The following is a 54,707-nucleotide window of genomic DNA, read 5'->3' as shown; positions in this document are numbered from 1 at the left end:
AGCTACAACCACGACTTCATGGTCACCTACTCACTGCTGGCGGCCAACCAGGTGATGAGCCTGATCTTCGATGGCGTGTTCGACCGGTTCCCCACGCTGCGGATCGTGTTCGTCGAGCACGCGTTCTCCTGGATCCTGCCGCTGATGTGGCGCATGGATGCGATCTACGAAGCGCGCAAGTCGTGGGTGGACATCAAGCGCAAGCCGTCGGACTACGTCAAGGACCACATCAAGTTCACCACCCAGCCGCTGGACTACCCCGAGGACAAGACCGAGCTGACCCGCGCGCTGGAATGGATGGAGTGCGAGAAGATCCTGCTGTTCTCCTCGGACTACCCGCACTGGACGTTCGACGATCCGCGCTGGCTGGTCAAGCATCTGCCCAAGCATGCGCGGGACGCCGTGATGTACAAGAACGGCATTGCGACATACCACCTGCCCGAGACGGTTCCCGTCCTCGAGGGCCAGGTCCGGGTGCTCTGAGTTGACAGAGGAGACGAAACGGCCCGAGCCTCGCCTCGCCCAGGGCCGCGAACACGTAGTGGCGACGGTCGACGAAATCCCGCCGGGAACACACAAGTTGGTGCCGATCGGGCGGCACGGCGTCGGCGTCTACAACGTCAACGGCAGCTTCTATGCCATCGCGAATTATTGCCCGCACCAGGGCGGTCCGCTGTGTTCGGGCCGCGCCCGGGGGCGCACGATCGTCGACGAGACCGCCCCGGGCGACTCGGTCATGGTGCGTGACCTGGAGTACATCTACTGTCCTTGGCACCAATGGGGTTTCGAGCTGGCGACCGGCACCACCGCGGTCAAGCCCGAATGGAGTATCCGTACCTATCCGGTGCGCGTCGTCGGCGACGACGTCTTGGTGCAGGCCTAGACAACAGGAGAATCAGGTGCCTTCAATCGAGATCAACGGGGGAAACGTCGTCTACGAAATCCTCGGTGACTCCGGCGATCTCATTGCCCTGACGCCGGGCGGCCGGTTCAGCAAGGAGATCGAGGGCCTGCGTCCGCTCGCGGACGCGCTGGCCGCCGGCGGCTATCGCGTGTTGCTGTGGGACCGGCCCAACTGCGGTGCCTCCGACGTTCAGTTCTACGGCCAGAGCGAATCGCACATGCGTGCCGAGACGCTGCACAAGCTGGTGACCGGCCTGGGCTTCGAGCGCTGCATCCTCGCCGGCGGCTCCGGTGGCGCAAGGGATTCGATGCTCACCACGATGCTCTACCCCGAGATGGTCACCAAGCTCGTGGTGTGGAACATCGTCGGCGGCGTCTACGGCACGTTCGTGTTGGGCTCCTTCTACATCATCCCCAGCATTCTCGCGGTGCGCGGTACCGGGATGGACGGCGTGGTGAAGGTGCAGGAGTGGCGCGATCGCATCGAGGAAAACCCGAACAACAAGCAGCGGTTCCTCGACTTCGACTCTGGCGAGTTCCTCAAGGTGATGCTGCGCTGGCTCAACGCGTTCGTGTCCAAGCCGGGACAGACGATCCCGGGCGTCGACGACGAGATGTTCGACCGGATCACGGTGCCCACGTTGATCATCCGCGGCGGCGAGAACGACATGGACCACCCCAAGCGGACGTCGCTCGAGGTCAGCTGCCTGATCAAGGGGTCGAAGCTCATCGATCCGCCCTGGCCCGAGGACGCCTGGGAGCGTGCCGCCGAGGACCGCGCCGCGGGCCGGGTGCAGCACTTCAACATGTTCGACACGTGGGTGCAGGCCGCGCCCGCCATCCTCGAGTTCTTGGGGTCGTGATGCCGCTATACGGTCCGAATGTGGACCTCGCAGTTGAGCGAGGCCTCCAGAGCCGTGTGAATCCGGCTCTCCGGGATCCGTTCGAGGTCTTCCTCCCGCAGCGTCACGTACACGACGTCGAAGCCCTCGCCGCCGGGCGCCCGCTCGATCTCACCGGTCAGCCCGAAGCCCGACAGCACGCCCTGGGCGTCGTCGTCGGTTCCCCGGCTGATGAAGGTGACCACCCCCGGCACCGGCGTGCCACCGAACACCTTGGCGCACAATTCCATTGCGGTACCCTTGGCCGTGTCGCCGTCCTGGGCCGCGACCAACAATTCGACCTCACGGCGGCCCGCGGGCATGGCGGCGAGGTCGTTTGCCACCAGGCCGGCGCCCGACCGCCCCGCGAGTTCGAGGAGCGCCGCCATGCCGTCTCGTAGCTGCGCGGGCGTGAGGACGCGTTCCGGGTCAACGTTGACGCGCACCACCGCAGTTCGCATGTGCGCAAGCCTAACCATGACGACGGCGGTCGAGCCGTGAGCACCGCACAATCCACAACGATCACCACCGCCACCGCCCCGGGTTGCGAGCCCCGGCTGCTCTTCGAACAGACCGGCCAGGCGCGCGAGGACATCGCGGCCTACCGGCGGCTCGGCGGGTACCGCCCGCTCGCCGACGCGGACGCGCTGCTGGGCGAGGTGGAAGCCGGCGGGCTGGTCGGCCGCGGGGGCGCGGCCTTCCCGCTGGCGGTCAAGCTGCGGGCGGTGCGCGACAACGGACGCGGCGCGGGCGGCGCCGTGGTCGTCGCGAATGGCGAAGAGGGCGAACCGGCTTCGCTCAAGGACCGCTGGCTGCTGCGCAACCGGCCCCACCTGATCCTGGACGGACTCCGGTTGGCCGCGGCGATGGTCGGCGCCGATCGCGCCTATGTCTACGTGTCCGACCCGGAGTCGGCGCACAGCGTCGAGACCGCGCTCGGGGAGCTCGAGCCCGGGATCCTCGGCCGTGTCACGGTCGCGATGTCGGCCGTGCAGCCCGGCTACGTGGCCGGCGAGGAAACGGCCGCCGTCCGCGCCATCAACGGCGGCCCGGCCAAGCCGACCGACAAGCCGCCCCGCCCGTTCGAAGAGGGCGTCGACGAACTGCCGACCCTGGTCAGCAATGTCGAGACGCTGGCCAACCTGCCCTTCCTGCAGGACCGCGGGTCGGCGGCGTTCCGCGCGCAGGGCACGTCGCTGTCTCCGGGCACCTTCCTGGCCACCATCACCGGGGCCGGCCGACCACCCGTTCTCTACGAGCTTCCGCACGGCCTGCCGTTCACCGAACTCCTTGCCCTGCACGGTGTTTCGCCCGAGGCGGTGCGCGGGGCGCTGCTTGGCGGCTACTTCGCCGGCCTGCTGGACCGGACCGTGCTCGAGGCGACGCTGGACCACGAGACGATGCGGCGACTCGGCAGCGGTTTGGGTTGCGGAGCGATCTCGGTGATCACCGACGACTGCCCCGTCGCGGTCGCGGCGTCGGTGCTGGCCTACTTCGACCGCGAGAACGCCGGGCAGTGCGGGTCCTGCTTCAACGGGACGGCGGCGATGGCCGCCGCCGCCGGCGCGCTGCGCGACGGCGCCGCGACGGCGGAAGACGTCGAGCGGTTGCGGCGCTGGTCGGTTCTGCTGCGCGGCCGCGGCGCGTGCGCAACGCTGGACGCGGCCACCAACGTGGCGGCCAGTCTGCTCGGCCGGTTCGCGGGCGAAGTCACCGCGCATCTCGGCGGCACATGCCCGGACTGCGCCCGCGGCGCGTTCCGCGCCGACCGGCCCTACGAGGCGGAAGCGCTGAGGCCCGCATGAAGATTCGGTTGGACCGCACGGTGTGCGACGGCTTCGGAATCTGCGCGAAGTACGCGCCCGGATACTTCTCGCTGGACGACTGGGGCTATGCGTCCCTCATCGGCGATGGCACCGTGGCGGAGGAGGACCGCGACGCGGTCATGCGCGCGCTGATGGACTGCCCCGTGCACGCCATCGCCGAGGTCGGCGAGCGCACCTCCCCCTCCGCGCACCCGCCGCTCGCCGACGCGGACGACCCGGCCGAGCGCCTCAAAACCGAAGAGAACGAGGCGGAGTGGGGATTCACGCGTTGAGTCCGCCGCGCTGATCACAACGCCGGACACAGCGACGACAGAAACTCCTGGGTACGGCGTCGCGACGCGGCGCGTTCGGTCGCGTCCCCACCCAAGGGGACGATCCGCGCCGCGAGGTCCGTGACGCCCGCGTCGCGGTAGCGGAGCAGCCGGGCGAGGACGGCCGATTCGTCACCGGCGGCCATCGTGTCGCCGACGTCGGCCGAGTCACCGTGCTCGAGCAGCCGCACATAGTTCGGGGAGAAATCCGCGTGCCCGAGCACCTCGCTGGCGTACGCGCGGGCGCCGTCCGTCTCGTCGTTCGAGCAGAGCGCCACCGGAACGCCGGCGACGATCCGCGGTGCGGGGCGGCCGGCCCGGCCGGCCGCCGCGGTGATGCGCGGAACGACGTGGTCGCCGATCGCCCGCTCGTCGGCCATCCACAGGATCGTGCCGCCGGCCCGTTCGCCGGCCAGTCGCAGCATCGTCGGCCCGAGCGCGGCCAGTAGGACCGGAACCTGGTACCTGTCCGTGACATCCACCGGAGCGTGCACCTGGTAGGTGTCGTTGACGACGTCGACGGCCCCCGGGCCCGCGAACGACGCGTCGAGCACGTCGAGATAGTCGCGCATCAAGCGCGCGGGGCGCTCGTAGGGCAATCCGAGCTGGCCGTCGATGATCCAGTGGTGCGAGGGCCCGACGCCGAGTGTGAACCGCCCGCCGCACGCGATCTGGGTGGTCAACGCCTGTTGCGCCATGATCATCGGATGGCGGGTCTGAATCGGCACCACCGCCGTGCCGGCCTCGATGCGATGGGTGGCCTGCCCGATCAGCGATACGACGGTCATCGCGTCGAGGTAGCCGGGGACCTGCGGCATCCAAAAGCTCTCGAACCCCGCACTTTCGGCCGCGCGGGCGTCGGCGATCACCCCGGCCAACCGGTCGGCCCGTGGGCGCTCCTTGTCGGAGCCGACCATCATGCCGACGCGCATGCGACCGCCCGCCTAGGGGACATACCGATCCCATTCGTACGGAATCACGGCGAAAAAGGGTGCGGCAAAGAGAGGTTCGACAGCCGCCCGGTCCCAGCGGGCCGACAGGACCGGGCGCAGCCGTTCGGCGGTGTCGACCGGGTCGTCGTCGAGGAAGCAATACGTGATCGACTGGCCCCCTGGGGCGCTCGCCAGGCTCGCGTCGGCCACACGCGAAACGGCGGACCAGACACCGGCCACGCCGTCGACCTCCACCAGCGGGTCGGTCGTCGCCGATCCCCGCTCGACCAACAGGAAAACGCCGCGCACGGGGAGCCAGGGCAGGACGTCCGATCCCACCTTGACCCGGGGCGCCGCCGCCTTGGCCTGCACCTCGTATACGCCGCGCTCCACCGGTGGCAGCAGCGGGAGTTTGCGGCCGGCGGCGCCGAGCGCCGCGGACAGGTCGTTGAAACCGCGCAGGCCGGCCCGGTCGGTGAAAAAGTACGTCATCACGTGGTCGACACGGTCCAACGGCCCGCCGACCGCACGGGCGGAGCGGCAGGCCGGCGTCGACACCAACCGCAACGAGGCCCGCACCGCGGCCAACCGGTGTTGCTCCGGCCGATGGTCGAGGGTGTGCCAGCGCAGGTACTCGGCGTCGAGCCCCTCGGGATGGCGGGTCGCCATCGACACGAACAGCGTGGTGATCTCGCCCCGGCCGGCGGCGAGGACCTCGGCCACCTGGTCCGACGGCGTTCCGGGAAGCTGCGCGGGCCGCATCCTCAGCTCACCGAATCGCGTTCAGGCAGAGGGATTTCGGGGTGGCGGGCCGCGATCATGCGCCGAAATCCCTCGCGCCAGGGCACTTTCGTGCGTCCCAGCACCTCGTGCATGCGGGTGACATCCGGCCAGAGCGGCGTGTGCGCGTCGGGCACGTACTCGAAGATCGGGTCCACTCCGATCAGCCGGCCCATGAAGCCGCAATAATCCTCGGCGCTGACCGTTTCGCTACCGGCCCAGTTGACCACGACCGGCGGCACCGAGGCGACCTCCATCGCGCGGATTCCGAGCCGGACGTAGTCGTCTTCGTAGATCGGGTTGTAGTTGTTGGGCTTGTCGGGATGCAGCCGAATTGGCTTGCCCGCCAGCATCGCATCGAGCCGGTCGGCGGGCGCGCCGCCCTCGGGTCCATAGGTCGAGCAGATCCGGATGATGGTCAGCGGGATCCGATGATGCCCGGCGACCCAGGTGCACACCTGCTCCGCCGCGACCTTGGAGAAGCTGTAGTTCGCGCGTAGCGGCACCCCGGGCGGATCGAATTCAGTCAGCGGTCGCTGACCTTGGTATGCGTAGATCGAGCCGGTTGAACAGAAGACGAAACCCTTGGCGGCGCGGCAGTGCTGGAGCAGGTCGCCGGACTTTTGCGCGTTCGTTTCGACGCAGCGGGTCCAGTCGTCTGCGCCGGGGTCCACCGCCGTGTGGAAGACATAGCTGAAATCCGTGGGGAGGCAGGAGAAGTCGCCCGCAGCGATGTCCAGGGCCACCGGTTTGATGCCGGCGTCGACCAGCCTCCGCCGGTCCGCGGGATCTTTGAGGCGCGCGGCGCCCCATACGTCGTTCGTCGCCGCCAGCGCCCGTGCGATGGGAAACGCGATCTTGCCCGTCACGCCGGTGATCAGGATCTTTTCAGCGTCGAGCAACCAGGCCTCCAAATGTGAAGTACTTGATATCCCGCACCAGAGCATAGCGCCCGGGCGGACCGGGACCGCACGGCAGGCGCCGGCGCCGCGTTGCGCCGCCGCGGACATTCTTCGCCCTGGTCACGGCGGTAGTGACGGAATAAGCTGTACGGGCCGAGGTCAGGATGGCCCCAATGGGAGGCCCACCATGGAGTGGTTTGTTCGTCGTCTGGCCGCCGTCATCGCGGTCGCCTTCGCGGCGACGGCGGTCGCGGTGATCGCAACGCCGGGAATCAGCTCGGCGCAGTGCGAGTCCAACATGGCGTTCAATCCGGCGACGCGCGAGTGCAAACCGCCGCCGCCACCACCGCCCTGGTACACACCCCCGCCGCCGTACGCGCCGTCCTTCGCCGGGCAGGAGGTGCCGCCTCCCCCGCCGCAGCCGGGGTGGACATCCGACCCCCCCGATGTGGAGCGTCCGCTTTCACCAGTGGGGCGTTTACGTAGGGGGCGCCTGGGTGCCACTGTGACGCATCTGGATCGCTCCTTCGTGCGAGTGATAACGTAATTCTCCGATTCGTATAACGGCCCTACCAGGTTGCATCGAGGGACCGTTCGGCTCGCGGAGGTGACGTGTCAGCAGCACCGGGACGACCGCTGCCCCTGATCACGCAGGACAACGAATTCTTCTGGACCTCGGGCGCCGACGGCACGCTGCGGCTGCAGGAATGCCAAAACTGCGACTCGCTGATCCATCCGCCGGCGCCGGTGTGCCGGTACTGCCGATCGCGCGATGTGGGCCTGCGGGCGGTCTCCGGCAGGGCGGCACTGGCCGGCTTCACCGTGAATCACCGGTTCAGCCTGCCGGGCATGCCGGCGCCCTACGTGATCGCGCAGGTGGCGATCGCCGAAGACCCGCGGGTCCGGCTCACCACGAACATCGTGGAGTGCGACCCCGATCGGCTAGAACTCGGTCAACCGGTTGAGGTCGTCTTCGAGCAGGTCGAGGACGTGTGGTTTCCGCTGTTTCGGCCGACGACGGAAACCGAGCGGGCCGCCCTGCCGGACGACGAGATCGCGCCCGAACGCTTCGGCGAATACGTCCGTCCGATGCTCACCGCGGAGAAGTTCGAGGACAGGGTCGCGCTCACGGGGATCGGGATGTCGCCGATCGGGCGCCGGCTGATGCAGCTGCCTCTGGGTTTGACAGTGCAGGCATGCGAGGCGGCCATCGCCGATGCCGGGCTGACGTTCGCCGACATCGACGGCCTGTCGACGTACCCCGGCGCAATCAATGTCGGCGGGTTCGGGGAAGGCGGCGTCACCGCGCTCGAGGCGGCGCTGGGCATCCGGCCGACGTGGCACAACGGCGCGATGGAGACGTTCGGCCCGGGCGGGTCGGTGATTGCCGCGATGCAAGCGGTCGCGTGCGGGCTGGCGCGTCACGTGCTGTGCTTCCGCACGCTGTGGGAAGCCACCCATGGCGAGTTGATGAAGCAGGGCAAAATCGTCCCGTCGATGGGCCGGATGTCGGGCTGGCAGATGCCATTCGGCGCAACGTCTGCGGCGCACACCCTGGCGATGAACGCGCAGCGCCACTTCGACCGGTACGGCACCACCAAAGAAACGTTGGGCTGGATCGCGTTGAACCAGCGCGCCAACGCCGAACTCAACCCGACGGCCATCTACCGGACTCCGATGACGATGGACGACTACCTGAACGCGCGGCCGATCACCACGCCCTTCGGTCTCTACGATTGCGACGTGCCCTGCGACGGCGCGATCGCCGTGATCGTCTCCGCCGTCGACGCCGCCCGCGACTTGGCCAAGCCGCCCGTCCTGGTGGAGGCGGTCGGAACGCAGATCATCGAGCGACTCGATTGGGACCAGAGCACTTTGACGCATGAGCCCCAGGTGCTGGGCCAGGCCGCGCATATGTGGACGCGCACCTCCCTGCGGCCCGCCGACGTCGACGTGGCCGAGCTGTACGACGGGTTCTCCTTCAACTGCCTATCCTGGATCGAGGCGCTGGGATTCTGCGGGATCGGCGAGGCGAAAGACTTCCTCGACGGCGGCAAGAACATCGCCCGCGACGGGCAGCTGCCGCTCAACACGCACGGCGGCCAGCTTTCCCACGGGCGCACCCACGGGATGGGCCTGATGCACGAGGCCGTCACCCAGCTGCGCGGCGAGGCGGGGGACCGCCAGGTCGCCGGCGCCCGCGTCGGCGTGGTCAGCAGCGGCGGCCTCACGCCCAGCGGGGTGCTGCTGCTGCGGACGGATACATGAGCGGCCCCCGGCCCCGGCTGGTGATCGTCGACCGGGTGCCGATGTCGGCGCTGGTCGCCGAATCCCCCGAACCCAAGGCCGTGATCGTGGCCATTCACGGCGGAGGCACCACCGCAATCTATTTCGATTGCCCCGGCCACCCGGCACTGTCCCTGCTGCGGACCGGTGCGGCGGCCGGATTCACCGTGGTGGCGCTCGACCGGCCGGGCTACGGCAGCTCCGCGCCCTACCCGGAGGCGATGGTCGAGGGCGATCAGCGCGTCAACCTGGCGTACGGTGCGGTCGAGCGCATCATCGGTGAACGACCAAGCGGCGCGGGCGTGTTCGTGATGGGGCATTCGGGGGGCTGCGAACTGACGATGCGGATGGCCGCCGACGACCGCGGCACCGATCTGCTCGGCATCGAATTGGCCGGCACCGGTCGGCACTACCACCCGGCGGCCAAGGAAATACTCAAAGCAGCGACCCGCGAACGACGCCCGTCGGGTATGCGCGACCTGCTGTGGAGCCCGGAGCACCTCTATCCGCCCGAGGTTCTCGGCGGCGCGACCGTGTCCCCGTCCGCGCCGTCGTATGAGGACCAAATGGTGTCGGACTGGGCGCGCCAGACTTTCCCGACGCTGGCCCCGGCCGTGCGGGTGCCCGTGCACTTCAGCATCGCCGAACACGAGAAAGTCTGGCAGGCCGATGATTCGGCGGTGCGGGAGATCACCGCGATGTTCTCCGCGGCGCCGCGCTTCACCGTGCACCGGCAACTCGGGGCTGGGCACAACATCAGCCTCGGCCACACCGCCGCGGACTATCACGCGGAGGTTCTTGCGTTCGTCGACGAATGCGTGACGGCATCACGCTCGGAAGAGGCCGCCGGATGAGAGTCGGGTTTATCGGCCTGGGCAGCCAGGGCGGCCCCATGGCGCGGCGGATCGTCGAGGGCGGCTACGAGACGACGCTGTGGGCGCGCCGACCCGCAACCCTCGAGGCGTTCGCAGACACCAAGGCCAAGGTCGCCGAGTCACCGGCCGAGCTCGCCGCGGCCAGCGATCTGGTCTGCGTCTGCGTCGTGGGCGACGCCGACGTCGACCAGATCGCGTCCGGTGACCGCGGCGTGCTGGCCGCGATGAAGCCGGGCGGTGTCATCGCGATCCACAGCACCGTGCATCCCAACACCTGCCGGGAACTGGCGAACCAAGCCGCGGCCAAAGGGATTTCGGTCGTCGACGCGCCGGTGAGCGGCGGTGGCGGGGCCGCGTCCGAAGGGCGCCTGCTGGTGATGGTCGGCGGCGACGCCGACGTCGTCGAGCGGTGCCGCCCGGTCTTCGCCACCTATGCCGATCCGATCGTGCACCTCGGTGAGCTGGGTTCCGGTCAAACCACCAAGCTGCTCAACAACCTGCTGTTCACCGCCCACCTGGGGACCGCGGCCACCGCGCTGTCGCTGGCCGGTGCGCTCGGCGTCGACCCGGACCGCCTCACCGAAGTCGTCTCCCGCAGCAGCGGGAACAGCTTCGCGCTCAACGCCCTTGGCGGCATCGGCGGATTGGACCGGCTCGCCGGCGTGGCCGGATCGCTGCTGCAAAAGGACGCCCGCCTGCTGGTCGACCTGGCCGACCGGGCCGGGGCCGGCGGTGGCGCCGTGCTGGAAGCGGCCGACGCCGCCCTGGGCCTCATGGGCCACCCGCGGTGAGAGTCGGGTTCGTCGGCGCGGGGCGGATGGGCGGCCCCATGGTGGCCCGCCTGGTGGCCGCGGGGCACGACGTCCGGGCCGTCGGCCGGACGGCCGAGAAGCGGAGCGAGCTGGAACGACTCGGCGCGCGCGCAGCCCGCGACGCGGCCGAGGCGGGTGCGCAGGCCGACATCGTGGTGCTGTGCGTGTTCACCGATCCGCAGGTGCGGGAGGTCTGCATGGACGGCGGATTGCTGTCCGCGATGCCGCCCGGTTCGGCGCTGGTGGTGCACACCACGGCAAGCCCGAAGACGATCGACGCCCTCGCCGCGCGCGCCGACGGGATCGACGTCGTCGATGCCGCGGTCAGCGGCGGACCGCACGACATCGCGGCCGGCCGGCTGACGCTGTTCGTGGGCGGCGCCGACGACGCGGTGCAGCGGGTGCGGCCCCTGCTGAGCTGCTACGGCGACCCCGTCTTGCATGTCGGCCCCACCGGCGCCGGCCAAAAGGTGAAGCTGGTCAACAACGCCCTGTTCGCGGGTCAGGTCGGCCTGCTCGCCGAATCGATCAGGCTCGGCGCGCGTCTTGGCGTGCCCGAGCCGACGCTGCTGTCCGCGCTGGCACAGGGCAGCGCGAGCGGCCGGGTCATGAACCTGGTGGCGGCGCGCGGCTCCGTCGCTTCGTTCATCGAGGTCGCCGGGGAATTCGTCGCCAAAGACGTAGCCGTGGTCCGCGGCATGGCCGAAGAGCTGGGCGGCGATTTGGGTGCTCTCGATGACGTCATCGATGCCATCGGCGCCGCGGAGAGGGCCTGACATGTCAGCGTTTCGGTCTTTCCGGTTCGTCACGAAGGTATTACCGTTAGCGTTACAGTCAACGACTCGGCTGTAACGGCTACAGCCCGCCCTCGCCGCTGAGGAGGATTCAGTGACAAAACCGAAGGTCGTCTTCGATCCGTACTCCGAGGACTACTTCAACAATCCGTTCGACATCTATCGACGGATGCGCGAGGAAGCGCCGCTGTATTACGACGAAAAGGAAGACTTCTACGCGCTGACCCGCCACGAAGACGTCGCGGCCGCATTCAAGGACTTCGAGACGTATTCGTCGGCGCGCGGTTGCGACCTGGCGATGGTGCGCAGGGGCATTTCCCCCGAGCAGAAGTCGATCATCTTCATGGACCCGCCGGAGCACCGCCACATGCGCAGCCTGCTCAACAAGGCGTTCACCCCGCGCGCGATCCAGTCGCAGCGCGAGACCATCGTCGAGGTGATCGACAAATACCTGGGTGCCGCCGACCCCGAGAACTTCGACGTGGTCCAGGACTTCTCCGGGCCGTTCCCGGTGGAAGTCATCACCCGGATGGCCGGGGTGCCCGAGGAATACCGCCAGCAGGTGCGCCACTGGATCGACACCAGCCTGTCCCATGAGCCGGGCCAGATCGAGATCAGCGAAGCCGGCATGCAGGCCAACATCGACACGGCGATGTACTACTTCGGCCTCGTCCAGGAGCGGCGCGCCGAGCCGCAGGACGACATGATCAGCCGGTTGATCGCGGCCGAGATCCCCGGCGAAGACGGCCAGCTGCGTAAGCTCGACGACATCGAGATCTGCGGGTTTGCAACGCTTTTGGGGGGCGCGGGCGCCGAGACCGTCACGAAGCTGATGGGCAACGCGGCGGTGATCTTCGCCCGTCACCCCGACCAGTGGCAGAAGCTGCAGGACGACCGCGACAAGATCCCCGGGGCGGTCGAAGAGCTGCTGCGCTACGAGGGGCCGGTGCAGTACAACGTCCGATACACGCTGAAAGAGGCGCACGTCAGCGGCGGGGTGATTCCCCCGGGCAAGCCGGTGTTCCTGTGCGGCGCCGCGGCGAACCGCGACCCGGAGGCGTTCACCGACGCCGACAACTTCGACATCGAGCGCGACCAGACCGAGGCCCAGCACCTCGGGCTCGGGTACGGGATTCACAGCTGCCTGGGCGCCGCGCTGGCCCGCCTGGAAAGCCGGATCGCGCTGGAGCGGCTGCTCGACTTCATGCCCCGCTACGAGGTGGACTGGGACGGGTGCAAACGGGTGAACATGCAAAACGTCGCGGGCTGGAAGAACGTGCCCGTCAAGGTGCTTCGGTAGGGGGTTGCCGTGACCAAGAAGATCGAAGTCGACTGGGGACTCTGTGAGAGCAACGGCGTCTGCATGGGCATCAACCCGGAGATCTTCCTCCTGGGCGACGACGACATGCTGACCGTCTTGCAGGAAGAGGTCACCCCGGAGAACGAACACGACGTGCGGGAGGCCGTTCGTCAGTGCCCCCGGCAGGCCATCTCGATCGTGGGCGAGTAACGATAGGCTTTTTGTCCCGGTCAGCGCATGACGTGCGGGTACTGCCGATGGGGATGGACATCGAAGAGCTCGCGGTAGGACGGTGGTTGGCGACCGTCCTCGTCCTTGATTCCGTACTTGCGCGCTAACTCGGCACCGATCAGCGTCTGCCCACTCGCGTCCATGAGATCGGCGTCGTTGTACAACGCCCAGATGACGTGACCGGTCAGTTCGGGAGTCTCGGCGCTGTCGAGGATATGGCCGAACTTCGCGGGGTTGCTCGCGATGATCTTCCGAACCCGGTCGGTCAGCAACGACCCCATCCATATCGAGAGCGATGCGACTCCGGCATCCCTGAAATCCACGGCCATATCGGCAGCCATCTTGTCTGTGCCGGCCTTCGGTACACCGTAAGCCGGGCCGAAGGCGTAGTGCACCGCGCCGGAGGACGACGTGAAGACAACCAGGCCCTTGCCAAGCGGCAGCATCAAGGGTGCTGCATAAACGGTGGCGACGTAGCTGCTGCGCAACCCGACATTCAGAGTGTCGATGACACCGAGAGGTTCCTCCCAGAACTTGGTCCGCCCCATCATCTCGTCGCGGATGATGGCGGCGTTGTTGACCAGGATGTCGAGTCGTCCCTGCTCACGCTCGACCTTTTCGAACAAGCCCTTAACCTGTTCGTCGTCCGCGTGGTCGACCCGGACGGCGATTCCCGTGCCGCCGGCCGAGGTCACCTGTTGAGCTGTTTCGTGAATCGTGCCCAGTAGAGCGGACTCCCCGGGCGTCTCGGTGCGCCCGGTGACGTACACGGTGCAGCCATGGCTGCCGAGCGCGTGCGCGATCCCAGCTCCAGCGCCGCGACTGGCCCCGGTCACCACGGCGACCGGCCGGTTGTCAGACATCGACATCCCTTTCCGTCAATACCCATCTGCCAGAGGCCGGCGGCCCCTCGCTCGTATGCTATACGCACGTATAGCTCCTCGCCGCCTGCTTATGCTATACAGTTGTACAACCGTGGCTTGACCGTTCCAATGGAGGACAACTCGATGACGAACACTGACGAACTCCAGCAACTGCAGAAGCGTCTGCAGTACGTCGAAGACCGGATAGCCATTCAGGACTGCGTGATGAACCAGGCGCGCGGGCACGATAGACACGATGCCGATCTGATGGCGAGTGTCTACTTCAAGGACGGTGTGGACGAGCACGGTCCGGTGGTCAAGCTGGGACCGGAGTACGGCGATTACGCCAACGAAGCGCACAGCAAGGTGTTTGAGGACCATCTGCACAACATCACCACCCACACGTGCGAGATCGACGGCGACGAGGCGCATTGCGAGAGCTACGTGATCGGTGCCATGCGGGCCAAGGGCGGCAAGATCGTTTCCCTGATGGGCGGCCGCTACCTCGACCGTCTCGAACGCCGGGACGGCGTATGGAAGATCGCGGTGCGGCGGTGCACGGTGGAATGGATGATGAGCGGAGACTCGTCCGTCCTGGCTTCCGGCGCGGTCAAGGGCTTCATCAAGGGCAAGTGGGACCGGACTGACCCGTCCTACCTCCGCCCGCTGCGGCTGGAAAGCGAGCCGGTCGATCGCTGGTGACCGATGAAGCTCAAGGGACGAGTGGCGCTCGTGACCGGTGGAGGCTCCGGGATCGGTCGATCCACCGCGCAACGACTTGCCGCCGCAGGCATGCGGGTCTGTGTACTCGACATCGACGCAGATGCCGCCGAGGCGGTGGCCACGCCGCTTGACGGATTGCCATTGGCGTGCGACGTTTCCGACCCGGAGCAGGTGAACCGCGCGTTCGATTCTTGCTGTCAGGTGCTGGGGAGTGTCGACCTTGCTTTTCTCAACGCCGGCGTCACGATCCGCTGGTCCGGCGACATCGGCGATCTCGACCTGACCGACTACCGCAAATCGGTGGGCGTGAACGTCGACGGCGTGGTCTTCGGCGCCGTCGCCGCGGTCCGTGCCATGCGAGCGGGCGGCGCCGGGGAGGGTGCGATAGTGGCGACGGCCTCGCTCGCGGGCATCCTGCCCTGGCATCCCGATCCCATCTATTCGCTCGGTAAGCATGGGGTGGTCGGCTTCATGCGTGCCATCGCGCCCAATCTTGCGCCCGAAGGCATTGCGGTCCATACCATTTGCCCGGGCATAACCGAAACCGGTGCGCTCGGCAACCGGCGGCCGTTGGTCGAACGCATCGGTGTGCCGGTGATGGAGCCGGACGCTGTCTCCGATGCCGTTCTCGCTGCGGCGTGCTCACCCATCGAGAACACCGGGTCGTGCTGGGTGGTGCAGCACGGGAAGCCGCCCTGGGCGATGCAATTCGCTGACCTGCCGGGTCCCGACAGTCGGCTCAACGTGCCGGTACAGCAGCGGACTGACGGCACCAGCTAACAGGCTCAACCGAGGATCGCGGGCATGCTCTCCCAACCGCGCACCGTCGCCGTCGGTGACCGCACGGCGTTGCCCAGATCGATGGTCCAGTCGGGCCAGCGTTTCAAGATCTCCTCGAGGGCTACGCGGCCTTCGAGGCGAGCCAACGAGGCGCCCAGGCAGAAGTGTGTTCCGCGGCCAAAGGACAGGTGATTGGCATTGCGGTGAATGTCGAACCGATCCGGGTCATCGAATTTGCGCTCGTCGCGGTTCGCGGACCCGGCCATCAGGAGCAATGCGCTACCAGCTGGAACGACCTGCCCTTGGTACTCAACATCATTGGCGACGTAGCGGGCGATGTTGTGAACCGGGGGCTCAAAGCGCAACACCTCTTCCACCGCACCCGGGATCAGCGACGGATCCTGCGCTAACTCGCGCCGCTGATCCGGATGATCGCCCAGCAGCTTGCCCAGCCAGCCGAACAACCGTCCCACTGTCTCGGTGCCGGCGTTCGCAATGACGCCGAGGAAGACGAGCAACTCCTCGGTGCTCAACCGTCGGATCGTGCCGGAGACGTCCTCGAATTCGACGTGTAAGAGTTCGGTCACGAGATCGTTGGAGGGATTCCGTCCGCGCCACTCTACGTAGTCCCGGAACATGTTGCCGTTGAAGTAGTTGTCCTTGCTCACCGGCAGCGGCTCGCCAGGCTTGTTGCGGAGCCTGCGACCCGCAACCTTACGGACGCTGCGCTGCAATGATTCTGGGATGCCCACCAGGATGCCGATGACCCGCATCGGCATCTCGGCACCGAGATCAAGCGTGAAGTCGAAGCGATCTCCCCCGATCAGCGGAGCCAAGCATGCGGCGCAGAACGCACGCACCCGGTCCTCGATGGCCTTCAACTTCCGGGGCGTGAAGGCGCGCGACACCAACAGCCGATGCACGGTATGCAACGGGGGGTCCTCATTGATGAAGGCACCGAGCGGCATGACCGGCTCAGCCTTGACCACCTCGAGGATGTCACCCTTGGCCGAGCTGAGGTTGGCGACGTCCCGCAGTGCCGCCTCGACGTCGGCGAATCGACTCAGACCCCAGAAGCCGAATTTGTCGTTGTAATACAAAGGCGCCTCGTCGCGCAGACGCTTATAGATCGGATAGGGATCAGCGTCGATCTCGACGTCGTACGGATCGTAGGAGAGCTGGTTTTCGTCCAATACGGGCATCGTGCTCCTCGGTCCGTGCAGCGCCGATCATTCGCGTGCAGTACGATCGTACAGCACCCGGTATGACCTAGAGGAGCGTTGATGGACCTGGGCTTCGTCTCGCTGAATACACCCCGAGATATGGCTCCGGGAGTGCTCGGGCAGGAACTTGAAACGCGCCGGTTTGAGTCGTTATGGGTCGGCGAGCACCCCCAGATTCCGGTGTCGGCCCGGGACCAGTTTCCGGCGGGTTTGCTGGCGGCGCAGAAGCGGATGTGGGACCCGCTGCTCTCACTCATGATGGCGGCGCAGGCAACGACCAAGTTGCGTCTCGGCACAGCCGTGGTGCTGCCCCTTGAGCGCGAATTGTTCACGTTCGCCAAGGAAGTCGCCACGCTGGACCAAATGAGTGCAGGACGACTCCTATTGGGGGTCGGCGTCGGGTTTCGGGCCGAGCTGGAAGTCTCGCGGTCGATCGGTTGGTCGGATCGTTACCGGGCCTTGGCCGATACAGTCACCGCCCTCGGCTCGCTCTGGGAAGATGATGAGCCGGAATACCACGGCGAATTCATCGATTTCGGGCCCGTATGGTCCTATCCAAAGCCCTACCAGCGGCCGCGGCCGAAGCTCCTGGCCGCCACCACCGGCCGCAAGGCTACCCGCGACTGCATGCCGTGGACGGATGGCTGGCTTCCCGGCGATGCCGCGTTCAACGATGTGTCGAGCGCCTTGGCCGACTTCCGCCACGCAGCCGAGGACGCTGGGCGCGATCCGGCGACGTTGGATCTCACGATCATGGCCTGGGGAGAGCCATCACTGGCCACGCTGGCGGGCTACCGCGAACTTGGGTTCAACCGTGCCGTGGTGGGCGGGGGACGGCGCGACGCCCATGATTCGGGGGCGACGCTGTCCTATCTCGACCGCTATGCGTCGACGGTTGACGAGCTCCGCTCCTGACGTTGCCGTTCAGGTCATTTCGGTGACAAGGCTCAGGGGGCCGGCCGGACGCTGGAGTGGATCAACTCGATCAACTGGCCTCCCGGGTCCCGGACCATGCACGCATATCCCCCTCCAGGATCTGCGACGACGGTACCGCCCGCGGCCTCAACGGCCGCTTGCGCTTGCGCCATGTCGTCGACAGCGACCGACAGGTGCGTCAGACCAGCGCCCACCATCGTGCGCTCGGGCTCGTCGGGCGCGGGGTATCCGGAAAACGTGATCAACTGCAACACAAAGTCGTTGTTCTGCAGATAAACCGCCTCGAACCCGATCGGCGAAGCCAGCCCGAGCAGTCCGCCGGCAACCGGATCGGGCACTGCCAGCCGCCTCACCTCCGTGAATCCCAGTGCCTCGTAGAAGCATTTCGACTTGTCGAGGTCGCGCACCCGAAGCCCGACATGGCTGACATTCATTCGTGCCTCCAGAAATTCAGGTCAGATTCCGGCCGGCCCGGGACCGCCGTGCATGTACAGCGTCTGACCGGAGCAGTAGCTCGATGCGTCAGAGGCGAAAAACAACACTCCGTAGCCGATCTCATCCGGCTCGGCGATGCGGCCCGAGGCGTTCGTCTGCCCGATCATGTCGATGTCGAAACCCTGGCGTTGTGCGTCGGCCTCAAGTCCGGGAGTGCGGACAGCGCCGCAGGCTATGCAATTGACCCGCAAGCCTTTACGGGTCCAGGCCGCCGCCATGGAGCCGGTCAAATTGTTCAGCCCAGCCTTGGCCGCCCCGTACACCGGGGCCTGCGGCATGGCCAGCAGGCTGGCGCCGGAGGAGATGTTGACGATGGCTCCCTTGCCTTGTTCGATCATCGGCTTGGCCGCGGCTCGCGACAGGTACCACGCGCTGGACAGGTTCAGGTCCAGCACCTGATGCCACTCTTCGTCGGTCCACTTCATCAACGGCTTGGTCGCTCCCCCGCCCGCGTTGTTCAGCAGCACGTCGAGGCGGCCGAATTCAGCGAGCGTCGCGTCGACGACGGCCTGGCACTGCTCGGCGGCAGTGACGTCGGTCGGCACCGCGATCGCACGGCGCCCGAGTGCCTCGATCTCGCTCTGGGTGGACTTGAGTGGCTCGACTCGCCGGCCGGCGAGGACGATGTCGGCGCCGCGCTCCGCCAGCACCAGCGCCGAGGCCCGGCCGATGCCGGTTCCGCCACCAGTGATGACGGCGACGCGCCCCTCCATCGAGAACCTGTCGTTCACAGCACCACTCCCTCTCGCCGACGGCCACGCTGCGCTTGCAATACGACTGTACAACACGCGCGGGCCATGGCGTGCGGCTCTCGACATCTCCGCATGCGTCGAGTACACCAATGGGATGGTGCATCCGACCAATGACGTCTGGGAAGTCATGTCCACCGCGCGCTCCGTCCGCCGATTCACCGACGAACCGGTCGATGCCCAAACGATCGACCGCTGTCTCGAGGCCGCGACGTGGGCACCGAATGGCGCGAACGCCCAACTGTGGCGCTTTGTCGTCCTCGACGCATCTGAGCAGCGCGCCGCCGTCGCCAAGGCGGCTCAGACTGCGCTGCGGACGATCGAGACGATCTACGGGATGAACAGGCCCACCGACGGCGACCGAAGCCGCTCGGCGCGCAACAACCGTGCGACGTATGAATTACACGATCGGGCAGGCGAATACACGTCCGTGTTGTTCACGGCGTTCAAGAACGAGTTCGCGTCGGAGTATCTGCAAGGTGGATCAATCTACCCGGCGATGCAAAACTTCTACCTCGCCGCACGCGCCCAGGGGTTGGGTGCGTGTTTCACGAGTTGGGCGTCCTACGACGGCGAGAAGATTCTGCGCGAAGCCGTCGGCGTTCCGCATGAGTGGTTCCTTGCCGGCCACATCGTCGTCGGCTGGCCCCGCGGACACCACGGTCCGGTTCGCCGGCGTCCGATAGCCGACGTAGTGTTCCACAATCACTGGGACCCCGCGCGCGCGGACATCGTCTACGGATCGGGTGCTCGGCCAAAACGCGGCTGAACCAGGGCGTGTGCCCTACGGTGCTGGCGCTGTGCACCTTTCGGCGCCACGGCTGGCGTACCGACCACCGATCATGCCGTGATGTTGGCCGCCTCTTTGTGTTCCGTGATGGGCCGAGCCAGTCCCTGCTCGTCAATGACGCGTTGCAGCTTGTCGAGAGTCTCGTCCAGTCCGGCTCCTATCCGCTTGCCGGGCTCGAACGTCGCCGGTAAATGGCGCATCCCTTGGATCACGCCGATAGTGTCGTAGTGCACGGTCCCGTCCGGATCACAGCGGTAGTCCGGAAGGCGATCGAGCACTGCCGTCAGCATCGACTTGAATACGATGCGGGCGACGTTAGAGCCCGCGCAGCGATGAACACCCAGCCCGAAGCTGAAGTGTCGATTGCCTTTACGGTCGAGGACAATTTGATCGGGCTGATCGAAGAGTCTGGGATCGCGGTTGGCCATCGCCCACGACAGCCACAGCCGCTGGCCTTCTTGCATCGTGACACCGTCCACCTCGATCTCGTCGGCGATCGTGCGCCCGTCCCCGGGCGCGGGGGTGAAGAATCTCAGAAACTCCTCGGTGGCGGGATCCAGCAGGACCGCACGGTCTCGGCTGAGCCGGTCGCGCTCGTCCGGATGTTCTGAGAGCCACTCCAGTGTGTGGGCCGTCAATGCGGTGGTGGTGTCGAACCCGCCACCGATGAGCAGATTGAGCATGCCGACCAGCTCGGTGTCGGGCGGGGCCTGACCCTCGATGCGTAGCCTGGCCAGGGCGTCAATGATGCCCGGACGCGGGTTCTCCCGAATCTCGACCAGGTTGGTGTAGAGGTCGAGGCCCATCGCCATGTACAGCTCGCGGACTCGCGCGACGTCCGGCGAGTCCGGCGGCGTGTATACCGACGCGTGGGCAGGTTCGTTGTAGACGGTCCACTTCTTCAGCGGCACACCCAACATCGCCAGGGTGAGCACCGCCGGCACCACGTTGGCGAGGTCATCCACGAAATCGATGCGCCCATCCTCGATGTGCTCGTCAAGGCAGGACCGCACCACCTCATTGACAAACGGCTCCCAGCGCTTGACGGCGGCGGGTGATAGATACGGGTTCAAAGCGCTGCGGTAATAGCGGTGTTCTGGCTCGTCCATCTCCAACATGCCGCCGCGAATATTCTCCGCCTCGACCATTGTCGGAATGGAGATTCCCTTATAGCCACGGCGAACGCCATTGACGTCGTGGTCGTTCGACACATGGGGACAGCGGGCCAATTCGAAGACCGCGTCCCCACCTGCAGCCACCCAGTGGCCACCGTATGTGTCCGTCCAGGCGATGGGACAGCGCTGCTGCATCTCGTGGGTGATGTCGAGGAACTTCTGCCGGTAGTCGGGGCTGTGGCGGTCGAAGTGATACCGGATACCGTGCTGCGCGGTCATCACTGCGTCCCGTCGATCACGATCGCCTGCTCCGGGCAGGACTGAGCCGCCTCTCGCACCTGGCCTTCGTATTCCTTTGGCACGTCCTCGGCGACGACGGCGGCGTGGCCGTCAATATCGTTGAGGACGAACGATTCCGGCGCGATCATGGAACACAGCGTGTGCCCCTGGCACCGATCAGTATCGATCCGGACTTTCACCTGTTCCTCCGTTGATGTGGTGTGGGCGATCGCTCTCAACCTCGAGGCTCGTATCAGATGACGGCGCCGCCGTTGACGCCGATCACCTGCCCGGTGATGTAGCCGGCAGCGTCCGAGCACAGGAACCCACATAGCGCTGCGACGTCGGCGCCGGTCCCGAGTCGTCCTGCCGGAATCGCCTTGCTCAAAACCTCTGCGGGCGGCAGCTTCTTGGCCCGTTGCTGCTCGCGCAGCATCGGGGTGTCGATGACAAACGGCGGCACCGTGTTGACGGTGATGCCCTTCGCTGCGTAGTCCAGCGCCACCGACTTCGACAACGCAATGACCCCACCTTTGGAAGCCGAATAGTGGCCTTGCCGCGATGCACCGTTCTGGCCCGCCGCGGACGAGATGGTGACGATGCGTCCCCACTGCGTGCTGGCCATGTCCGACAGCGCCGCTTGCATGCATAAGAAGGTACCGGTGAGATTGACCGCGAGGAAGCGGTTCCACTCCTCGAACGTGATCCGATCGAAACGGGTGAAGCCGGCCACCGCCGCACTGGTCACCAAAATTTCGACCGCGCCGAGAGTTTCGCGAATTACGCCGAAAGCCGAGTGCACCGAGTCTGAGTGACTGACATCGGCCTGAAGGCCGATGGCTTGGTTGCCGTCGGCACATAACCGGGCCGCGACGTTATCTGCACTGTCACCGTCGATGTCCAATACCGCCACCCGGTGCCCATCTCGACTCAGCTGCACCGCGATGGATTCGCCAAGGCCCGATCCGCCACCAGTCACCACAGCGACCCGATTCACTTCGTCTGCCACCTCACACCCTGGTACCGACAGCGCGCCAGTCCCGCTATGCAGATGTATAGCACAAAGGCGGTACCGATCACCCAACGCTTGACGAAGCCGGTGAGCAGTGCGCTGAGTCACGCACTCGAGACCACCTAGCGAGGAGGTAGGGAAGATTTCTTGGGCGACTTGCGCCGGCGCCGGACCGATCCGGGCTCGACCGCATCGAGGTAGCGCTCGACGGCCCGGACCACTTCTTGGTGGGCGGTCTTGACCCCCACACCTTCTTCCAGGTTGAGGAATTTGGGAATTCCGGTGATCAGCAGAACCAGCGCGCCAAGCGATAGGTCGCCATCAAAGCGCGCTTTGGCACCGAACGCTTGGCTCAGAACGTCGACCTGCAGTTTCCTCATCCGTTCGGTCACCTCGGCGATCTCCGAACGTATCGACTTCCGATGGTTTCCCAGCGCCATGAATTCGGTGATCAACGCGCCGGTGGCTTCGTCCCAGCTGTACTCCCACATGGCATGCAGTGGGTCTTGCGTCCGCTTTTCCAACGCAGAGCGCAGGATGCCCAGATTGCGCTCGGAGTAGCGACGTATCGCGGCGAGGAAAATCTCGTCAAGGGACGGAAAGTAGTACTGCACCAGGCTTGCCGTCACCCCTGCTTTGGCTGCCAGTGCGCGATAGCTGACGCTGGCATACCCATCCTCCAACATCATCGTCTCGACGCAGTCGAGCAGGACGTCGCGCGTTTTAGACGTCTCTGCACCCACGCGGCGCGGCGATGCTGCCATGGTCACCTCACTCTTGGTCCTTGAACCATATTCGCACCTGCATCTGCTGTACGCCCGGATGGTGCCACCGCGGAAGCTCGGGTCGTCAGCGCCATGTCCTATACGGTCGTACAGCGCGTGCTATATGCTCGTACAGAATTTCGGCAAGGAGGACCCTTGAATGAGCTGTACTACGACCCATGGGATGTCCAGATCGACGCCGATCCCTACCCGACATACCGACGCCTGCGCGATGAGGCACCGCTCTATTACAACGAGCGCCACGGCTTCTGGGGACTCAGCCGCTACGCGGATGTAGACGCGGCACTTCGGGATTGCGCCCGGCTCAGCTCGGCGAAAGGGGACATCCTCGAGGTCGTCAAGACCGATCCCGTCATGCCCCCGGGCGTGTTCATCAATGAGGATCCACCGTTGCACACCATCCACCGGGCCTTGGTGTCGAGGGCGTTCATGCCGAAGCGGATCCGCGCGATCGAAGACAAGGTGCGGGCGTTTTGCATCGCCTGTCTGAATCCCGTGGTCGGTCGTGATCGGTTCGACTTCGTCGTCGACCTCGGCGCCGAATTGCCGATGCGCACCATAGGCATGCTGGTCGGCATTCCCGATGCCGACCAGCCCTCCGTACGAGCGCATGCCCACCGCGTCCTGCGCAACAGGCCGGGCGAACCGTTGCCCGTGAACAAGGACCACTACTTCGACGGTGACTTGTTTGCCGACTACCTGGCATGGCGCGCCAAGAACCCGTCCGACGATCTGATCACCGAACTTCTCAGCGTGGAGTTCGAAGACGAGACCGGCGCGACCCGCCGGCTGACGAACGAAGAACTGCTGATCTTTTTGGCGGTGGTGGCAGGCGCGGGGGTGGAAACCACCGGCCGGCTGTTCGGGTGGATGGGCAAGGTGCTGGCTGAGAATCCCGATCAACGTTCCGCCCTTGTCCAGAATCTCGGTTTAGTCCCGAACGCGATCGAGGAGCTGCTGCGTTATGAGCCGCCGGGACCCCACGTCGCCAGATGGGTTGCCGAAGACGTGGAATTCCATGGCCAGATCGTGCCCACGGGCAGCGCATTGCTGTTGATGCTGGCCTCGGCGAATCGGGACGAACGGCACTTCGACGAACCTGACCGATTCGACATTCATCGTCGACCCGGTGGCCACCTCACCTTCGGCCGCGGCGCACATTTTTGCCTCGGTGCACCGCTGGCGCGGCTCGAGGGCCGAATCGCACTCGAAGAAGTACTCAAGCGATTCCCGAAGTGGGACATCGACTTCGACAAGGCTCGCCGGTCACGCACCTCCACGGTGCGCGGCTGGGACTCCATGCCGGCCGTCATCGGCTGAGTTGGAGGCATGCGGTGGCGGCAGAGGTCAACAGCGACTGCGCGGTGGAAAGGAATTAGCGCTCGATGACGAAGCGGATGATCTTCACCTTGCTGGTGATGGATTCGGTCGGCCACAACTTTCAGGGGATCTGGCGCCATCCGGAGGCGCGCAATAAGGAATACAAGAACTTCGAGCTTTGGGTCGACCTCGCCCAGAAAGCCGAACAGGCAAAGATCGACGCGTTCTTCTTCACCGATGTCCTGGGTATACAGGGCGAATTCAACCGATCTCGCGACATCGTCTTCGAGCAGGCGGTCAACGTCCCGATCGGCGACTGCACCATGCTGATGCCGGCGCTGGCTCGCGAGACGCGCCACATCGGTTTTCTCTACACCAGCTCGGTCATTGCCCAACATCCGTTTGCCTTCGCCCGCCAGGTGTCGACCTTGGATCACCTGTCCGGCGGTCGGGTCGGTTGGAACATCGTCACCTCGGCCAACGAGCGGGCCTTCCGCAATTTCGGTCTGCCCAGCACCCTTACGCACGATGAGCGCTATAACTGGGCTCAGGAGTACGTCGATGTGGTCTACAAGCTCTGGGAGGGGTCGTGGGACGAGGGCGCGATTGTCGATGACCTTTCTCGTGGGGTGTACATCGACCCGGCGAAGGTCCACGACATCAATCACAGCGGGGAGCGTTATCGCGTAGAGGGTTTCAACCTCATGGAGCCTTCGCCGCAACGCACACCGGTGCTGGCGCAGGCCGGCGGATCACCGGCAGGGCTCGACTTCGCCAGCAAGCACGCCGAATTGATGTTCTTGTCCGCCTATACCCCAGAGACGATTGCGCAGCAGATCGACTCGGTGCGCGCGCGGGCCCGTCAGCACGGCCGGCGTGACGGCGACATTCTGTTTCTGCAGGGTCTCATGTTCGTGGTGGGGTCGACGGACGAAGAAGCCTTCCGCAAATGGCAAGAACTCGAGCGCTATCGCAGTCAGGAAGGTCAGGTCGCTTACTTTGCGGGCCTATCGGGCACGGACCTCGGGCGCTACGACCCGCAGACCCCGCTGGAAGACCTAGTTGACGAGTTGCCCGGCATTCAAGGGGCGTTCCGGTCCGTGATCAACGCCTGGCCCGCCGGTGTCAAGCCCACGGTGCACGACTTCCTTACCACGCTGTCGCTGCCCCAGATGGTCGTCGGGTCACCGGAGACGATCGCGACACGCCTCACCGAGTATCAAGCCGCCGGCGTCGACGGCGTGCAGATCATGAACATTCTGATGCCCCAGAGCTACGACGAGTTCTTTGAACATGTCGTGCCGGTGCTGCAGGACAAGGGACTGATGCAGAAGGACTATCGACCGGGAACGTTGCGGCAGAAGCTGTTCGACGCCGAATCGCCGCAGGTTTCCGATCGCCACCCTGCGTCCCGGTATCGCGGCATGTTCAGCTGAGGGTGACTCGGATGGCGATCCTTCCCAGGAAGGCCGACGAGTGGTCGCCCGACGCGGACTTAAAACCCGGCGAGAATGACCGCGTTGCAGTCGGCCGCCGCCTGCCGCAGCTTCGCCGCTTTTTGATACCCCTCGGACTCGTACCACGCCCGGGCCGCGTCCACCGATTCGAATTCCAGCACGACGGTCTGGTCGCCGTGCCAGGCGCCCTCGATCACCTTGGGAGCGGTGTCCACCGCGAGAATGGTGGCGCCGGCCATGGCCGAACCAGCCGCCTGCGCATAGGCTTTCATGCCCTCCGGATCTTTGATGGCCTCCGTGAGGATGACGTACCCTTTCGCCACTGAATCTCCTTCGGTCAGGTTTTGCTGATGGCCTGCTCGGGGCAGCACTCGATGGCCTCCTGCGTGGCGGCCTCGAATTCCGTTGGGACCTCGGACGATATCGCCTCCGCATAACCGTCGTCGGTGAGGCTGAACACCTCCGGGCAGAGTGTGGTGCAGACACCGTGGCCGCGGCAGCGCTGGTCGTCGACTGTGACTTTCATGCCGGCGTGAACTCCAGGTGCAGCTCCGTCAGGCCGCGCAGGATGTACGTCGGAACGTATTGGTAGCGGCGGTCGTTCGCCGGGCCGTGCGCGCGCTCGTCGATCCTGATGTCTGACGTCCGGTCGAGCAGGCGTTCGATCGCCACCCGCGTTTCGGCGCGCGCCAGCGGCGCGCCCGGGCAGCTGTGGATGCCGCGCCCGAACGAGATGTGCTGGCGGGCGTTCTTGCGGGCGGGGTCGAAGGTGGTGGGGTCCTCGAACCGGCGGGGGTCGCGGTTCGCGGCCGCCTGCACGACCATCACGGTCGTGCCCGCGGGCAGGTCCACGCCACCGACGTTGGCGGGCACCCGATTCAACCGGAAGTCGCCCTTCACCGGGCTCTCGTGGCGCAACGACTCCTCGATGAAGTTGGGAATCAGGCTGCGGTCCTTGCGCAGTTGCGCCTGGATGTCAGGGCGTTCCCCGAGCGTCTGCAGGGCCGCGCCCAGCAGCCGCACCGTCGTCTCCTGGCCCGCCGAGAAGACGTTGCTGGCCACCCGGGCCACGTCCTCGACGTCGGGGATCGAGCCGTCCGGGTAGGTGGCGGTGGCCAGGCCGGTCAGCACGTCGTCGCGCGGCTCACGCCGGCGGTCGGAGACGTAGTCGGAGAACAGCCCGTAGAGGAATTCCAGCGGGCTGTGCGCCAGCGAGCCCTTGGTGCCCCCGACGCCGCCCCCCGAGTGGTCGCGGATGCCCTTGACGAACTTGTCGCGGTCTTCCTCCGGCACGCCGAGCAGGTCGGCGATCACCAGCAGGGTGAAGGGACCGGCGAAACCCTTGATGAATTCGCCGTGACCGGGCGCGAGGAAGGTGTCGAGCGCCTGGTCGGCGAGCGCCCACATCGCGTCCTCGTTCTCCTTGAGGCGCTTCGGGGTGATGAGCCGCATCAGCAGCGAGCGATGGTTGGTGTGGGTCGGCGGATCGAGCGTGGGCAGCTGGTCGCTGAACGGCAATTCGTCGCGGTGCTTCTCGATCACCTCGGTGACGTCGTCACCTTCCAGCGGTACCGGAAAGCCGGGGAACGGACCGGTCACCGAGATGCACGAGGACCACGTCTCGGCGTCGTTGAGCACCGCGCAAGCCTCGTCCCAACCGGTGATCATCGTGACGCCGTGATGGCCCTCGCGCGTGACGGGGCACTGCCGGCGCAGCGCCTCGTAGTAGGGATACGGGTCGTCGATCAGCTCTCCGCCGCGGAAGAAGTCCAACTCGGAGAATTCGCTCGCCATCTCCTGCTCCTTGAATCTCGGCTAGTGAGAACGCGCCTCTCGCAGATGAGTATTACATTTCCATACGGCATGGTGGTCGTCAACGAGGGGCCGGCGCCGCCGCGCTCTGCGGGCGCCGATCTGCCGCGTCAGCCGGCGGGAATCAGGTCGGCGGCGACCGACGGCCACGCCAGCAGCCCGCTGCGGAAGGTCTCGACGTGACCGATCGCGCCGTGCGGGAGGGCGGCGGCCGCCAGGGCCTGGGCTTTGAACGTGTGGGCGGCCGTGCTCAGCCGGTGCTGCACCAGGCCGACGCTGTCGTCGAGCTCGGCGGGCCAGTTCTCCCCCCACAGCGTCACCTCCGTGACGCCGTGGTCGAGGGCCTGCAGCACCCCTTGTCGCACCCGCGCGTCGCACCCGAACAAGTCCGCCGCGGCGGCGAGGGCCTGGGGGCGGGGGCGCGATTGCACCGACGCCAGGGCGTCTTCCAGGTCGACCACCCGCGCGCCGAGGATCTGCAGCGGCCGATAGTCGGGATGGTCGGCGAGGTCCATCAGGAGGACAGTGACGTCCCACCCCGCCATCGCCCGGTCGAAGAGCCAGCCGCCGGCGAACCGCACCACGTCGTCGACGGTGGCGGCGACCACGTCGAGCCGGTATCTCATGTCCTCGCGCGGCCCTTCTACGGGGCGAAGTCCCGCGCCAGTGCTTCGGCGTACTGCTTGAACGCCTCGGTTAGCGGTATCGATGGATCGAGCAACCATGTGGTTTCCATTCCGTGGACGAAGGCGAGAATTTCCACTGCCTTGACGGCGGGGTCGATGTCCGAGCGGTACCGGCCATCCGCCTGACCGCGGCGGATGAGATCGGCGACGATGTCGGTCGCGGCGCGATGCCGGGACAGCATCCGGTCGTGCAGGGGGGCGTCCGGAAGGATGTTTTCGACGAGCAGCACCGTGAACGTGCCGACGAGTTCGGGTGCCCGGTTGAACCGGTCGGCGACCTGCGCGATCTGGTCGAAGAGATCGCCCGTCCGGTCGGCGTGCAGATCATCGTCGAGGTCGCGGGCGTCGAGCACCGCGTGCAGCAGCTGTTCTTTCGACTCGAAGTGATGCAGCAGCCCCGCGGGGGTGACCCCGGCCTCGCCGGCGATCTGGGCGAGGGTGGTGCTGCGCCAGCCGTTGCGCGTGAGCAGCCGCTGCGCGACGTCGAGGATCCGCTGCTTGCGGTCCTCGCCTTTGGCGAGCAGCGTGTCGTATCGCCGTGCGTCGGGCACCGGACTCCTTCGGCCGATGTGCGGACTGAACCAACCTAGTGAACACACAGTAGGTTAGTTGCCCCGCTGTGACAAGGGTCACGCGGGGCGCCGCTTTCCGGCCAGGGTTTGAGCGCGCCTCAGCGCACGAGCTCGACCAGCGTGGCGTTGGCGGTGCCGCCGCCCTCGCACATGGTCTGCAGACCGTAGCGAATCCCGTTGTCGCGCATGTGGTTTGCCATCCGAGTCATCAACACCGCGCCGGACGCGCCCAGCGGGTGCCCCAGCGCGATGGCGCCACCGAGCGGGTTGACTCGCGCCGGGTCCGCCCCGGTCTCGGCGATCCACGCCAGCGGCACCGGCGCGAAGGCCTCGTTCACTTCGAACGCGCCCACCTCGGCCAGCGACACGCCGGCCTTCTTCAACACCTTCTCCGTGGCGGGGATCGGCCCGGTGAGCATCAGCACCGGATCCGCCCCGGTCACCGCGCCCGCCAGGTAGCGCACCAGCGGGGTGAGCCCCAACTCGACCGCCATCTCGGCCGTGGTCACCAGCAGCGCGGCCGCGCCGTCGGAGATCTGCGAGGAGTTGCCCGCATGGATCACGCCGTCGTCGGTGAAGGCCGGCTTGAGGCCGCTCAGCTTCTCGACCGTGGTCCCGCGCCGGATGCCCTCGTCGGCGGCGACGACGGTGCCGTCGTCGGTGAACACCGGCACGATCTGGCCGGTGAACGCGCCGGCATCCTGGGCCGCGGCGGCCCGTTCGTGGGACTGGGCGGAGTACTCGTCGAGCCGGGTGCGCGAGAAGCCCCACTTCGTGGCGATCATCTCCGCCGACAGCCCCTGGTTGAACGAGAAGTCGTCATAGCGGGCCAGCACTTTCGGTCCGTACGGTATGCCGGTCGCCCGCGCCGATCCCAGCGGAACGCGGCTCATCACCTCGACGCCGCCGGCGACGACGACGTCCTGCTGGCCGGACATCACCGCCTGCACCGCGAAGTCGAGCGCCTGCTGGCTGGAACCGCACGCGCGGTTGACGGTGGTCCCCGGGATCGTCTCCGGCCACCCGGCGGCCAGCACCGCGTAGCGGCCGATGTTGCTGGACTGGTCACCGACCTGCGACACACAGCCCCAGATCACGTCGTCGACGATCTCCGGGCCCACTCCGGCGCGCTCCAGCAGTTCGTTGAGGACGACGGCGGACAGGTCGGCGGCGTGCATTCCGGACAGGCCGCCGTTGCGCTTGCCCACGGCGGTGCGCACGGCTTCGACGATGACTGTTTCCCGCATATCCCTACTCCGCTTCCCTGGATTTCGATAACGCCCACCGGCCAGTAAACGACGGCTCCCGCCGCTCCGCGAAGGCGGCATACGCGGCGGCCGCGTCGGCCGTCGCGAAATTGCCCACCTGGGCGCGCGCCTCGTTGGCCAGCGCCTCGCGCAGGGTGCAATCCGCGCCCTCGTTCAGCAGGGCCTTGGTGTGGGCGAGCGCGACCGGTGGGCCGGCCGCCAGCCTTCCGGCGAGATCGTCGACGAAGGTGTCGATCTCCGCAGCCGACACCACCCACGTCACCAGGTCGAGGGCGTACGCCTCCTCGGCGTCGATCGTCTCGGCCAGCAGCGCGAGCCGCTTGGCCTGTTGCAGGCCGACGAGCTTGGGCAGCAGCCACGATCCGCCGAGATCGATCGACAGGCCCCGCTTGGAAAAGATCTGGCAGAACGTCGATTCCGGCGTGGCGACGACGAAGTCGCAGCCCAGCGCGAGGTTCCAGCCCGCCCCGACGGCCACCCCGGTGACCTTGGCGATGGTCGGTATTGCGAGCTCGTGCAGGGCCAGCGCCACGTCGGTGAGCCGCTGCAGCTTGTGGTTCGGGTGGATATCTTCCGGGATCGAGATGTCGGCGCCGGAACAGAAACTGCCGCCGGCGCCGGTGAGCACGAGCGCGCGCACACCATGGTCGCGACCGGCGGCGTGCAGAGCATCGCGCAACGCGATCCACAGTTCGGGGTTGATCGCATTCTTGCGGCGGGGACGATTGAGGGTCAGCGTGCGTACTCCGTCGCGGTCCTGGGACAGCAGCACGGGACCGTCGGTCGCGGTCAATAGCTCCTCGGCAATTTCAGGACGTTGGATCCCAAAAAGTTCAGAATCATCTCCTGGCTGACCGGCGCGATCTTCATCAGCCGGGCCTCGCGGAAGTAGCGCGTGATGTGGTACTCCTCCGCGTAACCCATGCCGCCGTGGGTCTGCAACGCCCGGTCCGCGGCGGCGAAGCCCGCGTCGGCGCACAGGTACTTCGCGGTATTGGCCTCGCGCCCACAGGGTTTGCCGTTGTCGTACAGCCAGGTGGCTTTGCGCAACATCAGCTCGGCGGCGTCGAGGCGTGCCAAAGAGTCGGCGAGCGGAAATTGCAGGCCCTGGTTCATGCCGATGGGCCGGCCGAAGACCTCGCGCTCGTTGCCGTATTTGACCGCCTTGTCCAGCGCCACCCGGCCGATGCCGAGCGCCTCTGCGGCGATCAGCATCCGCTCGGGGTTCAGGCCGTCGAGGATGTACTGAAAACCCTTGCCTTCCTGACCGATTCGGTCCTCGACCGGGACCTCGAGGTTGTCGATGAACAATTCGTTGGAGCTGACGGCGTTGCGGCCCATCTTGCGGATGGGCCGGACGTCGACGCGGCTGCGGTCGAGATCGGTGATGAACAGCGTCATCCCGTCGGTCTTCTTGGTGACTTCGTCATAGCTTTGGGTGCGGGTGAGCAGCAGGATCTTGTCGGACTCCATGGCTTTGGAGATCCACACCTTGCGGCCGTTGACGATGTAGCGGTCGCCGTCGCGTTTGGCGAAGGTGGTGATGCGCGAGGTGTCCAGCCCGGCACCCGGTTCGGTCACGCCGAAGCACACGTGCACCTCACCGGTCGCGACCTTGGGCAGCGTGCGCGCCTTGAGTTCGTCGGAGCCGTGCACCACCACCGGTTGCATCCCGAAGATCGACAGGTGAATCGAGCTCGCGGCGTTCATGGCGCCGCCGGATTTCGCGACCTCCTCGAGCAGGATGGTGGCTTCGGTGATGCCCAGACCGTGGCCGCCGTACTCGGTGGGGATCGTCATGCCCAGCCAACCGCCCCGGGCTATGGCGTCGTAGAACTCGGTGGGGAACTCGTGTGCCTGGTCCTTTTCCATCCAGTACTGATCGTCGAACTTGCCGGCCAACTCGGCGACCGACCGGCGGATCAGTTCCTGGTCCTCGGTCAGCTCGAAATTCATTCCAGCGCCAGGCACTTCCGGGTGTCTCCTTTCAGCGCGAGCAGACACAGAATCGCATGATTGCCCTGCGAGCAATGCGATTCTGTGTCTGCTCGCCGCGCGCCGGTGGTGGCGCGTCAGTCCTTGTTGCCGCTGAGGGCCTTCGCGTTGGCGGCGAATTCCGCGAAGGACGAGCCGCCTCGGGAGTCCTTGTCGTGGCCCTTCGCCTTGATGGACACGTCGTGCCCCTCGGCGGCCTTGCGCAGCGCGCCGACCGTCGCCTGTTCACGCGAGATGTGGGTGAACGGGTCGAACGAGTACCAGCGCATGGCATTCTCGTGCGTCATCTTGTTGATCTCGTCGTCGGGAACGTTGTTCAGTGACAACACATCCCACAGCTCTTCCGGCGCCCCCGGCCACATCGAGTCGCTGTGCGGGTAGTCGGCCTCCCAGCAGATGTTGTCGATGCCGATCATGTTCCGCAGCGCCACGCCGACCTTGTCGCTGATGAAGCAGGTCAGGAAGTGGTCGCGGAAGACCTCGCTGGGCAGCTTGCCGCCGAAGTTCTGGTGCGTCCAGGCCGAATGCATCTCGTAGGTCCGGTCCGCGCGCTCCAGGAAGTAGGGGATCCAGCCGGTTCCGCCCTCGGACAGCGCGATTTTCAGGTCCGGGTACTCCTTGATCGGCCGCGACCACAACAAGTCGGCGGCGGCCTGCACGATGTTCATCGGCTGCAGCGTGATCATCACGTCCATCGGCGCATCCGGCGCGGTGATGGCCAACCGACCCGAGGAACCGATGTGCACGTTCATCACGGTGTCGGTCTCCACCAACGCTTTCCACAGCGGGTTCCAGTACTCGTCGTGGAAGCTGGGATAGCCCATCGCGGCCGGGTTTTCGGTGAAGGTCAGCGCGTGCACGCCCTTCTTCGACACCCGGCGCACCTCGGCGGCGCACGCCTCGGCATCCCAGATCACCGGGATCGCCATCGGAATGAAGCGCGCGGGGTAGGCGCCGCACCACTCGTCGATGTGCCAGTCGTTGTAGGCCTGCACCAGTGCGATCGAGAAGTCGTTGTCGTCGGTCGCGAACAGCCGCCCGGCGAAGCCCGGGAAGGACGGGAAGCAGATCGAGGCCAGGATGCCGCCGGCGTTCATGTCCTTGACGCGCTCGTCGACGTTGTAGCAACCCGGCCGGATCTCGTCGAGCCCCGTCGGCTCGATGCCGTACTCCTCCTTCGGCCGGCCGGCGACCGCGTTGAGCGCGACGTTGGGGATGACCGTGTCGCGGAACTTCCACATGTCCGAACCGTCGGCGTTGTGCACCAGCCGCGGCGCGTCGTCCTGGTACTTCTTCGGCAAGTGGTTCTTGAACATGTCCGGCGGCTCGACGGTGTGGTCGTCGACGCTGATCAGGATCATGTCTTCTTTGTTCATGGCCGTTGCCCTTCCGTCGGGTCCGCCTATCCGGTTCCGCTTCCCACGCAGCCTCGGCGAATCGCTGTCCCGTACCAAGATCACTAAAATGAAAACTATCTTCTCGCCAAGCGAGAATCAACATCCAGCGGAGCCGGCGACGGGGGCTTGTTCGCCTGACCGGGGACGGAACGGCCTCATCGGTTTGCCCGCCCCGGATCGGGGATGCGCCGAGGTAGACGGCGCCGTTTCGGGCGGGCCCGCCGCGACCGCCGGCGTTTTCGCTGGGAGGCGGCCATTTCGGTGGCCGAACCCGCGCATGGCGCCCCGACCGCGCGCGCCCCTCCCCGCCGGCATTGACCGGCCGCGCGATTCATGCAACTCTATTGGTTAGAAATGAGAATATGATTCTCCTAGGCCGAGAGGTGGCCGGGAGGATGGCGAGAGGAGAGCACGGATGCGGTTGCCGCCGCTGCCGGCAGACCAGTGGGACGAAGCGACCCACCAGGCGCTCTCCGCGATGCGTGACCCGGCCGCCAACAACGCGCTCAGCACCCTGGCCCGCCACCCGGCGCTGGCGAAGGCATTTCTGCGGTTCAACGTCCACCTCTTGACTTCGTCCACGCTGCCACCGCGCGTCCGCGAACTGGCCATCCTGCGGGTGGCGCATCGTCGCGAATGCGCCTACGAGTGGTCTCACCACGTCAGCATGGCCAAGGACGAGGGCATCACCGACGGTGAGATCGCCGCCGTGCGTGGTGTGGGCGAGGACGCCGGCCGCCTGGACGAGTTCGATCGCGCGGTGATCACCGCCGTCGACGAACTCGAAGACAAGTCTCGGCTGTCCGATGAGACGTGGGCCGCACTCGGTGAGCGGCTCGACGACCGGCAGCGGATGGATTTCGTCTTCACGGTCGGCTGCTACGCCACGCTGGCCATGGCCTTCAACACTTTTGGCGTACAGCTCGAGAACGCCGATCAGAACCACTGAGAGAGGTAGAAAGGTGCCCCACTTCCCCAAGCCGGCTGCAGGCAGCTGGACAGAGAATTACCCCGACCTCGGCACGGCGCCTGTCGATTACACCGACTCGATCGACCCGGCGTTCTTCGAGGCCGAACGCGAGGCGATCTTCAGGAAGACCTGGCTCAACGTCGGCCGGGTCGAGCGACTGCCCCGCACCGGCAGCTACTTCACCCGGGAACTGCCGTCGGCCGGCAAGGGCACATCGGTGATCATCGTCAAGACCAAGGACGGGACGGTCAAGGCATACCACAACGTCTGCCGCCACCGCGGAAACAAGTTGGTGTGGAACGACTTCCCCAACGAGGAGACCTCTGGCACCTGCCGGCAGTTCACCTGCAAGTACCACGCCTGGCGCTACAACCTCGACGGCGACCTCACCTTCGTCCAACAGGAAGAGGAGTTCTTCGACCTCGACAAGGACAACTTCGGCCTGGCGCCGGTCCGATGCGAGGTGTGGGAAGGCTTCATCTTCATCAACTTCGACCACGACGCGGCGCCGCTGGCCGACTACCTCGGCCCCCTGGCCAAGAGCATCGAGGGCTACCCCTTCGGCGAGATGACGGAGACCTACTCCTACCGCGCCGAGGTCGGCAGCAACTGGAAGCTGTTCATCGACGCGTTCGTCGAGTTCTACCACGCGCCGATCCTGCACCAGGGGCAGTACACCAAGGAGGAAGCCGCCAAGATCCAGAAGTTCGGCTACGAGGCGCTGCACTACGAGCTGGCCGGCCCGCACAGCCTGCAGTCGACCTGGGGTGGTCAGGCGCCGCCCCCGGACATGTCGATGGTCAAGCCGATGGATCAGGTGTTGCGCAGCGGTTTGTTCGGCCCCTGGGACAAGCCGGAGATCATCGAGAAGCTGGAGCTGCCACCGGGTGTCAACGTGAAGCGGGTGCCGCAGTGGGGAATCGACTCGTGGCTCTTCTACCCGAACTTCATGCTGCTGATCTGGGAGCCGGGCTGGTTCCTGACCTACCACTACTGGCCCACGGCGGTGGACAAGCACCTCTTCGAGTGCACGCTGTATTTCGTTCCGCCGCGAAACGCGCGGGAGCGCCTGGCCCAGGAGTTGGCTGCCGTAACCTTCAAGGAATACGCGCTGCAAGATGCCAACACGCTGGAAGCGACCCAGACCATGATCGGCACCCGGGCCGTCAAGGAGTTCCTGCTGTGCGACCAGGAAGTCTTGATCCGCCATCTGCACAAGACGACCGGCGACTTTGTAGCTAATTGGGCGAAGGAGTACCAGGGCAATGGCAAAATTACCGTCTGAATTCGCGGACCTGGAACCCTATTTGGATTGGGACCTGGCGACCGAGCCAGAGCGCTACGCCAAGCGGCTGTCGTCGACGATGGCCGAGATGCAGGAGTTCTACGACGTGGCGTTCCCACGGATCAACGATGCCATCGCCTACTGCGACAGGTACCCGCTGGACGACCTTCCCGATGACGCAAGGGCTCTCATGCACATGATGCAGTCACTCGTCATGGTTTCGTTCCCGATCGAGGCGTGGAAGCAGCCGCGGGTGCCGGACAGCGGCGCCGCCTGGGTGGAGTGCATCCGGGAACCGGTGATCTAACCGGTGTTGACGCTCAAGGCCGCCGGGCTGCTCGACGTCGACGCCGGCGAGATCGTGTCTCCCGGCGTCGTGCAGGTCGAGGGCGAGCGGATCACGGGTGTGGGAGGTGAGCCCGCCGGTGACGTGATCGACCTCGGCGACCACATCCTGCTGCCCGGCTTGATGGACATGGAGGTCAACCTGTTGATGGGCGGCCGTGGCGAAAAGCCCGGGCTGTCCCAGGTTCAGGACGATCCGCCGACGCGGGTGCTGCGCGCGGTCGGCAACGCGCGGCGCACCCTGCGCGCCGGCTTCACCACCGTGCGCAACCTCGGCCTGTTCGTCAAGACCGGTGGCTACCTGTTGGACGTCGCCCTGGGCAAGGCGATTGACGCCGGCTGGATCGACGGACCCCGCGTGGTGCCTGCCGGGCATGCGATCACGCCGACCGGGGGCCACCTGGACCCGACGATGTTCGCGGCGTTCGCGCCCCATGCGCTGGAGCTGAGCGTCGAGGAGGGCATCGCCAACGGCATCGACGAGATCCGCAAAGCGGTGCGCTACCAGATCAAACACGGCGCCGAGCTGATCAAGGTCTGCTGCTCGGGCGGAGTGATGTCGCTGACCGGCCCGCCGGGCGCGCAACACTATTCGGACGAGGAGTTGCGCGCGATCGTCGACGAGGCGCACCGCCGCGGGCTGCGCGTCGCCGCGCACACGCACGGCGCCGACGCGGTCATGCACGCAGTCGATGCCGGCATCGACTGCATCGAACACGGCTTCTTGATCGACGACGGAGCGATCGCGTCGATGGTCGAGCACGGCACCTTCCTGGTGAGCACCCGGCGCCTGGCCGACGGCGACGCGATGGACGTCTCCCACGCCCCGCCCGAGCTGCAGGCCAAGGCCGCCGAGATGTTCCCCAAGGCGCGGACCTCCATACTGGCCGCTTACGAAGCCGGCGTGAAGATCGCCGTCGGCACCGACGCGCCCGCCATCCCGCACGGACGCAACGCCGACGAGCTGGTCACCCTGGTCAACTGGGGGCTGCCGCCCCTGGCGGTGCTGCGGGCGGCGACGGTGACCGCGGCCGAGCTGATCAACTCGACCGACCGCGGCCGGCTCGCGCCGGGCCAGCTCGCCGACATCATCGCGGTCCCCGGAAACCCGTTGGAAGACATAACCGTTACCCAGAACGTGCGCTTTGTCATGAAAGGCGGCAAGGTCTATGTCGACACCCGATCCGTCTAAAGGCGGCCCGACCAGAACTGACGACCTGGTCGAGATCCAGCAGCTGCTGGCCCGCTACGCGGTCACCATCACCCAGGAAGACATCGGCGGCCTCATCGGCGTGTTCACACCGGACGGCACCTATAGCGCCTTCGGCTCCACCTACACGTTGGACAGGTTCCCCGAGCTGGTGGCGGCGGCCCCGAAGGGATTGTTCCTCACCGGGACCGCGTTGATCGACGACCTCGGTGGCGATTCCGCGAACGGCACCCAGCCGTTGTGCTTCATCGACCACGCGACCCACGACATGCGGATCGGCTACTACCGCGACACCTACTCCCGCACCGCCGACGGGTGGCGGCTGAAAACCCGTGCCATGACATTCATTCGCCGCAGCGGGGTGCACGACTCCGGGCGCCCGCACGCCGTCGGCCGTCCCACGCCGTGAATGTCGAGGAGTTCCGGGCGGGTTTACGCTCGTGGCTCGACGACAATGACTTGACCCCCGGGCCCGACCACTCGCTGCAGGGCCACATGCGGCAGTTCGCCCGGGTCAGCCGCGCCCTCTACGACGCCGACTGGATGCGCTACGGCTGGCCCGCCGAAGTCGGCGGGCTGGGCGGTCCCGCCGTGTTGCGCGCAATCGTCGGCGAGGAGGTCGTCGGCCGCCGCCTCGCCGAACCCGGCCCCTATTCGATGCTCGAGGTGCTCGCACCCACGATGATCGACTACGCGCCGGCAGGGCTGGCGGCCGAGATGGTGCCGCGGCTGCTGCGCGGTGAAGAGCAATGGTGTCAAGGCTTTTCCGAGCCGGGGTCCGGCAGCGACCTGGCCTCGCTGACCACCCGCGCGACGCCGCGCGGCGACGACTGGATCGTCAACGGTCAGAAGGTCTGGACCAGCTTCGCGCAGTTCTCGACGCGCTGCGTGCTACTCACCCGCACCGCGCCCGGCCACGACGGGATCACCGCATTCTTCGTCGACCTCGACACACCCGGCATCACCATCCGGCCGCTGCGGACCATGCACGGGGTCGACGAATTCTGCGAGGTCTATTACGACGACGTGGTCATCCCGGGGAACCGCATGCTCGGCCGGCCCGGCGACGGGTGGCGGCTCGCGATGGACCTGCTCCCCTACGAGCGGTCCACGTGCTTCTGGCAGCGCATCGCCTACCTGTACTCCCGCTTCGACGAACTCATCGTGCAGGCAACCGATGCCGGCGAGCCCGACGAATCCGCGCTGGGCGCAGCCTATCTGGCGCTGCACACGCTGCGCTGCCGATCCCGGGACACCCAGCATCGGCTGCGCGACGGGGCTCGCCTGGGCCCGGACACCTCCATCGACAAGGTGCTGCTCGCCGGCGCCGAGCAACGGCTCTACGACACCGTCCACGACCTGCTGCCCGGAACACTCGAGCTCGACGACACCCCCTGGCGCGCGGAGTACCTGTATTCGCGCGCGGCGACCATCTACGGCGGTACCGCCGAGATCCAGCGCAACATCATCGCCCGGCGGCTGCTCGACCTCGGGAAGGAGTGAACCGTGGAGACGACGGATCCCGAGTCGCTGCGCCTGCTGGAAGGTTCGCTGCGGACGACGATGGCGGCCGCGTCGGGCGCCAAGCTCGACGCGGCGCTGACCGAGCTGGGCTGGCTCGAGATGCTCGGCGAAATGCCCGGCGTCGCCGTGCCTCTGGTCTTTCGGCTGCTCGGCGAGACGGGCGTGCACGCGCCGGTGCTCAACGACGTGGTGGCACGCGAGACCGGTGCCGCCCCCGGCGGGGCCATGCCGCTCCCATTCGCCGGCGGCTCCTGGGTGACGTGGGAGCGCGGGGACGGCACCGACGGGGCGATGGACGAGTCGCTGCCGATCCGCCGCGTGCCGCAGGGAGATCCGCTGCCGGCGTCCGCGCTGGCCGCCGGGCGGCGGGCCCTGGGCTGGTGGTTGGTCGGCACCGGCCGGGGCATGCTCTCGCTGGCGCGCCGGCATGCTCTCGACCGCGTTCAATTCGGGCGGCACATCAGCTCGTTCCAGGCGATCCGGCACCGGCTGGCCGAGACGTTGGTCGCGATCGAGGGTGCCGAGGCGACGCTGCACACCGCCGGGCAGGTCGGCGCTGACGACGGGCTGGCCTCGCTGCTGGCGAAAGCCGCCGCCGGTCAGGCCGCGCTGACCGCCGCCCGGCACTGCCAGCAGGTGCTCGGCGGCATCGGCTTCACCGCCGAGCACCCGCTGCACCACCATGTCAAACGGTCGCTGATCCTGGACGGGCTGCTGGGCAGCGCCCGCGAATTGACCCGCGAAGCCGGAAAGGCTCTGGTGGACAAGCGGTCTGCGCCTCGTCTTGCACAGCTGTAGCCGGGCCGCGCCCGCATTTCCTGTGACGGAGGGGCCGGCGAAACCTGCGCGTAGACTTCGGCTGGCCGACAAGAGGATGGAACCCGATGAGCCAACCGGAGCAACCCCGTAACGAGATGGGAGTCGCTTCGCTGCTCGTGGGGCTGGTCGCGCTCGTCACGTGCTGGCTGCTGATCGGGGTGCCCTTCGGGATCGCGGCGGTGATCACGGGCGACATCGCGCGCAGGCGGGTGCAGCGAGGCGAAGCCAACAACCCGCGAATGGCGTTGGCGGGCATGGTGTTAGGTGCGGTGTCGATCGCGGCCGGGCTCGTCGCGATCGGCTACTACGCCCGGTTGGACGCCCGCTAGTTGCGCGGCAGCCCGAGCACCCGTTCGGCGACGATGTTCCGCTGGATTTCCGAGGTGCCGCCGGCAATCGTCGCGGCGAAGCTGCGCGCGTATCGATCGAACCAGCTGCGGTAATGACTGTCGAGGTTCAGCGGGGCGAACGGGGCGGTCACCGCCCGGTACACGAGCCCGTCCGCTCGCGCGGCGTCCAGCGCGTCCTCGGAGGCCCGCTGCAGGGCCTCGGAACCGAGCAGCTTGAGCACCGACTGGGCGGGGACGTCCTCTTCGCCGCGAGCGGCCCGCGACAACGCCGCGGATCCCAGGAGCCGCAGCGCGTAGGCGTCCATCACCAGGGACGCGTAGCGATCGCGCTCCAGTGGGCCCGATGGGCGGAAATCGATGCTCAGTTCGTGTAATAGGTCGACGTAGCCCGTCCAGAGCATGACGCGTTCGTGCCCCAGGGAGCCGGTGGCCACCCGCCAACCCTCGTTCAGTTCGCCCACCAGATTTTCGGCCGGTACGCGCGCGTCGGTGAAGAAGACCTCGTTGAAGTCGACCTCGTCGCTGTCGCACATCGACGCGAACGGGCGGCGCACCACGCCCGGGGTATCGGTCGGGATCAGCAGCACGCTGATGCCCTTGTGCTTCGGCGCCTTTGGGTCGGTGCGCACGAAGGTCAGCAGCACGTCAGCGTCGTGGGCGCCCGATGTCCACACCTTCTGCCCGTTGACGACGAAGTGGTCACCGTCGAGCACCGCCCGCGTTTTCAGCGACGCGAGGTCCGAGCCCGCGCCGGGTTCGCTCATTCCCAGCGAGGCGGTCATCTCCGCCCGCAGGATCGGCACCGCCCACCGCCGCTTTTGCTCGGGCGTACCGAAACTCAGCAACGACGCCGCAATGATGCCGACCCCTTGCGGGTTGAAGCTTTGATAGATGCGCCGCCGCCCCAGTTCCTCCATGTACACGTACTGCTGCAACAGCGTGGCGTTGCGGCCGCCGAACTCGGGCGGATTGCCCGGGAGCAACCACCCGCTGTCGAACAGCAGCCGTTGCCAGCGGCGGGCCCATTCCGGCACGTGCGAGCTGGAGCGGGGCCGTTCGGCCGCCTCGGCCTCGGAGGGCAGATGCGCATCCAGGAAGGCGACGAATTCGGAGCGGAAAGCCTCCACGTCGGCGTCGAAGGTGAGCTGCACGCGACTCCCCGGAACGGTCGTGAGCACTCCCCGGCGTCGGTAGATCATGATTTCCGCCGACGGGGCGGTTCGCTCTTATGATTACGCTTCCATACACACGTCTAAGAGAATAGTATTCTCGTGGCGAGAAAGTTACAATCTCCGACACATGATCCGTGAGGGGGTCGAGCGCAGCGATGTCACGGCGTTCTCCGGTAGAGTCCAATCATGTTCTCCCCTCGCGGCAATCAGCTGAGCCGGCCGTGACCAGCCCCAGCGAAGAACCCGCCTGGAAGCAGCGCGCCGTCGAGAGGTCCATCAAGACGGCGAAACTCCGTGCCGCGCAACGCGTTCAGCGCTTCCTCGATGCGGCGCAGGCCATCATCATCGAGAAAGGCTCCACGGACTTTACCGTCCAGGAGGTCGTCGACCGGTCCCGCCAGTCGCTGCGGAGCTTCTACCTGCAGTTCGACGGCAAACACGAGCTGTTGCTGGCGCTGTTCGAGGACGCCCTGAGCCGGTCAGCCGACCAGATCCGGGCCGCGACGGAAAGCCAAGCCGACCCGCTGGAACGCCTGAAGGTCGCCGTCCAACTCCTCTACGAGGCCTCGCGTCCGGACCCGACCGCCAAGCGCCCCCTGTTCACCGACTTCGCGCCCAGGTTGCTGGTCACACATCCCGCCGAGGTCAAGGTGGCACATGCGCCCCTGCTGGCTTTGCTGACCGAACTGATGGAAGCGGCCAGCGACGCCGGTAAGTTGCGCGCGGGCGTCAACGCGAAGCGGATGGCCGCGATGACCATGCAGACGGTCATGTTCATCGCGCAATCCAGCGGCGGCTCCGACGACGCGACCGTGCACCCCATCACCAGCGAAGAGGTGTGGGACTTCTGCTCCCGCGGATTCGTCGGTTAGACGACAACCCGGCGGCGCCGTCACCCCCTGTTCGACCCGTTCACATACCGCACGCCATTTGCTGCCGAGAATCGGATTCTCTAATATCTAGAACCACAAATAGCCAAAACGGATTCGTCGTTGACACCCGTGACGGGGTGGTGACAGAGTGCAAAGGCGGCGAGATTCGCGATCCCCGGGGACGCGGTTCGGGCTGTTCTGCGCTCAGGGGTGCGATCAATAGTCAGGAGTTGAGGTAGCCATGACCGGACGTGTTGAGGGCAAAGTCGCTTTCGTCACCGGGGCGGCGCGCGGTCAGGGCCGCAGCCACGCTGTGCGGTTGGCGCAAGAGGGTGCCGACATCATCGCCGTCGACATCTGCAAGCCCATCCGCGAGGGCGTTACGGACACCGCCATCCCGGCATCCACCCCCGAGGACCTGGCGGAGACGGCCGACCTGGTCAAGGGATACGACCGCAGGATCGTCACCGCCGAGGTCGACGTGCGCGACTACGAGGCGCTGAAAGCCGCGGTGGACGGTGGCGTCGAGCAACTCGGGCGGCTCGACATCATCGTGGCCAACGCCGGTATCGGCAACGGCGGCGACACCCTGGACAAGACCAGCGAAGAAGACTGGACGGAGATGATCGACATCAACCTGGCCGGCGTGTGGAAGACCGTGAAAGCCGGTGTGCCGCATCTGCTGTCGGGGGGCCGGGGCGGGTCCATCATTCTGACCAGCTCGGTGGGCGGCCTAAAGGCTTACCCCCACACCGGTCACTATGTCGCCGCCAAGCACGGTGTGGTCGGGTTGATGCGCGCCTTCGGAGTCGAGTTGGGGCAGCACATGATTCGGGTCAACTCGGTGCACCCGACCCACGTCAAGACGCCGATGCTGCACAACGAGGGCACCTTCAAGATGTTCCGCCCCGACCTGGAGAACCCGGGTCCCGACGACATGGCGCCGATCTGCCAGCTGTTCCACACCCTGCCGATCCCGTGGGTGGAGCCGATCGACATCAGCAACGCCGTGCTGTTCTTCGCCTCCGACGAATCCCGCTACATCACCGGTGTGACCCTGCCCATCGATGCGGGTAGCTGTTTGAAATAGAGTTCCGTCCCATGGACGGATTCGAAGGTCGCGGAACGGTCGTCACCGGCGGTGCGAGTGGCATCGGCCTGGCCACGGCCACCGAGTTCGCCCGCCGGGGGGCCCGGGTGGTGCTGTCCGACGTCGATCAGCCCGGCCTCGAACAGGCGGTAAACCACCTGCGCGCCCAGGGATTCGACGCGCACGGGGTGGTATGCGACGTCCGTCATCTCCACGAAATGGTTCATCTCGCGAAAGAATCCTTCCGCCTGCTCGGCCGCGTCGACGTCGTCTTCAGCAATGCCGGCATCGTGGTCGCGGGCCCGATTGCGCAGATGACCCACGACGACTGGCGCTGGGTCGTCGATATCGACCTGTGGGGCAACATCCACGCCGTCGAGGCGTTCCTGCCGAGGCTGCGCGAACAGGGCACGGGCGGACACCTCGCGTTCACCGCGTCCTTCGCCGGCCTGGTTCCGAACGCCGGCCTCGGAGCGTACGGGGTCGCGAAATACGGCGTGGTCGGCCTGGCCGAGACGCTCGCCCGCGAGGTCAAGGAGGACGGTATCGGCGTCTCGGTGCTGTGCCCGATGGTCGTTGAGACCAAGCTGGTCTCCAACTCGGAACGGATCCGCGGTGCGGACTACGGGCTGACGTCTTCGCCTAAGGCGGCGGACGGGACGCTACCGACGCAGGACGAGGGCGTCGGCGTGGAAGATGTCGCCCGGTTGACGGCGGATGCGATCCTGGCCAATCGCCTGTACGTGCTGCCGCACGAGGCCGCCCGCGCCTCCATTCGCCGCAGGTTCGAGCGCATCGACCAAACCTTCGCAGACCAGGCCGCCGAGGGCTGGAGCCACTAGCCGGACGGGCCGAGGCGGTAAGCGCCGGTTTTCGGGTCGTGATACCAACCGCTCGCCGCGTGGGTGCCGCCATCGACGTGTAGGGTCTGCCCGGTCAGGTATCCCGACATCTTCGATGCCAGAAATACCGCGACACTGGCGATTTCGTCGACATGACCGGGACGCCCCAGCGGCACGACATGGCCGACCCCGGTCAGCGCCGCCTCGCCGCCGAGCCGCGCCAGCCCTTCGGTGAGCGTGATGTCGGGTGCGATCGCGTTGACGCGAATGCCGTGGGGCGCCAACTCCAGCGCCGCGGTTTGGGTGTAGTTGATAACCCCAGCCTTGGCCGCCGCATACGCCGCATAGCCGGGTGCGGCGCGCACGCCCTCGATCGAGGTCACCGAGATGATGCTGCCGCCGATGCCCGCCGAAACCAGCTGCCTCGCGATGCGCTGAGTGCATAGCAGCACGTGGCGCAGGTTGGCCCGGTACAGCGCATCCCAACCGTTCTCACTCGTCTCCAGCAGCGGCGACGAGAAAACCCCTCCGGCGTTGTTCACCAGGATCGAGGGGACGCCGAGTTCGGCGTTCGTGCGCTGCAGAGCGTCGTCGACCTGGGCGCTGTCGCGCACGTCTGCTGCGATGCCCAAGGCCCCAATGGATTCCGCCGCGCCGGCGCAGCTTTGCGGGTCACGTTCCCAGATCGCGACCGACGCACCGAAGGCGGCAAGTCCGGCCGCGATGCCGCGACCGATGCCCGCGCCCCCACCGGTGACCACCGCCACTCGGCCGGTGAGCATGATGTCCGCGGGAGCGATCGCCATCGTCTCGTCACATCGCCGGTGCGCGGCCGATGACGCCGTCGGCCTCCAGGGCCGCGATCTCCGCGTCGCCCAACCCCAGCTCGCTCAACAGTTCATGGTTGTGCTGCCCCAGCAGCGGCGCGTGCTGGGTATGGAACTTGGACGGTCCGGCGGACAGCCTCATCGGCACGGTGCTGAGCCTAGCCGGGCCGGCCACCGGGTGATCGACTTCTTCGAAGAAGTCGCGAAACCCCAGCTGGTCCAACTCGGTCTGCCGGTGCGGTTGCATCACCTTGGCCACCGGAACGCCCACCGCCCAGAGACGCGCGACGATCTCGTCGCGGCCGCGCCGCCCGCACCACGCGGCCAACCGCTCGTCGATAGCGTCCGCGCGCTCTCTGCGGGCCGCTGCGGTGGCCAGGCCGGGATCCGTTGCCCACGAGGGCGACCCGATCGCCTCGGTCAAGGCTTTCCACTGTTCGTCGGTGCTCACGGCGATCGCCACCCAGCTGTCGGGCCGGCCGAACTCGTCGATGTCGGCGCTGCGGTAGAGGTTCTGCGGCGCCGCGGTGGGCCCTCGGTTGCCCGCGCGGTCCAGCAGCGCCCCGTAGGCGGAGTATTCGATGACCTGCTCGGCGGCGACGCTGAGCGCGGCGTCCACCATCGCCGCTTCGACGAACACGCCCTGGCCGGTGTTGCGCCGGTGCTCCAGCGCCAACAACAGCGCGTTCACCGCGTGCATGCCCGCATTGGGGTCGCCGATCGAGTAGGGGTCGTAGGGCGCGCGGTCGGCGTATCCCGTCAGCCACGTCAGCCCCGAGGCGGCCTCGATGACGTAGGCGAATGCCGGGTTGTCGCGCCATGGCCCGTCCAGGCCGAAGCCCGGCATCCGCACCATCACGATGTCGGCCCTGATGGCTTGCAACGCGGCGAAATCCAGGCCCATCTGGTCGAGCACCCGCGGCGTGAAATTTTCCACCACCACGTCGCAGGTGCCGACGATGCGGCGCAGGATCTCCCGGCCGCGCTGGCTTTGCAGGTCCAGCGTGAGCCCCTTCTTGTTGGTGTTCAGGGCGGCGAAGATCGGCGACTTCTCCCACCACTGGCTCTCGCCGACGGGCACCCCGGCGATCAGCCGCGTCCCGTCCGGCCGACGGGTGGACTCCACGTGGATGACCTCGGCGCCCAGCATCGCCAAGAAGTGCGTGCAGCAGGGACCGGCCCAGAACGTCGTCATGTCGAGCACCCGGATCCCGCTCAGCGGCAACCGGTTCGCGGATCCGGTGGGCCGGGGCCGGGGCACCAGGGCGGCGGTCCGGTACTGCGCCGTGTGCTCGCCGAGCCGCGGCGCCCGTTGCGGCGGGCGCAGCCGCGCGGGTCGCATCCGGTAGGGATGGCTCGGCTGCCGGAACTCCCCGCACGGCTCGTCGACGAACGAGCCACGTTCGCGGAAGTGGTCCAGCGAGGTGATGTTCGCACCGTTGGCCACCGGGGCGTTGGGGATGCGAAAAGCGGTTGCCAGTTCGCGGATCTCGTCGACCGTGTTGTTGCGGAACCACTCGTAAATCTCACCGGCGTTGCGGGTGGCCCGCTCGGTGATGGTCAGCGAGGAGTCCTCGTCGATCCATTCGGGGTGCCCGACCATCGCGCACAGGTCGAACCACTGCTGCGCGGTGCCGCAGCCGACGTCCACCAGCCCGTCCTTGGCCCGGGCCACGCCCGGGACGGTGACGCGCCGCGCGTCCCGCCATGGCCGTCCGAGCATGTCGAAGTAGGTGACCGGATAGTAGGTCAGGCACAGGATCTGCGTCTCCAGCATCGACAGGTCCAGGAGTTCACCCGGACCGCCACGGTCGTATCGCGATGCGAGCATCGCGGCACTCGCGTAGACCCCCGCCAAGTACTCGCCGGCCTGCCCGCCCACGAACACCGGTGCGCGGTCCGGCTCCCCCCGCCCGAGGCCGACGATGCCGCCCGACCACGCCTGCAGCGTGAATTCGGTGGCCGCCCGGTCACGCCAGGGCCCCTCCAGCCCGAAGGGCGTGATCGACATGACCGTCAGGTGCGGATGGCGCCGCAGTATCTCCCGGGGCGCAAACTCCTTGCCTTCGGTCAGGTTTGATCCTCCGGACCACACCAGCGCATCGGCGGACGCCAGCAACCTGTCGACCAGCTCGACGTCGTCCTCGACGCCGGGATCGGCGACGACGCTGCGCTTGGACCCAGCCAGAAACCTGAACAGCGCACCGTCCGCGCCGCGGGGTATGACGGCGCCCGAGGCGGACCAGGACCGCAGTGGATCGCCTTCGGGTGGCTCGACTTTGATGACGTGCGCCCCGCCGTCGGCCAACAATTTGGTGCAGTAGGCGCCCGCTATGCCGGTGGACACGTCGACGACGGTGTAGCCGGTCAGCGGGGGCTCGGGGACGGGGTGCGCCACTACCGCTTCCGCTTTCGGTCGGGCTCCTTCTTCGCGTTCTTGCCCTTGCGGCCCTTCTTGCTCAGGCGCCACTCCGGGGGGAACTTGTCGTCGTTGTCCTTGACCGCCCCGCCCAGTCCGCGATCGAGGGCGTCGCGGAGCATGAAGTCGTCACCGTCGGGCCGGACGACGCCGCCCATCGACTCGAAGAACCCGCTCAACATGCTGCCCATGTACTCGCCCTGGAACTGCTTCATGATCTCGAAGAAGACCTTCTGCATGAACACCGTGTCGGTCGGGCGGTTGCGTGCGCAGGCCAGCGCGTACCGCTCCACCTCCGCTTCGAGTTCGTTTCTGGGCACCACGCTGTTGAGGAAGTTGCAGTCGTACATCTCCGCTGCGGTGAAAGCCCTTCCGGTGAAGACCATTTCCTGGAACTTGCGGATCCCCATCGTCTGCGCCCACCACCACATCCTCGGCCCCCAGCCGTAGTACCGGAACGAGGGATGCCCGAAGAGCGCGTCGTCGCTGGAGATCACCAGGTCCGCGTCGGCCGCCTGGTAGAAGTGCCAGCCGTAGCAGTAGCCCTTGGCCTCGAGGATGCTGATTTTCTTGAAGTCCTGCAGGCCGCGGATCCCCGAGTTGGGGTTGGCGTACCACTGGCCCAGGGTGGCGCCCCGCCGGAACGAGCCCTCCGGGGGAAAGCTGACTTCGTCAGCGCCGAGCCGGTACTCGGCGAGCCGGTGCTTCTGGTCCGCCGAGTTCTGCGCCGTCATCTCCTCGACGAGATCGGCTCCCGCGCCCAGGTCCTCGCCGGCCCCGCGGACCACCAACACCTTGACCTCGTCGTCGATCGAGGCGCGATGCAAGAGGTCGGCGTAGCGCAGCCGGGCGGCGATCGTGGGCGCGTTGAGTTGTCCCGGCCGGTCGAAGGTGATGGTGGCGATGCGGGTCTCGGCGTCCTTGCGGTACCTGATGATCTCGTCGGCCGGCGGGTCGGGCTTGGCGGGCATGGCTATTCGCGCCAGGACGGGCTGGTGGTCAGCACCTCCGGGCCCCCGTCGGTGAGCAACACCGCTTCCCGTCCGAAGACCGCGCCGACGCCCCGCTCCCAGACGTAGCCGGTCACGGCCAGCACCATGCCCGCCTCCAGCCGCTCCCCGGCGGCCGTGGCAGGCAGGTGGCTCGAGATCACCGGCGGGTCAAAGCCCATACCCAGCCCGCGGGCCACCGGCATCGGCGGTGCCGCCTCCCGCGCGGCTTGATAGGCGCCCAACAACCCGCGCGCGGATGCCCCGGGTTGGCATGCGGATAAGAGCCGGTCCCAAAGGTTTTCCCAGCGCCGATACAGGGCGGGCGCGCCCGGGGCCGCGCCCACCGGCCAGGTGCGGCCGACCTCGCCGATGTAGCCCCCGGCCAGCACACCGGCCGAGAACGCCACCAGGTCACCATCTTTGACGCGGCCCTGGACACGATCACGGCCGTCGGCCCGCCGCCACGGGTGATCGGGCGACGTCACCCATGCGACGTCCTGATTCGACGGGGTGCTCACACCCCCTGCCGCGACGGCCTCCAGCAGGGCACCGGCGAGCGCCTGCTCACTCACCGCGGGCCGCAGCTCGGACACGGCGGCGGCCAAACCGGACTCGGCCACCGAGATCGCTTCCCGCAGCGCGGCCACTTCTTCGGCCGTCTTCACGCGCCGGGCCGCGCGCATCGCCAGTTCGCCGTCCACGAGTTCCGCGTTCGGGAACGCCGCCGGCAGCAGCTGCGCGAAAACCGGTGACATCGCATCGGTTCCGACCCGCCGGGCCGTGGCGGCGCCGTCGATGCGCCGCAGCGCGGCCATGGTGTTCATCGGGTTCCACGAGATGCCGTACAGGTTCTCGTGCGGAATGTCGTCGGGAACGCCCTCGTCCCAGGTGCTGAGCAGGTATATCGCTCCAGTCGCTCGCACCAGCACGCACGTCGGGCCGAACGGCCGGGTGCCGGCGACCCACAGCTGCGGCGCGCCGGTGACGTAGCGGACGTTGGCTTGGCGACCGAGGACCAACACGTCGAGGTCATGCGCCGCCATCTGTTCGAGGGCCCGCTGGCGGCGGCCCGAGCGAAGCGCGCGGTCGTCGGGGCAGACGTCAACCGACATGGGTGCCGTAGGGGTCATAGGGGTAGTCGGTCAATCGGATCCAACCCTCCTCGGTGATCACCAGGACCTCTTCGCTGCGGTAACCGCCGGTGCCGTCCTCCCACACCACCGGCTCCAAGACCAGCACCATGCCCGGCTGCAGGACGAACTTCTCGTCGAACTCCTGGCCGAGATCCGTTCCGATCATCGGCATCTCGGCCGCATTCACACCGATGCCGTGGCCCAGGTAGAAGTGCGGCAACCACGGCTTGCTGCCGCCGTTGGCGGCCACGGCCGCCCGGCCGAGGTCCGCCGCCGTGACGCCGGCCTTGGCGACTCCCAGGACGGCGGACATGATCTCGAACCATCTGTCGAACTGCGCCTGCTGGCGCGGCGACGGATCCCGGCCCACGATCCAGGTGCGCCCGAAGTCCGAGCAATATCCGTGGAAGGTGACGCTGACGTCGGTCCACAGCACGTCGCCTTCGGCCAGCTCGCGCTCGGTGCTCAGCAGCGGCAACGCCAGGTCGCCGTGCGTGGTCCACACGCCCTCGGCCTTGCTGGGCGGCATCACCTGCCAGATGGGTTCGAGCATGCTGGCCGTGGCGCCCAACTCGAAGGCCCGCCGCAAAAAGCTCGCGGACAGGTCGACTTGGCGGATCCCTGGCGCCAATCGCTTATGCACCTCGACCATCGCCTCGTCGGTGATCCGGATGGCGGTGCGCATGCACGACAGCTCGTCCGGCGTCTTCACCGCCTTGGCCGCACCGACGATGGCCGCGGCGTCGACGGGCGGACCACCGGGGAACAACGAGCTCACCGCCCGCGACATGGCGCCGGTGCACTCGTCGACCGCGACCACCGCCCCGGGCGGGATCAACTCGGCCAGCTGCCTGGCGAAATCGTCGACCCCCTCGTCGAATTCGAGATACACGGGCCCGTGTACGTGGTCGGCGGGCAGGCCCGACTCCTGGGCCGCGCCCTCGCGGAAGGGCAGGAACAGATGCGGCCAGTCGTCCCCGCCGAGCACCACGGCGACCGGCCGCTCCACGTAGGACAACCCCGCATCGCCCAGCGGCCAACTGGTTCCGGTGGCATAGACCACCGCGCTGTTGCCCAGCAGAACCATCGCGTCGACGCCGCGGTCGGCCATCGCCGAGCGCAGTCGCGTCCCGGTCTCCCGGCGCATCCGGCCCAGGTCGGGCGTTTCGGGGATCACCAACGTGCCGGTGCCCGTGCCCGCTTGCGCGAACGTCGTCATCGGGCCACCACTACAGGCCCAGGAACTTGGTGACGTTGCCGCTCACGATCTTCGCGGCGTCGGCGGCCCCGACGGCCTCGACGACGGCGGCCAGCGACTTCTCCGAGTAGCCGTAGGTGCTTTCGTTGTGCGGGTAGTCGCTGGACCACATGACCTTGTCCACCCCGATCTTGTCGATCAACTGCAGACCGAGCGGGTCGACCATGAACGACGCGCTCATGTGGTTGTCCCAGTAATAGCGCACGTCGTGCTGCAGCGGGCGATTGAACATGTGCTGATAGGACGCCACCAGGTGTTCGGCGTCCTGCAGCGCCCAGGGAACCCAGGCGATGCCGCCCTCGAACCACCCGACCCGCAGCCCCGGGTGATCGTCGAGGATGCCGCCAAAGATGTACTTGGCGAACGTCTCCCGGAAGCCGTCGATGTTGATCATCATCCCGACCACGACGCTGTTGAATTCGGTCGGGCTCTTCGGCGGCGTTTCCCCGATGTGGTGGGTGACGGGCAGGCCGGCCGCCTCGATCTCGTCCCACACCGGCCTCATGGAGGTGCTGGAGTAGTCGATCGGGTTTCCGTCGTCGCCCTTGCCGGGGTTCAGCGGCATCAGGAAGGTCTTGAGCCCCAACGACTTCAGTTCTGCCAACGTCTTGCGGGCGCCCTGCGGGTCCCACCAGTTGATCAGCCCGGCACCATAGAAGTGCCCGCCCGAGCGTTCCTGCAGTTCGGCGATGTACTCGTTGTAGATGCGAAACGCCAGCTCGCGCAGGCTCTTGTCCGGGTAGTGGAACAACGCGAGGATGGCGTTGGGGAAGGCCAGCTCTTTGTCGACGCCGTCGTCATGCAATTCCTGGATGCGGGCCTCGATGTTGGTGCTCGCCGCGCCCGGCAGGTCGTCGTATTGCATCAGCACCGCGCTGAAGTCGCCGGGCAGGAACGACTGGCCCTTGCGGCCCACCTGATAGGCGCCGTCCTCGTACCAGATCCGCGGCGCCTTGTCCTTGAGGTCCTCCGGAAAGCGTTGGTAGAAGATGTCGTCCGCCAACGAAATGTGGTTGTCCGCCGAGAAGACCACGGTTCCGGCCGGCAGGCCGACATCCGCGTCCGCGGCGTGACCGCGCCGATCCTTCGGGGCGCCGAAGCCTTCCGGCGGATAGAGCGAAACGGTGCTTGTCTGAGTCGTCATCGTTGACCCTCCATTCGGATCGGCATTGTGAGCGTAGTGACCCGGGGGCTACCAGGTCACCGGAAGTTCGTAGACGCCGTACGCGAGGCGATCGTCCTTGAACGGCACGTCCTCGACCGGGATGGCCAATTCCAGGGTGGGGACACGGCGGAACAGGGTTCGGTAGACGATTTGCAGCTCCGCGCGGGCAAGCTGCTGGCCGACGCACTGGTGCCGCCCGTAACCGAACGCGACATTGCGATCCGCCCCCGAGCGATGCAGGTAGAGCCGGTCGGGTTCGGAGAAGGCGTGCGGATCCCAATTGGCGGGCGCCAAGTCGATGATGATGCCTTCGCCGGCGCGGATCGTCTCCCCGGCTATGTGGATGTCTTCGAGCGCGACGCGACGCTGCCCGTTCTGAATGATGCTCAGGTAGCGCAACAATTCCTCCACCGCGCTGGCGACCACCTTCGGGTCCTCGGTGGTGCGGATGACGGCCAGCTGATCCGGATTCACCAGGAGGGCGAGCACCCCGAGACCGATCATGTTCGAGGTGGTCTCGTGCCCGGCGATCAGGAGTCCGGTGCCCAGCTGCGCGGCCTCTTTCACGCTGAGCTCGCCGGCCTTGACCCGTTCGGCCAGATCGGATACCGCGTCCTCCGCCGGGTTTTCCATCTTCGCCTCGACCAACTGCGCCAGGTACTTGTGCAGGCTCATCGCGCCCTTGACGGTGTCCTCCCCCGTCGCGTAACGCGCCAGCCCGACGTTGGCGTGGTGCTGGAACATGTCGGCGTCTTCGTACGGCACCCCGAGCAGCTGGCTGATCACCAGCGAGGGGACCGGCAATGCCAACGCGGTCACCGCGTCGGCGGGCTTCGGTCCGGCCAGCATCGCGTCGATGTGGTCGTCGGTGATCTGCTGAATGGTCGGGCGCAGGCCCTCGACGCGCTTGAACGTGAAGGGCTTCGACAACATGCGCCGAAATCGGGTGTGCTCTTCCCCGTCGGCGGTGAACACCGACCGTGGACGCTTGTGCACCGTTGACAACATGCCCGCGTTCCAGTGCGGAAAGCCGGGCAGCCGGTCGTCGACACTGACCCGCGAATCCGAAAAGAGTTCCCGCACTTGTTCGTAGCCGGTGACGAGCCACGGTGTGCTGCCGTCCCAAATTCGGACCCGGGACAGCGGCCGCGCCTCGGCCAGCGCCATGACGCCCGGCGGCGGGGCGAAGGGGCAGCCCGCCCGCCTCGGCATCGGGTAGTCCGGGATCTCGGCGGCCGCCTCGGCCGCCGCAGCGTTCGTCAGCGTCTCTGACATCTCATTCCTCGATCCGGATGGCCAGTGCGGGGCAGGCCGCGGCCGCGCGCCGGGCGCCCTCGGCCTGTTCCGGCGACGGGTTGGGGTTGAGCAGCACAACGACGCCGTCGTCGTCGCGCTGGTCGAACACCTCGGGCGCGTTCAACACACAATTCCCCGATGAAGCGCAAACATCTTGGTCGACAGTGACTTTCATCTGCGGACCTTTCACTCGTACGGCGTCACGGGCGCCAGCCACAGGCCCACGATCGCGTCGATCAGGCCCGATGCGGCCGCCCGCCAGGAACGCTGGGGCGGCGCGGCACCGGCGGCAAGCGCACGTTCGCGATCGGCGCAGGTGTGCATCAGAAGGTTGCGGGCCATGATGTTTCGCTCGAAGTGCACTTCGGCCGGCAGGTCCGGCAGACAGCGGTTGATGCCGTCGACCACCTGGACCAGCGACGGCGAGCTGAGCGCACCTTTGACGATGATGTTGTAGTACGCGGGATCGGTCATCGCCTGCGCCGCGAAACGCGCGTACCAGGTGGGATTGCCCAGTTCCTCGAGGTGGTCGGTGAGCGGCCGGACCAGACAGGCGACCCAATCCCTCATCTCGGTGGATCCACCCGATTCGAGCAGCTCGGCCACCATCTGCTCGCGCAACTGCTCGACCGGCCCGCGGTGCTTGTATTCGATCGCACGCACCAGGTCGGCCTTCGTCCCGAAGTGGTAGCCCACCGCGGCGTTGTTGCCCTGCCCGGCGGCCTCGCTCACCTGCCGGTTCGACACCGCGAACATGCCGTGCTCGGCGTACAACCGCTCGGCCGCAACCAGGATCGCTTCCTGGGTCGAGCTGGCCCGCTCGGTGCGGACGGTCCGGCCGATGGTGGTCACCCGGTTAGTCAACCGCGAGCCCGCGATTAAGTCAAGCGATTGATTTAAACCCGCCGGGCGTTGTCGTACCGCGAAGCATTTCGGTGCCACAAAGCCCGCAACGGGTGACAAAGGTCCCTCGCCCCGGCCGTCCCCGCTGAGTCACGATGACTTCTTGCGCGGCGGCGACGTGGCGGTGTCTGGACGGTGAACCATTGCGGGGGTAGTCATGTTGTCAGCCAGCCGGGTGTCCGCGATCGAGGAATCCGCCTGGTTCCAGTCGAAGTGGGCGCCATACCAGTTGGCCGACGCCGACTGGCGGATCCGCGCGGTGAACTCCGCCTGCGAACGGGTGTCAGGGCATCCGCGCGAGGACCTGCTGGGCCACCACCTGTTCGACGTCTTCCCGGATAACCCGGCCGATCCGGACGCGGACGGCGTGGCCAACGTCTCGGCGTCACTCGAGTTGGTGTTTCGCCGTGGGGTCAGGCACTGGATGGGGGTCCAGCGCTACGACCTTCCCGACCGGCAGCACCCGGGCGAGTTCATCTACCGGGTGTGGACACCGATGAACTCCCCGATCAAGGACGGAAAGAAGACCGTCGCAGTGCTGCAGCACGCCCAGGACGTCACCCGTGTCGTGCCGCCCACCCCGGAGGAGCGGGCGTATCCCAAACTCTTCGAGCTGAGGAGGGCCGCCGATGCGCTCGGGCGCCAGTTCCCCGACCTCCCCCCCGAGGCGGTGCTCGGCGTGCTGGCGCATTCGCACAGCGTCATCGCGGAAAGCGCGGGGACCGAGGACCTTACGCGCGCCGAGGCGCTGGCAAAGCTGCGGCTGGAAACGCACGCCGGACACCCCGCGCAAGGGGACTGACACCGGCCTCAGTCGACCTTGCGCGACTCGTTGCGGGGACGATTCACCTTGCCCGCGGACGTCCCCCCGTCGACCGGCAGCACCGCCCCGGTGACATAGCGGGACCGATCGGTGGCGAAGTACAGCGCCGCCTCGGCGACGTCTTCGGGCGTGCCCTCCCGCTTCAATGGCCGATCGTCACGCATCCCCTGGCGAATCCGTGCTTCGAACCGCGCCAGCTCATCGGGGTCCACGTCGACCGCCGACGACGCGAGGATCGGAGTGGGGATGCTGCCCGGTGCGATCGCGTTGACCCGAACCTCGTGGCGCGCGAGCTCGATCGCGGCGGACCTGGTGAACTGGA

Annotated in this window: 61 protein-coding genes (2 of these 61 running past the window's edge); 29 read left to right on the top strand and 32 right to left on the bottom strand. The window is 66.9% G+C overall.

What is annotated here, in order from left to right; all coding sequences use genetic code 11:
• The 3 genes in view from HMPREF0591_RS11015 to HMPREF0591_RS11005 are tightly spaced (at most 16 nt apart) and all read left to right on the top strand, a layout consistent with a single transcriptional unit that may run on beyond the window.
• Nucleotides 1-483 carry the 3' end of an amidohydrolase family protein gene (locus HMPREF0591_RS11015; protein ID WP_007168611.1) on the top strand. The gene continues 663 nt to the left of window position 1, outside the view, so the window shows 483 of its 1,146 coding nt (coding positions 664-1,146); its start codon lies off the left edge, out of view; it ends in the stop codon at nucleotides 481-483.
• Nucleotide 484: 1 nt separating this feature from the next.
• Nucleotides 485-883, top strand: a complete 399-nt coding sequence (locus tag HMPREF0591_RS11010; protein WP_007168610.1) for a Rieske (2Fe-2S) protein — start codon at nucleotides 485-487, stop codon at nucleotides 881-883.
• A 16-nt stretch (nucleotides 884-899) separates the two neighbouring features.
• Nucleotides 900-1,766: an alpha/beta fold hydrolase gene (locus tag HMPREF0591_RS11005; RefSeq protein ID WP_007168609.1), complete on the top strand. Its 867-nt coding sequence runs from the start codon at nucleotides 900-902 to the stop codon at nucleotides 1,764-1,766.
• A gap of 5 nt (nucleotides 1,767-1,771) precedes the next feature.
• Here the strand turns inward: HMPREF0591_RS11005 and HMPREF0591_RS11000 are convergent, their stop codons facing one another.
• Entirely contained in the window at nucleotides 1,772-2,245 is a 474-nt protein-coding gene (locus HMPREF0591_RS11000; protein ID WP_040622334.1) for a hypothetical protein, read from the bottom strand.
• A 36-nt stretch (nucleotides 2,246-2,281) separates the two neighbouring features.
• Here HMPREF0591_RS11000 and HMPREF0591_RS10995 point away from each other — a divergent pair, with 36 nt between their 5' ends.
• Nucleotides 2,282-3,589 carry an NADH-ubiquinone oxidoreductase-F iron-sulfur binding region domain-containing protein gene (locus tag HMPREF0591_RS10995; protein WP_007168607.1) on the top strand — a complete coding sequence of 436 codons (1,308 nt, stop codon included), beginning with the start codon at nucleotides 2,282-2,284 and terminating at the stop codon, nucleotides 3,587-3,589.
• Nucleotides 3,586-3,882, top strand: a complete 297-nt coding sequence (locus tag HMPREF0591_RS10990) for a ferredoxin (protein ID WP_007168606.1) — start codon at nucleotides 3,586-3,588, stop codon at nucleotides 3,880-3,882. Before HMPREF0591_RS10995 ends, HMPREF0591_RS10990 begins: the two co-directional genes overlap by 4 nt.
• A 14-nt stretch (nucleotides 3,883-3,896) precedes the next feature.
• Here HMPREF0591_RS10990 and HMPREF0591_RS10985 read toward each other — a convergent pair whose 3' ends face one another.
• The 3 genes from HMPREF0591_RS10985 to HMPREF0591_RS10975 are packed head-to-tail and all read right to left on the bottom strand — an operon-like array spanning nucleotide 3,897 to nucleotide 6,535.
• Nucleotides 3,897-4,853 carry a TIGR03564 family F420-dependent LLM class oxidoreductase gene (locus HMPREF0591_RS10985; RefSeq protein WP_007168605.1) on the bottom strand — a complete coding sequence of 319 codons (957 nt, stop codon included), beginning with the start codon at nucleotides 4,851-4,853 and terminating at the stop codon, nucleotides 3,897-3,899.
• Nucleotides 4,854-4,865: 12 nt separating this feature from the next.
• The gene (locus HMPREF0591_RS10980) at nucleotides 4,866-5,615 is read right to left on the bottom strand and encodes a hypothetical protein (protein ID WP_007168604.1); all 750 of its coding nucleotides are present in this window, start codon (nucleotides 5,613-5,615) and stop codon (nucleotides 4,866-4,868) included.
• A gap of 2 nt (nucleotides 5,616-5,617) precedes the next feature.
• Complete coding sequence (locus HMPREF0591_RS10975) at nucleotides 5,618-6,535, bottom strand: NAD-dependent epimerase/dehydratase family protein (protein ID WP_040622667.1); 918 nt, start codon at nucleotides 6,533-6,535, stop codon at nucleotides 5,618-5,620.
• A gap of 612 nt (nucleotides 6,536-7,147) precedes the next feature.
• Between HMPREF0591_RS10975 and HMPREF0591_RS10965 the strand changes: the two genes are divergently transcribed.
• The 6 genes from HMPREF0591_RS10965 (at nucleotide 7,148) to HMPREF0591_RS10940 (ending at nucleotide 12,812) form a co-directional block, all read left to right on the top strand.
• Nucleotides 7,148-8,803 carry a thiolase C-terminal domain-containing protein gene (locus HMPREF0591_RS10965; protein WP_007168601.1) on the top strand — a complete coding sequence of 552 codons (1,656 nt, stop codon included), beginning with the start codon at nucleotides 7,148-7,150 and terminating at the stop codon, nucleotides 8,801-8,803.
• Nucleotides 8,800-9,675 (top strand): alpha/beta hydrolase, encoded by an 876-nt coding sequence (locus HMPREF0591_RS10960; RefSeq protein ID WP_007168600.1) that lies wholly within the window; start codon nucleotides 8,800-8,802, stop codon nucleotides 9,673-9,675. Before HMPREF0591_RS10965 ends, HMPREF0591_RS10960 begins: the two co-directional genes overlap by 4 nt.
• Nucleotides 9,672-10,487, top strand: a complete 816-nt coding sequence (locus HMPREF0591_RS10955) for an NAD(P)-dependent oxidoreductase (RefSeq protein ID WP_007168599.1) — start codon at nucleotides 9,672-9,674, stop codon at nucleotides 10,485-10,487. The genes HMPREF0591_RS10960 and HMPREF0591_RS10955 overlap by 4 nt, the downstream gene beginning before the upstream one ends.
• Nucleotides 10,484-11,284 carry an NAD(P)-dependent oxidoreductase gene (locus HMPREF0591_RS10950; protein ID WP_083212389.1) on the top strand — a complete coding sequence of 267 codons (801 nt, stop codon included), beginning with the start codon at nucleotides 10,484-10,486 and terminating at the stop codon, nucleotides 11,282-11,284. Before HMPREF0591_RS10955 ends, HMPREF0591_RS10950 begins: the two co-directional genes overlap by 4 nt.
• A 112-nt stretch (nucleotides 11,285-11,396) precedes the next feature.
• Nucleotides 11,397-12,602, top strand: a complete 1,206-nt coding sequence (locus HMPREF0591_RS10945; RefSeq protein WP_007168597.1) for a cytochrome P450 — start codon at nucleotides 11,397-11,399, stop codon at nucleotides 12,600-12,602.
• A 9-nt stretch (nucleotides 12,603-12,611) separates the two neighbouring features.
• A complete protein-coding gene (locus HMPREF0591_RS10940) occupies nucleotides 12,612-12,812 on the top strand; it encodes a ferredoxin (protein WP_007168596.1) in 201 nt (66 codons plus the stop codon).
• 20 nt (nucleotides 12,813-12,832) lie between these two features.
• Here the strand turns inward: HMPREF0591_RS10940 and HMPREF0591_RS10935 are convergent, their stop codons facing one another.
• Complete coding sequence (locus HMPREF0591_RS10935; RefSeq protein WP_040622663.1) at nucleotides 12,833-13,696, bottom strand: SDR family NAD(P)-dependent oxidoreductase; 864 nt, start codon at nucleotides 13,694-13,696, stop codon at nucleotides 12,833-12,835.
• 144 nt (nucleotides 13,697-13,840) lie between these two features.
• On the opposite strand from HMPREF0591_RS10935, the gene HMPREF0591_RS10930 reads away from it, so the two are divergent.
• Nucleotides 13,841-14,398 (top strand): nuclear transport factor 2 family protein, encoded by a 558-nt coding sequence (locus HMPREF0591_RS10930; protein ID WP_040622662.1) that lies wholly within the window; start codon nucleotides 13,841-13,843, stop codon nucleotides 14,396-14,398.
• Between the two features lie 3 nt (nucleotides 14,399-14,401).
• Nucleotides 14,402-15,199 carry an SDR family oxidoreductase gene (locus HMPREF0591_RS10925; RefSeq protein WP_040622327.1) on the top strand — a complete coding sequence of 266 codons (798 nt, stop codon included), beginning with the start codon at nucleotides 14,402-14,404 and terminating at the stop codon, nucleotides 15,197-15,199.
• A 5-nt stretch (nucleotides 15,200-15,204) separates the two neighbouring features.
• Here HMPREF0591_RS10925 and HMPREF0591_RS10920 read toward each other — a convergent pair whose 3' ends face one another.
• A complete protein-coding gene (locus tag HMPREF0591_RS10920; RefSeq protein ID WP_007168592.1) occupies nucleotides 15,205-16,401 on the bottom strand; it encodes a cytochrome P450 in 1,197 nt (398 codons plus the stop codon).
• An 81-nt stretch (nucleotides 16,402-16,482) separates the two neighbouring features.
• On the opposite strand from HMPREF0591_RS10920, the gene HMPREF0591_RS10915 reads away from it, so the two are divergent.
• Nucleotides 16,483-17,337, top strand: coding sequence for a TIGR03619 family F420-dependent LLM class oxidoreductase (locus tag HMPREF0591_RS10915; RefSeq protein WP_007168591.1), 855 nt, complete (start codon nucleotides 16,483-16,485; stop codon nucleotides 17,335-17,337).
• 32 nt (nucleotides 17,338-17,369) lie between these two features.
• On the opposite strand, the gene HMPREF0591_RS10910 is transcribed toward HMPREF0591_RS10915, so the two are convergent.
• Together HMPREF0591_RS10910 and HMPREF0591_RS10905 are read right to left on the bottom strand one after the other, a co-directional pair.
• Nucleotides 17,370-17,792 (bottom strand): VOC family protein, encoded by a 423-nt coding sequence (locus HMPREF0591_RS10910; protein ID WP_007168590.1) that lies wholly within the window; start codon nucleotides 17,790-17,792, stop codon nucleotides 17,370-17,372.
• 21 nt (nucleotides 17,793-17,813) lie between these two features.
• Nucleotides 17,814-18,584 carry an SDR family NAD(P)-dependent oxidoreductase gene (locus tag HMPREF0591_RS10905; RefSeq protein WP_007168589.1) on the bottom strand — a complete coding sequence of 257 codons (771 nt, stop codon included), beginning with the start codon at nucleotides 18,582-18,584 and terminating at the stop codon, nucleotides 17,814-17,816.
• 115 nt (nucleotides 18,585-18,699) lie between these two features.
• Between HMPREF0591_RS10905 and HMPREF0591_RS10900 the strand changes: the two genes are divergently transcribed.
• Nucleotides 18,700-19,371: a nitroreductase family protein gene (locus HMPREF0591_RS10900; protein ID WP_007168588.1), complete on the top strand. Its 672-nt coding sequence runs from the start codon at nucleotides 18,700-18,702 to the stop codon at nucleotides 19,369-19,371.
• 71 nt (nucleotides 19,372-19,442) lie between these two features.
• Here HMPREF0591_RS10900 and HMPREF0591_RS10895 read toward each other — a convergent pair whose 3' ends face one another.
• The 4 genes from HMPREF0591_RS10895 to HMPREF0591_RS10880 form a co-directional block, all read right to left on the bottom strand.
• Nucleotides 19,443-20,786: a cytochrome P450 gene (locus HMPREF0591_RS10895; protein WP_007168587.1), complete on the bottom strand. Its 1,344-nt coding sequence runs from the start codon at nucleotides 20,784-20,786 to the stop codon at nucleotides 19,443-19,445.
• Nucleotides 20,786-20,986 (bottom strand): ferredoxin, encoded by a 201-nt coding sequence (locus tag HMPREF0591_RS10890; RefSeq protein ID WP_007168586.1) that lies wholly within the window; start codon nucleotides 20,984-20,986, stop codon nucleotides 20,786-20,788. Before HMPREF0591_RS10890 ends, HMPREF0591_RS10895 begins: the two co-directional genes overlap by 1 nt.
• A gap of 53 nt (nucleotides 20,987-21,039) precedes the next feature.
• On the bottom strand, nucleotides 21,040-21,783 hold the full coding sequence (locus HMPREF0591_RS10885) for an SDR family NAD(P)-dependent oxidoreductase (protein ID WP_007168585.1): 744 nt from the start codon (nucleotides 21,781-21,783) through the stop codon (nucleotides 21,040-21,042).
• A gap of 137 nt (nucleotides 21,784-21,920) precedes the next feature.
• Nucleotides 21,921-22,562, bottom strand: coding sequence for a TetR/AcrR family transcriptional regulator (locus HMPREF0591_RS10880; protein ID WP_040622659.1), 642 nt, complete (start codon nucleotides 22,560-22,562; stop codon nucleotides 21,921-21,923).
• A 156-nt stretch (nucleotides 22,563-22,718) separates the two neighbouring features.
• Between HMPREF0591_RS10880 and HMPREF0591_RS10875 the strand changes: the two genes are divergently transcribed.
• Together HMPREF0591_RS10875 and HMPREF0591_RS10870 are read left to right on the top strand one after the other, a co-directional pair.
• Nucleotides 22,719-23,903 (top strand): cytochrome P450, encoded by a 1,185-nt coding sequence (locus HMPREF0591_RS10875; protein ID WP_007168583.1) that lies wholly within the window; start codon nucleotides 22,719-22,721, stop codon nucleotides 23,901-23,903.
• A 65-nt stretch (nucleotides 23,904-23,968) separates the two neighbouring features.
• Complete coding sequence (locus tag HMPREF0591_RS10870; RefSeq protein WP_007168582.1) at nucleotides 23,969-25,339, top strand: LLM class flavin-dependent oxidoreductase; 1,371 nt, start codon at nucleotides 23,969-23,971, stop codon at nucleotides 25,337-25,339.
• A gap of 59 nt (nucleotides 25,340-25,398) precedes the next feature.
• On the opposite strand, the gene HMPREF0591_RS10865 is transcribed toward HMPREF0591_RS10870, so the two are convergent.
• The 9 genes from HMPREF0591_RS10865 to HMPREF0591_RS10825 all read right to left on the bottom strand — a co-directional run bounded on the left by HMPREF0591_RS10865 (nucleotide 25,399) and on the right by HMPREF0591_RS10825 (nucleotide 33,069).
• A complete protein-coding gene (locus HMPREF0591_RS10865) occupies nucleotides 25,399-25,683 on the bottom strand; it encodes a DUF1330 domain-containing protein (protein WP_040622326.1) in 285 nt (94 codons plus the stop codon).
• Between the two features lie 14 nt (nucleotides 25,684-25,697).
• The gene (locus tag HMPREF0591_RS10860; protein ID WP_007168580.1) at nucleotides 25,698-25,886 is read right to left on the bottom strand and encodes a ferredoxin; all 189 of its coding nucleotides are present in this window, start codon (nucleotides 25,884-25,886) and stop codon (nucleotides 25,698-25,700) included.
• Nucleotides 25,883-27,154, bottom strand: a complete 1,272-nt coding sequence (locus HMPREF0591_RS10855) for a cytochrome P450 (protein WP_007168579.1) — start codon at nucleotides 27,152-27,154, stop codon at nucleotides 25,883-25,885. Before HMPREF0591_RS10855 ends, HMPREF0591_RS10860 begins: the two co-directional genes overlap by 4 nt.
• Before the next feature lie 128 nt (nucleotides 27,155-27,282).
• A complete protein-coding gene (locus HMPREF0591_RS10850; RefSeq protein ID WP_007168578.1) occupies nucleotides 27,283-27,798 on the bottom strand; it encodes a hypothetical protein in 516 nt (171 codons plus the stop codon).
• A gap of 17 nt (nucleotides 27,799-27,815) precedes the next feature.
• Nucleotides 27,816-28,409: a TetR/AcrR family transcriptional regulator gene (locus HMPREF0591_RS10845; protein WP_007168577.1), complete on the bottom strand. Its 594-nt coding sequence runs from the start codon at nucleotides 28,407-28,409 to the stop codon at nucleotides 27,816-27,818.
• A 119-nt stretch (nucleotides 28,410-28,528) separates the two neighbouring features.
• Nucleotides 28,529-29,677 (bottom strand): thiolase family protein, encoded by a 1,149-nt coding sequence (locus HMPREF0591_RS10840; protein WP_007168576.1) that lies wholly within the window; start codon nucleotides 29,675-29,677, stop codon nucleotides 28,529-28,531.
• Between the two features lie 4 nt (nucleotides 29,678-29,681).
• Entirely contained in the window at nucleotides 29,682-30,491 is an 810-nt protein-coding gene (locus tag HMPREF0591_RS10835) for an enoyl-CoA hydratase/isomerase family protein (protein WP_007168575.1), read from the bottom strand.
• Nucleotides 30,488-31,654, bottom strand: coding sequence for an acyl-CoA dehydrogenase family protein (locus HMPREF0591_RS10830; RefSeq protein ID WP_040622323.1), 1,167 nt, complete (start codon nucleotides 31,652-31,654; stop codon nucleotides 30,488-30,490). Before HMPREF0591_RS10830 ends, HMPREF0591_RS10835 begins: the two co-directional genes overlap by 4 nt.
• A 116-nt stretch (nucleotides 31,655-31,770) precedes the next feature.
• Nucleotides 31,771-33,069, bottom strand: coding sequence for an amidohydrolase family protein (locus HMPREF0591_RS10825; protein ID WP_007168573.1), 1,299 nt, complete (start codon nucleotides 33,067-33,069; stop codon nucleotides 31,771-31,773).
• Nucleotides 33,070-33,505: 436 nt separating this feature from the next.
• Here HMPREF0591_RS10825 and HMPREF0591_RS10820 point away from each other — a divergent pair, with 436 nt between their 5' ends.
• The 8 genes from HMPREF0591_RS10820 to HMPREF0591_RS10785 all read left to right on the top strand — a co-directional run bounded on the left by HMPREF0591_RS10820 (nucleotide 33,506) and on the right by HMPREF0591_RS10785 (nucleotide 39,572).
• Nucleotides 33,506-34,039, top strand: coding sequence for a carboxymuconolactone decarboxylase family protein (locus HMPREF0591_RS10820; RefSeq protein ID WP_007168572.1), 534 nt, complete (start codon nucleotides 33,506-33,508; stop codon nucleotides 34,037-34,039).
• Nucleotides 34,040-34,052: 13 nt separating this feature from the next.
• Entirely contained in the window at nucleotides 34,053-35,345 is a 1,293-nt protein-coding gene (locus HMPREF0591_RS10815) for an aromatic ring-hydroxylating oxygenase subunit alpha (RefSeq protein WP_007168571.1), read from the top strand.
• Nucleotides 35,326-35,652 carry a hypothetical protein gene (locus tag HMPREF0591_RS10810; protein ID WP_007168570.1) on the top strand — a complete coding sequence of 109 codons (327 nt, stop codon included), beginning with the start codon at nucleotides 35,326-35,328 and terminating at the stop codon, nucleotides 35,650-35,652. The genes HMPREF0591_RS10815 and HMPREF0591_RS10810 overlap by 20 nt, the downstream gene beginning before the upstream one ends.
• Nucleotides 35,653-35,655: 3 nt before the next feature.
• Entirely contained in the window at nucleotides 35,656-36,882 is a 1,227-nt protein-coding gene (locus tag HMPREF0591_RS10805; RefSeq protein ID WP_007168569.1) for a metal-dependent hydrolase family protein, read from the top strand.
• Entirely contained in the window at nucleotides 36,860-37,309 is a 450-nt protein-coding gene (locus tag HMPREF0591_RS10800; protein WP_007168568.1) for a nuclear transport factor 2 family protein, read from the top strand. The genes HMPREF0591_RS10805 and HMPREF0591_RS10800 overlap by 23 nt, the downstream gene beginning before the upstream one ends.
• A complete protein-coding gene (locus HMPREF0591_RS10795) occupies nucleotides 37,306-38,403 on the top strand; it encodes an acyl-CoA dehydrogenase family protein (RefSeq protein ID WP_007168567.1) in 1,098 nt (365 codons plus the stop codon). The genes HMPREF0591_RS10800 and HMPREF0591_RS10795 overlap by 4 nt, the downstream gene beginning before the upstream one ends.
• 60 nt (nucleotides 38,404-38,463) lie before the next feature.
• Nucleotides 38,464-39,222 carry an acyl-CoA dehydrogenase family protein gene (locus tag HMPREF0591_RS10790; protein WP_083212340.1) on the top strand — a complete coding sequence of 253 codons (759 nt, stop codon included), beginning with the start codon at nucleotides 38,464-38,466 and terminating at the stop codon, nucleotides 39,220-39,222.
• Nucleotides 39,223-39,308: 86 nt separating this feature from the next.
• Nucleotides 39,309-39,572 (top strand): DUF4190 domain-containing protein, encoded by a 264-nt coding sequence (locus HMPREF0591_RS10785; protein ID WP_040622322.1) that lies wholly within the window; start codon nucleotides 39,309-39,311, stop codon nucleotides 39,570-39,572.
• On the opposite strand, the gene HMPREF0591_RS10780 is transcribed toward HMPREF0591_RS10785, so the two are convergent.
• A complete protein-coding gene (locus HMPREF0591_RS10780) occupies nucleotides 39,569-40,744 on the bottom strand; it encodes an acyl-CoA dehydrogenase family protein (protein WP_040622658.1) in 1,176 nt (391 codons plus the stop codon). The two genes, HMPREF0591_RS10785 and HMPREF0591_RS10780, sit on opposite strands and share 4 nt — an antisense overlap.
• Nucleotides 40,745-40,986: 242 nt before the next feature.
• On the opposite strand from HMPREF0591_RS10780, the gene HMPREF0591_RS10775 reads away from it, so the two are divergent.
• The 3 genes from HMPREF0591_RS10775 (at nucleotide 40,987) to HMPREF0591_RS10765 (ending at nucleotide 43,569) form a co-directional block, all read left to right on the top strand.
• Entirely contained in the window at nucleotides 40,987-41,637 is a 651-nt protein-coding gene (locus tag HMPREF0591_RS10775; RefSeq protein ID WP_007168563.1) for a TetR/AcrR family transcriptional regulator, read from the top strand.
• A 241-nt stretch (nucleotides 41,638-41,878) separates the two neighbouring features.
• The gene (locus HMPREF0591_RS10770) at nucleotides 41,879-42,727 is read left to right on the top strand and encodes a mycofactocin-coupled SDR family oxidoreductase (RefSeq protein WP_007168562.1); all 849 of its coding nucleotides are present in this window, start codon (nucleotides 41,879-41,881) and stop codon (nucleotides 42,725-42,727) included.
• An 11-nt stretch (nucleotides 42,728-42,738) separates the two neighbouring features.
• Nucleotides 42,739-43,569: an SDR family NAD(P)-dependent oxidoreductase gene (locus tag HMPREF0591_RS10765; protein WP_007168561.1), complete on the top strand. Its 831-nt coding sequence runs from the start codon at nucleotides 42,739-42,741 to the stop codon at nucleotides 43,567-43,569.
• On the opposite strand, the gene HMPREF0591_RS10760 is transcribed toward HMPREF0591_RS10765, so the two are convergent.
• The 9 genes from HMPREF0591_RS10760 to HMPREF0591_RS10720 all read right to left on the bottom strand — a co-directional run bounded on the left by HMPREF0591_RS10760 (nucleotide 43,566) and on the right by HMPREF0591_RS10720 (nucleotide 53,511).
• Nucleotides 43,566-44,375 (bottom strand): SDR family NAD(P)-dependent oxidoreductase, encoded by an 810-nt coding sequence (locus HMPREF0591_RS10760; protein ID WP_007168560.1) that lies wholly within the window; start codon nucleotides 44,373-44,375, stop codon nucleotides 43,566-43,568. The two genes, HMPREF0591_RS10765 and HMPREF0591_RS10760, sit on opposite strands and share 4 nt — an antisense overlap.
• A gap of 7 nt (nucleotides 44,376-44,382) precedes the next feature.
• A complete protein-coding gene (locus HMPREF0591_RS10755; RefSeq protein ID WP_007168559.1) occupies nucleotides 44,383-46,794 on the bottom strand; it encodes a CaiB/BaiF CoA transferase family protein in 2,412 nt (803 codons plus the stop codon).
• Nucleotides 46,794-47,786: an enoyl-CoA hydratase/isomerase family protein gene (locus HMPREF0591_RS10750; protein WP_007168558.1), complete on the bottom strand. Its 993-nt coding sequence runs from the start codon at nucleotides 47,784-47,786 to the stop codon at nucleotides 46,794-46,796. Before HMPREF0591_RS10750 ends, HMPREF0591_RS10755 begins: the two co-directional genes overlap by 1 nt.
• A gap of 2 nt (nucleotides 47,787-47,788) precedes the next feature.
• Complete coding sequence (locus HMPREF0591_RS10745) at nucleotides 47,789-48,919, bottom strand: M24 family metallopeptidase (protein WP_007168557.1); 1,131 nt, start codon at nucleotides 48,917-48,919, stop codon at nucleotides 47,789-47,791.
• Nucleotides 48,909-50,159 carry a M24 family metallopeptidase gene (locus HMPREF0591_RS10740; RefSeq protein ID WP_007168556.1) on the bottom strand — a complete coding sequence of 417 codons (1,251 nt, stop codon included), beginning with the start codon at nucleotides 50,157-50,159 and terminating at the stop codon, nucleotides 48,909-48,911. Before HMPREF0591_RS10740 ends, HMPREF0591_RS10745 begins: the two co-directional genes overlap by 11 nt.
• A gap of 10 nt (nucleotides 50,160-50,169) precedes the next feature.
• Nucleotides 50,170-51,231: an amidohydrolase family protein gene (locus HMPREF0591_RS10735; RefSeq protein WP_170826115.1), complete on the bottom strand. Its 1,062-nt coding sequence runs from the start codon at nucleotides 51,229-51,231 to the stop codon at nucleotides 50,170-50,172.
• Between the two features lie 159 nt (nucleotides 51,232-51,390).
• On the bottom strand, nucleotides 51,391-52,638 hold the full coding sequence (locus tag HMPREF0591_RS10730; RefSeq protein WP_007168554.1) for a cytochrome P450: 1,248 nt from the start codon (nucleotides 52,636-52,638) through the stop codon (nucleotides 51,391-51,393).
• A gap of 1 nt (nucleotide 52,639) precedes the next feature.
• Nucleotides 52,640-52,834 carry a ferredoxin gene (locus HMPREF0591_RS10725; protein WP_007168553.1) on the bottom strand — a complete coding sequence of 65 codons (195 nt, stop codon included), beginning with the start codon at nucleotides 52,832-52,834 and terminating at the stop codon, nucleotides 52,640-52,642.
• An 11-nt stretch (nucleotides 52,835-52,845) separates the two neighbouring features.
• The gene (locus tag HMPREF0591_RS10720) at nucleotides 52,846-53,511 is read right to left on the bottom strand and encodes a TetR/AcrR family transcriptional regulator (protein ID WP_007168552.1); all 666 of its coding nucleotides are present in this window, start codon (nucleotides 53,509-53,511) and stop codon (nucleotides 52,846-52,848) included.
• A gap of 208 nt (nucleotides 53,512-53,719) precedes the next feature.
• Here HMPREF0591_RS10720 and HMPREF0591_RS30305 point away from each other — a divergent pair, with 208 nt between their 5' ends.
• A complete protein-coding gene (locus HMPREF0591_RS30305; RefSeq protein WP_007168551.1) occupies nucleotides 53,720-54,364 on the top strand; it encodes a PAS domain-containing protein in 645 nt (214 codons plus the stop codon).
• 8 nt (nucleotides 54,365-54,372) lie between these two features.
• Here the strand turns inward: HMPREF0591_RS30305 and HMPREF0591_RS10710 are convergent, their stop codons facing one another.
• On the bottom strand, nucleotides 54,373-54,707 hold the 3' portion of the coding sequence (locus tag HMPREF0591_RS10710) for an SDR family NAD(P)-dependent oxidoreductase (RefSeq protein WP_007168550.1). The gene runs 484 nt beyond the window's last position; 335 of the gene's 819 nt are visible here — the last part of the coding sequence; its start codon lies off the right edge, out of view; the stop codon is at nucleotides 54,373-54,375.

This window comes from Mycobacterium parascrofulaceum ATCC BAA-614 (assembly GCF_000164135.1).
In the GTDB taxonomy this organism is placed as follows: Bacteria; Actinomycetota; Actinomycetes; order Mycobacteriales; family Mycobacteriaceae; genus Mycobacterium; species Mycobacterium parascrofulaceum.
The sequence above is the reverse complement of the archived record's forward strand: the minus strand, read 5'-3'. Positions and strand labels throughout refer to the sequence as shown.

Coding starts and splice junctions, on each gene's coding strand:
- HMPREF0591_RS11000 (WP_040622334.1), bottom strand. CDS start 2,245: ATGCGAACTGCGGTGGTGCGCGTCAACGTTGACCCGGAACGCGTCCTC.
- HMPREF0591_RS10990 (WP_007168606.1), top strand. CDS start 3,586: ATGAAGATTCGGTTGGACCGCACGGTGTGCGACGGCTTCGGAATCTGC.
- HMPREF0591_RS10985 (WP_007168605.1), bottom strand. CDS start 4,853: ATGCGCGTCGGCATGATGGTCGGCTCCGACAAGGAGCGCCCACGGGCC.
- HMPREF0591_RS10980 (WP_007168604.1), bottom strand. CDS start 5,615: ATGCGGCCCGCGCAGCTTCCCGGAACGCCGTCGGACCAGGTGGCCGAG.
- HMPREF0591_RS10960 (WP_007168600.1), top strand. CDS start 8,800: ATGAGCGGCCCCCGGCCCCGGCTGGTGATCGTCGACCGGGTGCCGATG.
- HMPREF0591_RS10955 (WP_007168599.1), top strand. CDS start 9,672: ATGAGAGTCGGGTTTATCGGCCTGGGCAGCCAGGGCGGCCCCATGGCG.
- HMPREF0591_RS10935 (WP_040622663.1), bottom strand. CDS start 13,696: ATGTCTGACAACCGGCCGGTCGCCGTGGTGACCGGGGCCAGTCGCGGC.
- HMPREF0591_RS10930 (WP_040622662.1), top strand. CDS start 13,841: ATGACGAACACTGACGAACTCCAGCAACTGCAGAAGCGTCTGCAGTAC.
- HMPREF0591_RS10925 (WP_040622327.1), top strand. CDS start 14,402: ATGAAGCTCAAGGGACGAGTGGCGCTCGTGACCGGTGGAGGCTCCGGG.
- HMPREF0591_RS10920 (WP_007168592.1), bottom strand. CDS start 16,401: ATGCCCGTATTGGACGAAAACCAGCTCTCCTACGATCCGTACGACGTC.
- HMPREF0591_RS10915 (WP_007168591.1), top strand. CDS start 16,483: ATGGACCTGGGCTTCGTCTCGCTGAATACACCCCGAGATATGGCTCCG.
- HMPREF0591_RS10910 (WP_007168590.1), bottom strand. CDS start 17,792: ATGAATGTCAGCCATGTCGGGCTTCGGGTGCGCGACCTCGACAAGTCG.
- HMPREF0591_RS10900 (WP_007168588.1), top strand. CDS start 18,700: ATGGTGCATCCGACCAATGACGTCTGGGAAGTCATGTCCACCGCGCGC.
- HMPREF0591_RS10895 (WP_007168587.1), bottom strand. CDS start 20,786: ATGACCGCGCAGCACGGTATCCGGTATCACTTCGACCGCCACAGCCCC.
- HMPREF0591_RS10880 (WP_040622659.1), bottom strand. CDS start 22,562: ATGGCAGCATCGCCGCGCCGCGTGGGTGCAGAGACGTCTAAAACGCGC.
- HMPREF0591_RS10870 (WP_007168582.1), top strand. CDS start 23,969: ATGACGAAGCGGATGATCTTCACCTTGCTGGTGATGGATTCGGTCGGC.
- HMPREF0591_RS10860 (WP_007168580.1), bottom strand. CDS start 25,886: ATGAAAGTCACAGTCGACGACCAGCGCTGCCGCGGCCACGGTGTCTGC.
- HMPREF0591_RS10855 (WP_007168579.1), bottom strand. CDS start 27,154: ATGGCGAGCGAATTCTCCGAGTTGGACTTCTTCCGCGGCGGAGAGCTG.
- HMPREF0591_RS10850 (WP_007168578.1), bottom strand. CDS start 27,798: ATGAGATACCGGCTCGACGTGGTCGCCGCCACCGTCGACGACGTGGTG.
- HMPREF0591_RS10840 (WP_007168576.1), bottom strand. CDS start 29,677: ATGCGGGAAACAGTCATCGTCGAAGCCGTGCGCACCGCCGTGGGCAAG.
- HMPREF0591_RS10830 (WP_040622323.1), bottom strand. CDS start 31,654: ATGAATTTCGAGCTGACCGAGGACCAGGAACTGATCCGCCGGTCGGTC.
- HMPREF0591_RS10825 (WP_007168573.1), bottom strand. CDS start 33,069: ATGAACAAAGAAGACATGATCCTGATCAGCGTCGACGACCACACCGTC.
- HMPREF0591_RS10820 (WP_007168572.1), top strand. CDS start 33,506: ATGCGGTTGCCGCCGCTGCCGGCAGACCAGTGGGACGAAGCGACCCAC.
- HMPREF0591_RS10810 (WP_007168570.1), top strand. CDS start 35,326: ATGGCAAAATTACCGTCTGAATTCGCGGACCTGGAACCCTATTTGGAT.
- HMPREF0591_RS10800 (WP_007168568.1), top strand. CDS start 36,860: ATGTCGACACCCGATCCGTCTAAAGGCGGCCCGACCAGAACTGACGAC.
- HMPREF0591_RS10790 (WP_083212340.1), top strand. CDS start 38,464: ATGGCGGCCGCGTCGGGCGCCAAGCTCGACGCGGCGCTGACCGAGCTG.
- HMPREF0591_RS10785 (WP_040622322.1), top strand. CDS start 39,309: ATGAGCCAACCGGAGCAACCCCGTAACGAGATGGGAGTCGCTTCGCTG.
- HMPREF0591_RS10770 (WP_007168562.1), top strand. CDS start 41,879: ATGACCGGACGTGTTGAGGGCAAAGTCGCTTTCGTCACCGGGGCGGCG.
- HMPREF0591_RS10765 (WP_007168561.1), top strand. CDS start 42,739: ATGGACGGATTCGAAGGTCGCGGAACGGTCGTCACCGGCGGTGCGAGT.
- HMPREF0591_RS10760 (WP_007168560.1), bottom strand. CDS start 44,375: ATGGCGATCGCTCCCGCGGACATCATGCTCACCGGCCGAGTGGCGGTG.
- HMPREF0591_RS10750 (WP_007168558.1), bottom strand. CDS start 47,786: ATGCCCGCCAAGCCCGACCCGCCGGCCGACGAGATCATCAGGTACCGC.
- HMPREF0591_RS10745 (WP_007168557.1), bottom strand. CDS start 48,919: ATGTCGGTTGACGTCTGCCCCGACGACCGCGCGCTTCGCTCGGGCCGC.
- HMPREF0591_RS10740 (WP_007168556.1), bottom strand. CDS start 50,159: ATGACGACGTTCGCGCAAGCGGGCACGGGCACCGGCACGTTGGTGATC.
- HMPREF0591_RS10730 (WP_007168554.1), bottom strand. CDS start 52,638: ATGTCAGAGACGCTGACGAACGCTGCGGCGGCCGAGGCGGCCGCCGAG.
- HMPREF0591_RS10725 (WP_007168553.1), bottom strand. CDS start 52,834: ATGAAAGTCACTGTCGACCAAGATGTTTGCGCTTCATCGGGGAATTGT.
- HMPREF0591_RS30305 (WP_007168551.1), top strand. CDS start 53,720: ATGTTGTCAGCCAGCCGGGTGTCCGCGATCGAGGAATCCGCCTGGTTC.